This window comes from Flavonifractor sp. An10 (assembly GCF_002161215.1).
Lineage (GTDB): Bacteria > Bacillota > Clostridia > Oscillospirales > Oscillospiraceae > Flavonifractor > Flavonifractor avistercoris.
Map to the genome: position 1 here is coordinate 112791 of NZ_NFMB01000002.1, position 55500 is coordinate 168290.

General features: G+C 52.4%; 59 protein-coding genes, 2 pseudogenes and 1 other annotated feature (2 of these 62 running past the window's edge). Of the genes and pseudogenes, 48 read left to right on the top strand and 13 right to left on the bottom strand.

Annotated elements, in window-relative coordinates; translation table 11 throughout:
• Positions 1–663: the start of a biosynthetic-type acetolactate synthase large subunit gene (gene ilvB, locus B5E42_RS03285; protein ID WP_087236748.1), read on the bottom strand. 1047 nt of this gene lie to the left of the window's left edge; the window shows 663 of its 1710 coding nt (coding positions 1–663); its start codon is at positions 661–663; its stop codon lies beyond the left edge, outside the window.
• Between the two features lie 57 nt (positions 664–720).
• Positions 721–943 (bottom strand) — a binding site (T-box leader).
• On the opposite strand from ilvB, the gene B5E42_RS18635 reads away from it, so the two are divergent.
• From B5E42_RS18635 to B5E42_RS03315, 7 genes are all read left to right on the top strand, one after another.
• Positions 921–1100, top strand: a complete 180-nt coding sequence (locus B5E42_RS18635) for a hypothetical protein (protein WP_141242432.1) — start codon at positions 921–923, stop codon at positions 1098–1100. It overlaps the preceding feature by 23 nt.
• A 213-nt stretch (positions 1101–1313) precedes the next feature.
• A complete protein-coding gene (gene rsxC, locus B5E42_RS03290; protein ID WP_087236749.1) occupies positions 1314–2660 on the top strand; it encodes an electron transport complex subunit RsxC in 1347 nt (448 codons plus the stop codon).
• A complete protein-coding gene (locus B5E42_RS03295) occupies positions 2657–3766 on the top strand; it encodes an RnfABCDGE type electron transport complex subunit D (protein ID WP_087236750.1) in 1110 nt (369 codons plus the stop codon). Before rsxC ends, B5E42_RS03295 begins: the two co-directional genes overlap by 4 nt.
• Before the next feature lie 2 nt (positions 3767–3768).
• Entirely contained in the window at positions 3769–4317 is a 549-nt protein-coding gene (locus tag B5E42_RS03300; RefSeq protein WP_087236751.1) for an RnfABCDGE type electron transport complex subunit G, read from the top strand.
• A 12-nt stretch (positions 4318–4329) separates the two neighbouring features.
• The gene (gene rsxE / locus B5E42_RS03305; protein WP_087236752.1) at positions 4330–5010 is read left to right on the top strand and encodes an electron transport complex subunit RsxE; all 681 of its coding nucleotides are present in this window, start codon (positions 4330–4332) and stop codon (positions 5008–5010) included.
• A complete protein-coding gene (locus B5E42_RS03310) occupies positions 5010–5627 on the top strand; it encodes an electron transport complex protein RnfA (RefSeq protein ID WP_087236753.1) in 618 nt (205 codons plus the stop codon). The genes rsxE and B5E42_RS03310 overlap by 1 nt, the downstream gene beginning before the upstream one ends.
• 15 nt (positions 5628–5642) lie before the next feature.
• Entirely contained in the window at positions 5643–6575 is a 933-nt protein-coding gene (locus tag B5E42_RS03315) for an RnfABCDGE type electron transport complex subunit B (protein ID WP_087236754.1), read from the top strand.
• 63 nt (positions 6576–6638) lie between these two features.
• Here B5E42_RS03315 and B5E42_RS03320 read toward each other — a convergent pair whose 3' ends face one another.
• The 3 genes from B5E42_RS03320 to B5E42_RS03330 form a co-directional block, all read right to left on the bottom strand.
• On the bottom strand, positions 6639–6812 hold the full coding sequence (locus B5E42_RS03320; protein WP_087236755.1) for a DUF1540 domain-containing protein: 174 nt from the start codon (positions 6810–6812) through the stop codon (positions 6639–6641).
• 105 nt (positions 6813–6917) lie between these two features.
• Positions 6918–7775, bottom strand: a complete 858-nt coding sequence (locus B5E42_RS03325) for a hypothetical protein (protein WP_087236756.1) — start codon at positions 7773–7775, stop codon at positions 6918–6920.
• A 1-nt stretch (position 7776) separates the two neighbouring features.
• Positions 7777–8304 (bottom strand): gamma carbonic anhydrase family protein, encoded by a 528-nt coding sequence (locus B5E42_RS03330; RefSeq protein ID WP_087236757.1) that lies wholly within the window; start codon positions 8302–8304, stop codon positions 7777–7779.
• Between the two features lie 113 nt (positions 8305–8417).
• Here B5E42_RS03330 and B5E42_RS03335 point away from each other — a divergent pair, with 113 nt between their 5' ends.
• Entirely contained in the window at positions 8418–8630 is a 213-nt protein-coding gene (locus B5E42_RS03335) for a hypothetical protein (RefSeq protein WP_087236758.1), read from the top strand.
• Between the two features lie 8 nt (positions 8631–8638).
• On the opposite strand, the gene B5E42_RS03340 is transcribed toward B5E42_RS03335, so the two are convergent.
• A complete protein-coding gene (locus tag B5E42_RS03340; protein ID WP_087236759.1) occupies positions 8639–9181 on the bottom strand; it encodes a putative ABC transporter permease in 543 nt (180 codons plus the stop codon).
• A gap of 195 nt (positions 9182–9376) precedes the next feature.
• Here B5E42_RS03340 and pyrB point away from each other — a divergent pair, with 195 nt between their 5' ends.
• The 4 genes from pyrB (at position 9377) to B5E42_RS03360 (ending at position 11848) form a co-directional block, all read left to right on the top strand.
• Positions 9377–10435 carry an aspartate carbamoyltransferase gene (gene pyrB, locus B5E42_RS03345; protein WP_087236760.1) on the top strand — a complete coding sequence of 353 codons (1059 nt, stop codon included), beginning with the start codon at positions 9377–9379 and terminating at the stop codon, positions 10433–10435.
• A gap of 111 nt (positions 10436–10546) precedes the next feature.
• Positions 10547–10795 carry a sigma factor gene (locus B5E42_RS03350; protein ID WP_087236761.1) on the top strand — a complete coding sequence of 83 codons (249 nt, stop codon included), beginning with the start codon at positions 10547–10549 and terminating at the stop codon, positions 10793–10795.
• A gap of 188 nt (positions 10796–10983) precedes the next feature.
• Complete coding sequence (locus B5E42_RS03355; protein WP_087236762.1) at positions 10984–11265, top strand: hypothetical protein; 282 nt, start codon at positions 10984–10986, stop codon at positions 11263–11265.
• Positions 11258–11848, top strand: a complete 591-nt coding sequence (locus B5E42_RS03360) for a hypothetical protein (RefSeq protein WP_087236763.1) — start codon at positions 11258–11260, stop codon at positions 11846–11848. Before B5E42_RS03355 ends, B5E42_RS03360 begins: the two co-directional genes overlap by 8 nt.
• 68 nt (positions 11849–11916) lie before the next feature.
• Here the strand turns inward: B5E42_RS03360 and B5E42_RS03365 are convergent, their stop codons facing one another.
• The gene (locus B5E42_RS03365) at positions 11917–12426 is read right to left on the bottom strand and encodes a hypothetical protein (protein ID WP_087236764.1); all 510 of its coding nucleotides are present in this window, start codon (positions 12424–12426) and stop codon (positions 11917–11919) included.
• 480 nt (positions 12427–12906) lie between these two features.
• Between B5E42_RS03365 and guaA the strand changes: the two genes are divergently transcribed.
• Entirely contained in the window at positions 12907–14448 is a 1542-nt protein-coding gene (gene guaA / locus B5E42_RS03370; RefSeq protein ID WP_087236765.1) for a glutamine-hydrolyzing GMP synthase, read from the top strand.
• Positions 14449–14625: 177 nt separating this feature from the next.
• On the opposite strand, the gene B5E42_RS03375 is transcribed toward guaA, so the two are convergent.
• Positions 14626–15183 (bottom strand): helix-turn-helix transcriptional regulator, encoded by a 558-nt coding sequence (locus B5E42_RS03375; protein WP_004010378.1) that lies wholly within the window; start codon positions 15181–15183, stop codon positions 14626–14628.
• Positions 15184–15349: 166 nt separating this feature from the next.
• On the opposite strand from B5E42_RS03375, the gene B5E42_RS03380 reads away from it, so the two are divergent.
• Positions 15350–15538 (top strand): hypothetical protein, encoded by a 189-nt coding sequence (locus B5E42_RS03380; RefSeq protein WP_004010379.1) that lies wholly within the window; start codon positions 15350–15352, stop codon positions 15536–15538.
• Positions 15539–15551: 13 nt separating this feature from the next.
• Positions 15552–15785 (top strand): Arm DNA-binding domain-containing protein, encoded by a 234-nt coding sequence (locus B5E42_RS03385; RefSeq protein ID WP_087236766.1) that lies wholly within the window; start codon positions 15552–15554, stop codon positions 15783–15785.
• 68 nt (positions 15786–15853) lie between these two features.
• Here B5E42_RS03385 and B5E42_RS03390 read toward each other — a convergent pair whose 3' ends face one another.
• Positions 15854–17092, bottom strand: coding sequence for an IS110 family transposase (locus tag B5E42_RS03390; RefSeq protein ID WP_087235867.1), 1239 nt, complete (start codon positions 17090–17092; stop codon positions 15854–15856).
• A gap of 267 nt (positions 17093–17359) precedes the next feature.
• Here B5E42_RS03390 and B5E42_RS03395 point away from each other — a divergent pair.
• The 7 genes and pseudogenes from B5E42_RS03395 to B5E42_RS19475 form a co-directional block, all read left to right on the top strand.
• A pseudogene (locus B5E42_RS03395) lies at positions 17360–18247 on the top strand (site-specific integrase); the annotation flags it as partial.
• Positions 18248–18250: 3 nt separating this feature from the next.
• Positions 18251–18571 (top strand): hypothetical protein, encoded by a 321-nt coding sequence (locus B5E42_RS03400; protein WP_004010381.1) that lies wholly within the window; start codon positions 18251–18253, stop codon positions 18569–18571.
• 3 nt (positions 18572–18574) lie between these two features.
• Positions 18575–19729, top strand: coding sequence for a helicase RepA family protein (locus B5E42_RS03405; protein WP_031474225.1), 1155 nt, complete (start codon positions 18575–18577; stop codon positions 19727–19729).
• 446 nt (positions 19730–20175) lie between these two features.
• Positions 20176–21363, top strand: a complete 1188-nt coding sequence (locus tag B5E42_RS03410) for a plasmid recombination protein (protein WP_228275371.1) — start codon at positions 20176–20178, stop codon at positions 21361–21363.
• Between the two features lie 372 nt (positions 21364–21735).
• Entirely contained in the window at positions 21736–23655 is a 1920-nt protein-coding gene (tet(W), locus tag B5E42_RS03415; RefSeq protein WP_087236767.1) for a tetracycline resistance ribosomal protection protein Tet(W), read from the top strand.
• A 50-nt stretch (positions 23656–23705) separates the two neighbouring features.
• The gene (locus B5E42_RS03420; RefSeq protein WP_004010385.1) at positions 23706–24473 is read left to right on the top strand and encodes a class I SAM-dependent methyltransferase; all 768 of its coding nucleotides are present in this window, start codon (positions 23706–23708) and stop codon (positions 24471–24473) included.
• A 169-nt stretch (positions 24474–24642) separates the two neighbouring features.
• Positions 24643–24720: pseudogene (locus B5E42_RS19475) on the top strand (sigma-70 family RNA polymerase sigma factor); the annotation flags it as partial.
• 344 nt (positions 24721–25064) lie between these two features.
• On the opposite strand, the gene B5E42_RS18645 reads toward B5E42_RS19475, so the two are convergent.
• Positions 25065–25817: a hypothetical protein gene (locus B5E42_RS18645; protein WP_141242434.1), complete on the bottom strand. Its 753-nt coding sequence runs from the start codon at positions 25815–25817 to the stop codon at positions 25065–25067.
• Positions 25818–25833: 16 nt separating this feature from the next.
• Positions 25834–26361, bottom strand: coding sequence for a helix-turn-helix transcriptional regulator (locus B5E42_RS03430; protein WP_087236768.1), 528 nt, complete (start codon positions 26359–26361; stop codon positions 25834–25836).
• A gap of 301 nt (positions 26362–26662) precedes the next feature.
• On the opposite strand from B5E42_RS03430, the gene B5E42_RS03435 reads away from it, so the two are divergent.
• The 5 genes from B5E42_RS03435 to B5E42_RS03450 all read left to right on the top strand — a co-directional run bounded on the left by B5E42_RS03435 (position 26663) and on the right by B5E42_RS03450 (position 30136).
• Positions 26663–26857 (top strand): helix-turn-helix domain-containing protein, encoded by a 195-nt coding sequence (locus B5E42_RS03435; protein WP_080907812.1) that lies wholly within the window; start codon positions 26663–26665, stop codon positions 26855–26857.
• Positions 26858–26859: 2 nt separating this feature from the next.
• Positions 26860–27933, top strand: a complete 1074-nt coding sequence (locus B5E42_RS03440; protein ID WP_141242435.1) for a site-specific integrase — start codon at positions 26860–26862, stop codon at positions 27931–27933.
• Positions 27934–27935: 2 nt separating this feature from the next.
• Positions 27936–28271 (top strand): hypothetical protein, encoded by a 336-nt coding sequence (locus B5E42_RS18650; protein WP_141242436.1) that lies wholly within the window; start codon positions 27936–27938, stop codon positions 28269–28271.
• Positions 28261–29436: an AAA family ATPase gene (locus B5E42_RS03445; RefSeq protein WP_087236769.1), complete on the top strand. Its 1176-nt coding sequence runs from the start codon at positions 28261–28263 to the stop codon at positions 29434–29436. The genes B5E42_RS18650 and B5E42_RS03445 overlap by 11 nt, the downstream gene beginning before the upstream one ends.
• Before the next feature lie 454 nt (positions 29437–29890).
• The gene (locus B5E42_RS03450; protein ID WP_054338622.1) at positions 29891–30136 is read left to right on the top strand and encodes a DUF6061 family protein; all 246 of its coding nucleotides are present in this window, start codon (positions 29891–29893) and stop codon (positions 30134–30136) included.
• 57 nt (positions 30137–30193) lie between these two features.
• Here the strand turns inward: B5E42_RS03450 and B5E42_RS03455 are convergent, their stop codons facing one another.
• A complete protein-coding gene (locus tag B5E42_RS03455) occupies positions 30194–30499 on the bottom strand; it encodes a helix-turn-helix transcriptional regulator (protein WP_087340460.1) in 306 nt (101 codons plus the stop codon).
• A gap of 116 nt (positions 30500–30615) precedes the next feature.
• Between B5E42_RS03455 and B5E42_RS03460 the strand changes: the two genes are divergently transcribed.
• The 9 genes from B5E42_RS03460 to B5E42_RS03500 all read left to right on the top strand — a co-directional run bounded on the left by B5E42_RS03460 (position 30616) and on the right by B5E42_RS03500 (position 43674).
• Positions 30616–31083, top strand: a complete 468-nt coding sequence (locus B5E42_RS03460) for a hypothetical protein (protein WP_087236770.1) — start codon at positions 30616–30618, stop codon at positions 31081–31083.
• A gap of 65 nt (positions 31084–31148) precedes the next feature.
• Entirely contained in the window at positions 31149–31358 is a 210-nt protein-coding gene (locus tag B5E42_RS03465) for a helix-turn-helix transcriptional regulator (protein WP_054338619.1), read from the top strand.
• A 103-nt stretch (positions 31359–31461) separates the two neighbouring features.
• Positions 31462–32451 carry a restriction endonuclease gene (locus tag B5E42_RS03470; protein ID WP_087236771.1) on the top strand — a complete coding sequence of 330 codons (990 nt, stop codon included), beginning with the start codon at positions 31462–31464 and terminating at the stop codon, positions 32449–32451.
• 43 nt (positions 32452–32494) lie between these two features.
• Complete coding sequence (locus tag B5E42_RS03475; protein WP_087236772.1) at positions 32495–34945, top strand: type I restriction-modification system subunit M; 2451 nt, start codon at positions 32495–32497, stop codon at positions 34943–34945.
• Positions 34939–36741 (top strand): restriction endonuclease subunit S, encoded by a 1803-nt coding sequence (locus B5E42_RS03480; RefSeq protein WP_204244370.1) that lies wholly within the window; start codon positions 34939–34941, stop codon positions 36739–36741. The genes B5E42_RS03475 and B5E42_RS03480 overlap by 7 nt, the downstream gene beginning before the upstream one ends.
• A gap of 24 nt (positions 36742–36765) precedes the next feature.
• Positions 36766–37932, top strand: coding sequence for a DUF3800 domain-containing protein (locus tag B5E42_RS03485; protein ID WP_087236773.1), 1167 nt, complete (start codon positions 36766–36768; stop codon positions 37930–37932).
• Entirely contained in the window at positions 37929–41021 is a 3093-nt protein-coding gene (locus B5E42_RS03490; protein ID WP_087236774.1) for an HsdR family type I site-specific deoxyribonuclease, read from the top strand. Before B5E42_RS03485 ends, B5E42_RS03490 begins: the two co-directional genes overlap by 4 nt.
• Entirely contained in the window at positions 41021–41728 is a 708-nt protein-coding gene (locus B5E42_RS03495; RefSeq protein WP_087236775.1) for a SprT family zinc-dependent metalloprotease, read from the top strand. Before B5E42_RS03490 ends, B5E42_RS03495 begins: the two co-directional genes overlap by 1 nt.
• A 71-nt stretch (positions 41729–41799) precedes the next feature.
• Positions 41800–43674 (top strand): AbiA family abortive infection protein, encoded by a 1875-nt coding sequence (locus tag B5E42_RS03500; RefSeq protein ID WP_204244371.1) that lies wholly within the window; start codon positions 41800–41802, stop codon positions 43672–43674.
• Between the two features lie 462 nt (positions 43675–44136).
• On the opposite strand, the gene B5E42_RS03505 is transcribed toward B5E42_RS03500, so the two are convergent.
• Positions 44137–44625, bottom strand: coding sequence for a helix-turn-helix transcriptional regulator (locus B5E42_RS03505; protein ID WP_087236777.1), 489 nt, complete (start codon positions 44623–44625; stop codon positions 44137–44139).
• Between the two features lie 303 nt (positions 44626–44928).
• Between B5E42_RS03505 and B5E42_RS03510 the strand changes: the two genes are divergently transcribed.
• The 5 genes from B5E42_RS03510 (at position 44929) to B5E42_RS03530 (ending at position 48423) form a co-directional block, all read left to right on the top strand.
• Positions 44929–45132 carry a DNA-binding protein gene (locus B5E42_RS03510; protein ID WP_087236778.1) on the top strand — a complete coding sequence of 68 codons (204 nt, stop codon included), beginning with the start codon at positions 44929–44931 and terminating at the stop codon, positions 45130–45132.
• A 2-nt stretch (positions 45133–45134) separates the two neighbouring features.
• The gene (locus B5E42_RS03515) at positions 45135–46217 is read left to right on the top strand and encodes a site-specific integrase (RefSeq protein WP_054338625.1); all 1083 of its coding nucleotides are present in this window, start codon (positions 45135–45137) and stop codon (positions 46215–46217) included.
• Positions 46218–46221: 4 nt separating this feature from the next.
• Positions 46222–46557, top strand: a complete 336-nt coding sequence (locus B5E42_RS03520) for a hypothetical protein (RefSeq protein WP_087236779.1) — start codon at positions 46222–46224, stop codon at positions 46555–46557.
• A complete protein-coding gene (locus tag B5E42_RS03525; RefSeq protein WP_087236780.1) occupies positions 46547–47722 on the top strand; it encodes an AAA family ATPase in 1176 nt (391 codons plus the stop codon). The genes B5E42_RS03520 and B5E42_RS03525 overlap by 11 nt, the downstream gene beginning before the upstream one ends.
• A gap of 455 nt (positions 47723–48177) precedes the next feature.
• Positions 48178–48423, top strand: a complete 246-nt coding sequence (locus B5E42_RS03530; RefSeq protein ID WP_087236781.1) for a DUF6061 family protein — start codon at positions 48178–48180, stop codon at positions 48421–48423.
• 67 nt (positions 48424–48490) lie between these two features.
• Here B5E42_RS03530 and B5E42_RS03535 read toward each other — a convergent pair whose 3' ends face one another.
• Positions 48491–48733, bottom strand: coding sequence for a helix-turn-helix transcriptional regulator (locus B5E42_RS03535; protein WP_087189584.1), 243 nt, complete (start codon positions 48731–48733; stop codon positions 48491–48493).
• Positions 48734–48830: 97 nt separating this feature from the next.
• On the opposite strand from B5E42_RS03535, the gene B5E42_RS03540 reads away from it, so the two are divergent.
• The 7 genes from B5E42_RS03540 to B5E42_RS03570 form a co-directional block, all read left to right on the top strand.
• On the top strand, positions 48831–49292 hold the full coding sequence (locus tag B5E42_RS03540; RefSeq protein ID WP_306820345.1) for a hypothetical protein: 462 nt from the start codon (positions 48831–48833) through the stop codon (positions 49290–49292).
• Between the two features lie 71 nt (positions 49293–49363).
• Positions 49364–49588 (top strand): helix-turn-helix transcriptional regulator, encoded by a 225-nt coding sequence (locus tag B5E42_RS03545; protein ID WP_087236782.1) that lies wholly within the window; start codon positions 49364–49366, stop codon positions 49586–49588.
• Positions 49585–51312 carry a class I SAM-dependent DNA methyltransferase gene (locus tag B5E42_RS03550; protein WP_087236783.1) on the top strand — a complete coding sequence of 576 codons (1728 nt, stop codon included), beginning with the start codon at positions 49585–49587 and terminating at the stop codon, positions 51310–51312. Before B5E42_RS03545 ends, B5E42_RS03550 begins: the two co-directional genes overlap by 4 nt.
• A complete protein-coding gene (locus tag B5E42_RS03555) occupies positions 51309–52001 on the top strand; it encodes a hypothetical protein (protein ID WP_087236784.1) in 693 nt (230 codons plus the stop codon). Before B5E42_RS03550 ends, B5E42_RS03555 begins: the two co-directional genes overlap by 4 nt.
• On the top strand, positions 51994–53274 hold the full coding sequence (locus B5E42_RS03560) for a restriction endonuclease subunit S (RefSeq protein WP_087236785.1): 1281 nt from the start codon (positions 51994–51996) through the stop codon (positions 53272–53274). Before B5E42_RS03555 ends, B5E42_RS03560 begins: the two co-directional genes overlap by 8 nt.
• A 3-nt stretch (positions 53275–53277) precedes the next feature.
• Complete coding sequence (locus B5E42_RS03565) at positions 53278–53496, top strand: hypothetical protein (protein WP_087235176.1); 219 nt, start codon at positions 53278–53280, stop codon at positions 53494–53496.
• A 16-nt stretch (positions 53497–53512) separates the two neighbouring features.
• Positions 53513–55500 carry the 5' portion of a type I restriction endonuclease gene (locus tag B5E42_RS03570; protein WP_087236786.1) on the top strand. Its footprint extends 1015 nt past the window's final position, so 1988 of the gene's 3003 nt are visible here — the first part of the coding sequence; its start codon is at positions 53513–53515; its stop codon lies beyond the right edge, outside the window.

Consider the following 55500-nt stretch of genomic DNA (forward strand, 5'->3'; position numbering starts at 1 on the left):
CTTTTTGGCCTCCTCGATCATGTCCAGCAGGGTCTGGATGTCGCCGGCGTCGGGCTCGGGGGCCTTGAGCTCGTGGCTGGCCCGGCGGAGCATGGCGGCCAGGCGGCCGTGGTTGGGGTGCTCGGCCAGGGGGAGGGGCTCATAGTCGGCCTCGGCGGCGGTGACGTTCTTGGCGATGTCCACCAGCACCGGGCCGGGCCGGCCGGTGCGGGCGATGGCGAAGGCTTCCCGCAGCACGTCGGCCAGCTGGCTGGGATCCTTCACCAGGTAGTTGCACTTGGTGATGGGCATGGTGATGCCGGTGATGTCCACCTCCTGGAAGGAGTCCTTGCCGATGAGGTTCTCACTGACGTTGCAGGTGATGAACACCACGGGGGAGGAGTCGTAGTAGGCGGTGGCGATGCCGGTGGTCAGGTTGGTGGCCCCGGGGCCGGAGGTGGCGAAGCACACCCCCACCTTTCCGGTGGCCCGGGCGTACCCGTCGGCGGCGTGGGAGGCCCCCTGCTCGTGGGCCGTCAGGATGTGGCGGATCTTCTCCTTATATCCGTGCAGCTCAAACTCGTCATATACATTCAGAATGGTGCCGCCGGGGTAGCCGAAGACCGTGTCTACCCCCTGCTCCAGCAGGCACTCCATCAAAATCTGAGCGGTTTTCATTCTCATGGGTCGTATACCTCCTTTGGCGGAACTCTCATATCAAAAACACATGGCGGCTTCGTCCCATAGGACGAAGCCGCCATGACTCCGTGGTACCACCTAATTTCGCGGGCAGGCCCGCGCACTCGTTGCCCCGATAACGGAGGGGAAACCCGTCTCCGCCTAGCCCTCTGGTTCAGCGGAGCTGCTCTCGGGTGAGCGCCCGGACGGCCTCACGGGAGCTTACACCAGCCGCTCCCTCTCTGCGCTTGCGCGCCGTCCGTATGAATCCGGTCATCGCTTTTGGCGCCGCCGGATATGCCCGGCGGAGTTTAATTACTGATTATCTTACCGTTTCGGCCGGCGTTTGTCAATCTGCTCAGTTTGATTTTTTGAACTTCTCCCTTTTTCACAACGTTGGCGGAAGCGGAGCGATGGCGGCAATTCATCTTGACGAAAAATAAACTACACGGTGCAAATGCGCAGAAACAGGGCGAAACAGCGCGCTTTTCGGCTTTTGAGATAAAACTGCCCAGTTCAGCGCAAAAAATGAATAAAATTTGAACATTTTAACTGGACAATTCAGCGTCTTTGCGCTATGATAATTCTGTTTGAGATACCGGTCAAACAACTCAGAAAAATGGCCCGTGTGTGGGTCAGATTTGCGAGGTGGACCTATGAAGCAAAGCTTTTACGGCGGCGTGCATCCCCATGACCGGAAGGAGTTGGCACGCCACAAGGAGATTGTGCCTCTCAGCGCGGCTCCCAAAGAGGTCGTCATCGCCATGGCGATGCACGTCGGCGCGCCCTGCAAGCCCATCGTCTCTGTGGGCGACCAGGTGAAGGTGGGCCAGAAGATCGGCGAGATCGCCGGCCTGGGCGCCCCCATTCACGCGTCGGTGTCCGGCACGGTCAAGGCGGTGGAGCCCCGTCCCTACGTGGGCGGCGGCAAGTGCATGTCCGTGGTCATCGAGAATGATTTCCAGGACACCTGGGGCTCTGAGCTCACCCCCCATCCCGACTACACCAAGCTGACGACCAACGAGATCGTGGAGATCGTCAAGGAGGCCGGTATCACCGGTATGGGCGGCGCCGGCTTCCCCACCCACGTGAAGATCAGCTCCGGCCTGGGCAAGGTGGACACGCTGATCCTCAACGGTGCGGAGTGCGAGCCGTACATCACCGCCGACCACCGGCTGATGCTGGAGCAGGGCGAGAAGGTCATCGGCGGCGTGCGCATCCTGATGCAGGCCTTCGGCCTCAAGAGCGCCGTCATCGGCGTGGAGGCCAACAAGGAGGACGCCATCGAGCACCTGAAGGCCCTGGTGGGCGGCAAGAACGACGTGACGGTGGAGTCTCTGCGCACCCGGTACCCCCAGGGCGCTGAGAAGCAGCTGATCCAGCGCATCACCGGCCGCGAGGTGCCCCCCGGCGGGCTGCCCGCCCACGTGGGCTGCGCGGTGTTCAACGTGGGCACCGCCGCCGCCGTGTACGACGCCGTGGTGGAGGGCAAGCCCCTGACCCACCGCATCGTCACCGTCACCGGCGACGCCATCAAGGAGCCCAAGAACCTGCGGGTTCCCCTGGGCACCTCCTTCCAGCAGATCATCGACGAGGGCAAGGGCTTCAAGGAGACCCCCGACCGGGTGCTCACCGGCGGCCCCATGATGGGCATCGCCCAGTACACCCTTGACGTCACCTGCATCAAGGGCACCAACGCCGTGCTCTGCCTGACCAAGAAGGAAGCCGCCCCCGTGGTGGAGGAGGAGACCTGCCTGCGCTGCGCCCGCTGCGTCAACGTCTGTCCCATGCACCTGACCCCGGTGTACATGCACCTGTACGCCGAAAAGGGCATGTGGAAGGAGGCCGAGGCCCTCAACGTCATGGACTGCATCGAGTGCGGCTCCTGCAACTACATCTGCCCCGCCCGTATCCACTTGGTTCAGTCCTTCCGTGTGACCAAGGGTGAGCTGCGGGCTCTGGCGGCCAAGGAAAAAGCGGCGAAGGAGGCGGCCAAAGCATGAACGAGGAAAAGAACCTGAGACTCACGGTGGCTTCGTCCCCCCACGTGGCCTCTCCCATTGACACCCAGAACCTGATGCGGGACGTGCTCATCGCCCTGGTGCCCGCCATGGTCATGGGCGTGGTGTTCTTCGGCCCCCGGGCCCTGGTCGCCACCATCATCTCCGTGGTGGCCTGCGAGTTCTTTGAGTGGGCCTACCGCAAGCTCATGAAGAAATCCTGCGCCAACAAGGATCTGTCCGCCGCCGTCACCGGCGTGCTGCTGGCCTTCGTGTGCGCGCCCACCCTGCCCTACTGGATGCTGATCATCGGCGACTTCTTCGCCATCGTGGTGGTCAAGCAGCTCTTCGGCGGCCTGGGCCAGAACTTCCTCAACCCCGCCCTGGCGGGCCGCGCCTTCCTGATGCTGTGCTACCCCGTGGCCATGACCACCTGGATTGTGCCCGGCATCGGCGCGGACAAGTGGGCCAATGTGCTGGGCAACACCACCACCATGGCCGGCGCCGACATTGTTACCGGCGCCACTCCCCTGAGCACCGATCTGATGCACTCCGGCCTGCTGCCCACCCTGGAGAACTTCCAGGCCGGCCTGCTGCCCGAGTCCATCACCTCCCCCACCACCCTGCTGGACGTCTTCGTGGGCAACGTGGGCGGCTGTATCGGTGAGATTTCCGCCCTGGCCCTGCTGCTGGGCGGGGTGTACCTGATCGCCCGGGGCGTGATCCGCGCCCGCATCCCCGTGGCCTACATCGCCACCGTGGCGGTGCTCACCTTCATCTTCCCCAAGGGCGACGCTGACCGTCTGGCCTGGATGCTGTATCAGCTGTTCACCGGCGGCCTGTTCCTGGGCGCCTTCTTCATGGCCACCGACTATGTCACCAGCCCCGTCACCAAGAAGGGCGAGATCATCTACGGCATCGGCTGCGGCCTGCTGACCGTGTTCATCCGCTACTTCGGCGGCTACCCCGAGGGCGTGAGCTACTCCATCCTGATCATGAACTGCTGTGTGTGGCTCATCGACAAGGTGGGCAAGCCCAACCGCTACGGCGTGACCAAGGAAATGCGCGCCGCCGAGAAGGCGGCCAAGAAAGCCGGGAAGGAGGGTTAACCATGACTGAGACGAAAAAAGATCCCGGCACTGCCACTCTCGTGGTGGTACTGTTCCTCATCTGCCTGGTGACCTCTCTGCTGCTGGGCCTGACCAACGAGGTGACCGCCCCCTTTATCAAGGCGAATAACTGGAAGACCACCCAGGAGGCCATGAACGCTGTTCTGCCCGCCGACGAGTACACCGACGTGACCGCCGACTACGCCGGCGGCGACGCCACCGTGGAGGCCGTCTATCAGGCCGGCGACGCCGGCTATGTGGTGCAGGTCTCCCCGCCCACCTCCTTCAGCGGCAACCTGACCATCATGGTGGGTGTGGACTCCAGCTACGCCTGCACCGGCATTTCCGTCACCAGCACCGGTGAGACCTCCGGTCTGGGCTCCAATGCCAGCCGGCCCTCCTTCGCCGATCAGTTCATCGGCAAGACCGGCACCGTGGCCGTCACCAAGGACGGCGGCGACATCAACGCCATCACCGGCGCCACCATCACCTCCCGCGGCGTGTGCGAGGCGGTCAACTCCGCCATCGCCGTGGCCGAGAGCATGGGTTAAGGAGGTAAGAACGTGAATCCGAAAAAGCAATTGATGGACGGCCTGTTCTTCCAGAACCCGGTTACCGTCCAGCTGCTGGGCATGTGCTCCACCATGGCCATCACTACCACCCTGTTCAACGGCCTTGGCATGGGCGTGTCCGTGCTGATTATCCTGACCCTGTCCAACATCCTGATCGCCGCGCTGCGGAAGATCATCCCCAACAACATCCGTATCGCCTGCTTCATCGTGGTGATCGCCGGCTTCGTGACCATCGTGGATCTGATGCTTCAGGCCTTCATCCCGGCCCTGTCCAAGAGCCTGGGCCTGTTCATCCCCCTGATCGTGGTGAACTGTATCATCCTGGGCCGCGCCGAGGCCTTCTCCTATAAGAACACCATCGCCGCCTCCACCCTGGACGGTATCTTCCAGGGCCTGGGCTACACCATCATCCTGGTGATCATGTGCGTCATCCGTGAGTTCCTGGGCGCCGGCACCATCATGGGCGGCCTGCTGGAGATCGGCGAGAACGGCCAGCTGGTCTTCGGCCTGGGCACTGCCGCCGGCATCCGCATCCTGCCTGAGGCCTTCCCCGCCCTGGGCATGATCCTGCCAGTGGGCGGCTTCCTCACCCTGGCCTGCCTGATCGCCGCCATGCAGTACATCCTGAACAAGCCCAAGAAGGACAAAAAGACTGAGGAGGTGGCCAAGTAATGGGATTTGATCTTGCCAACCTGTTCAGCGTGGCCCTGGGCGCCATTCTGGTCAACAACTTCATTTTCTCCCAGTTCCTGGGCATCTGCCCCTTCATGGGCGTGTCCAAGAAGATCGACACCGCCGCCGGCATGGGCATCGCCGTGACCTTCGTCATGGGCCTGGCCTCCGCCATCTGCTGGCCCATCAACCAGTTCCTGCTGGTGAACCCCGCCATCTACGGCGAGGGCGGCCCCAATCTGGCCTTCATGCAGACCGTGGTCTTCATCCTGGTCATCGCCGCCCTGGTGCAGTTCATCGAGATGTTCCTGAAGAAGTCCATGCCCTCCCTGTATGAGGCCCTGGGCATCTACCTGCCCCTGATCACCACCAACTGCGCGGTGCTGGGCGTGGTGCTCCAGAACACCCAGAACGGCTACGACTTCATCACCAGCGTGGTGTACGGCATCACCGGCGGCCTGGGCTTCATGCTGGCCATCGTGATCTTCGCCAGCATCCGGGAGCGGCTGACCTTCTCCGAGTGCCCCAAGGCCTTCGAGGGCTTCCCCATCGCTCTGATGACCGCCGGCCTGGTGGCTCTGTCCTTCATGGGCTTCTCCGGCCTGAAGGTCTTTTAAGGAGGGCGGAAGAATATGAATTTTCAGATTGTTATCATCGCGGTGGTGATCCTGGCTGCCCTGGGCGCCCTGTTCGGACTGGTGCTGGGCTTCGCCGCCAAGGTCTTCGCCGTTGAGGTGGATCCCAAGGAAGAGGCCGTGCTGGGCTGCCTGCCCGGTGCCAACTGCGGCGGCTGCGGCTTCGCCGGCTGCTCCGGCTATGCCGCCGCCGTGGCCAAGGGCGCTGCCCCGGTCAACGCCTGCGCCGCCGGCGGCGAGGCGGTTGCCGCCCAGATCGCCGAGATCATGGGCGTGTCCGCCGGCGCCATGGTCAAGCAGCTGGCCCAGGTGCACTGCACCGGCTGCGGCCAGAACTACAAGCAGTATGAGTACGTGGGCCTCCACGACTGCGTGGCGGCCTCCAAGGTGCCCGGCGGCGGCGCGCTGTCCTGCGCCTACGGCTGCCTGGGCCTGGGCTCCTGTGAGAAGGCCTGCCCCTTCGACGCCATCCACGTCATCGACGGCGTGGCCAAGGTGGACGAGGAGAAGTGCAAGGCCTGCGGCAAGTGCGTGGACATCTGCCCCCGCCACATCATCGCCCTGGAGCCCTACAAGACCAAGCGCCACGTCACCATTCCCTGCTCCTCCCACGACAAGGGTGTGGACGCCCGGAAGGTGTGCGACAACGGCTGCATCGGCTGCTCCCTGTGCGCCAAGAGCTGCCCCAAGGAAGCCATCACCATGGTCAACAACCTGGCCGTCATCGACTACGAGAAGTGCATCGGCTGCGGCATCTGCGCCCAGAAGTGCCCCCGCAAGCTGATCACCGTGGACGGCAAGGTGCCCGAGGTGAAGCCTGCGGCCCCCAAGGCGGCCCCTGCCGCCGCCAAGCCCGCGGCCCCCGCCGCAGAGGCCCCCAAGGCCGAGCCCGCCGCCAAGGCGGAGGGCACCTCCGAGACCAAGGAGTAAAAACGGCATCAGAAAGCGCGCGTTCCGTTTGGAACGCGCGCTTTTTGCCGTCTGTACGGGGCCTTACTGCTTGGTGCCCAGCTGGAAGGACGCGCACTCGGTGTTGGCGCAGTTGGTCACGTTGGCGTCGCAGCAGCCCACCTTGATCTCGTTCAGGGTGCAGTAGTTCTGCTCGCCGCAGTGATAGGCGCAGCGGTTGACGGAGCAGCGGATGCTGTTGTTGGGGGTCTTGTTCATGGTTCGATTCCTCCTTGATTCCTGGCTCGCGCAAGGGAAGCACCGCCCTCCGCGGGGCGGAGGAGGTGCTTCCCTAGTATGCGCCGTCAGGGGCGGAATATACATCTACGGTTTGCCGGCGGTCTGGTCCTCCGGCTCCGTCTCATCCGGCCAGAGGGTGGGGATGAACCGGCGGGCGAACCAGCCCCGGCCCCGGTTTTTCACATAGAAATAGCCGATGAAGGAGAACACCACCGCGCCGATGAAGTTGACGAACAGATCCTTCATGGTGTCCAGAATGCCGATGTCCAGATAGCCGCCCAGGCCCAGGGCGTGCTGGGCGCCGTCGGCGGTGACCACAATCACGTCGGTGATGTCCTCGATGGACACCGGGGTGTTGCCGCCGCTGGGATCCAGCATCACCGAGCCGATGGAGTGGACGATGGTGTCCTTCTGCATGTCCAGCAGGAAGAGCTGATCCATCAGGCACTCGAAGAACTCCCACAGCACCCCGATGGTCATGGAGAAGCAGAAGGCCACCACAGCCAGATACACCGGCGACAGGGTGAAGGCCAGCTTCTCGTTGCGGTTGAGGATGTCCAGGAGGGAGAAGCCGATGGCGGCGCACAGGAAGCCGTTGAGGGTGTGCAGCATGGTGTCCCAGTAGGGGAACTGGACATAGTAGGCCTGGATCTCCCCCAGAATCTCCGCCGCGAAGATGAACAGGAGGATGATGACCTCCAGGGTGTCGGGGATCTCGATGCGGATGGTGCGTTCAATGAAGCTGGGCAGGGTGAAGAGGAACAGGGTGAGCACGCACAGGAACACGTTTTCGAAGTTCCCGTTGAAGAACTGGGCCACCAGCGCCACAAGTACCAGGGCGCGGAGGGTGATATACACCGCCGTCAGCCCCGGCTTTGCCTTGATCTGCTCCCGCAGGGTGGGGCGGCCCGGCAGAGGGGCGGGCTTTTTGTGCTTCCGCATGTCACAGGCCCTCCGCGTCACCGGCCAGGGGCAGCAGCTCCGCCGACAGGCGCAGGTATTTCCCCGCATCCTGGGCCAGCCCGGCCAGCTCATCAGGGCGCAGGGGCCGCTTGACCCTGGCGGGTGAGCCCACCACCAGGCTGCCCGGCGGGATTACCGCACCCTGGGTCACCAGGGCGCCGGCGGCCACCAGGCTGTCCGCCCCGATCACACAGCCGTTGAGAAGCACCGCCCCCATGCCGATGAGGGCTCCGTCCTCCACCGTGCAGCCGTGGAGGATGGCGCCGTGCCCCACCGTGACCCCGCGGCCCACGGTCATGGGGAAATCCTCGTCGCAGTGGAGCACGGCGTTGTCCTGGATGTTGGAGTCCCGTCCGACCCGGATGGGGGCCTCATCCCCCCGGAGCACCGCGCCATACCAGAGGCTGGCGCCGGCCTCCACGGACACCTCTCCCACCACAACAGCGGTCTCCGCCACCCGGGCGTCGGGATCCACCTGAGGATGGTGCTTGCCATACGACTGTGTCATCAGATCGTCTCCCTTCGTGTTTTTCAGATAAGAACCATTATACCGATCCACGCCCCGCCTGGCAAGTCAAATCTGGCGAGGCGACCGCATAGGATAGCGGGGAGGTGAATCCGATGGATCTGAAAAACAACAAGGTGACGGTGGGGGAGCTGATGGAGCATCCCGGCGCCCGGGCGGTGCTCCAGCGACGGTTCCCCATGCTGATGAAGCACCCCGTGATGGGGGCGGCCCGCACCATTACCCTGGAGCAGATCCTGGCCGTGGCCAGGGAGTACGTGCCCCAGAAGAAGCTGGACGAGGCCCTCAGCGACCTGCGCCGGGCCTGAGCCGGCGCTCAGGCGGCCCGGCGGCGTGGAAGGCCGGCGTACCACCGCAGCACGGCGGGGTCGCCGCTGCGCCGCAGCAGCCGGGCGGTGAGGAGGGTGTCCGCCCCCAGCAGCACTGCGGCGGGGGGCAGGGCCCAGAGGGGGATCCGGGCGGCCAGCCAGGCCGCCGCCGGGTGAATGAGGTAGAGCACCGCCAGGGCCAGGATGCCCCAGAACAGGGCGAACAGGGGGCACACCCGCCCGCCCAGGTTTCCCGGCAGGTGGGAGTAGTCCCAGAAGGACACCCGGAACACCTTTTCATAGAACAGGCTGGTCAGGTACTCCACCGCCGTGCACGCCGCGCCGGCGGCGGGGAGGAGGAGCAGGGGGCGCGCCTGCACAAAGGGGGGCAGGGCCAGGACGGCCAGGGCCCCCAGCCCGTACACCGGGCAGATGGGCAGGAGGAGCCGGCACTTCCGATCCCGCTTGGCGCCGCCCACCACCCGCACATAGACCACTTCCACCAGAAAGCCCAGAAAGCTGTAGATCAGAAAATACCAGAACCAAACCATGCAACCGCCCCGCTTCGTCCATTTTTCTCTAGCATGGACGGGACGGGGCGGGCTTATGAGATGCAGTTTTTAGCAGGGGCGGGCGGCGCACAAGGCGGGGCGCGAAAAAGGTTGGAAATTTGTCCATTCCGCTCTTGCCGTAGAGGGGGGAAATATGATACGATAGAAAAAATTCTAAAGGGGTAATGAAGGGTCATGCGGCATTTGATCGACTTTGGAGACCTGACGCGGGCGGAGTGGGATTCCCTGTACCAGCGGTGCAGCGAGATTATGGACCACCCCGCTGATTTTATGGACGCCTGCAGGGGGCGGGTGATGGCCAGCCTGTTCTACGAGCCGTCCACCCGCACCAACTTTTCCTTCCAGACCGCCATGCTGCGGGTGGGGGGCACGGTGTTCGGCTTTGCCGATCCCAAATCCACCTCCACCGCCAAGGGGGAGACCCTGAAGGACACCATCAAGATGGTATCCGGCTACGCCGATGTGGTGGTCATGCGCAACCCCAAGGAGGGGGCGGCCAAGGCGGCCTCCCTGTACTCCGATGTGCCGGTGATCAACGCCGGCGACGGCGGGCACATGCACCCCACCCAGACCACCGCAGATCTCACCACCATCACCCGCCTGCGGGGCAAGGTGGACGGGCTGTCCGTGGGCCTGTGCGGCGATCTGAAAAACGGCCGCACCGTCCACTCCCTCATCAAGGCCCTGGCCAAGTTTGAGGGCATCAAGTTCTTCCTCATCGCCCCCCGGGAGCTGGCGGTGCCCGAGTACATGCGGGCCTTCATGCGGGAGAACGACATGTGGTTCACCGAGGTCACCGGCCTGGAGGCGGTCATCCCCCAGCTGGACGTGCTCTACATGACCCGCATACAGCGGGAGCGGTTTGTGGATCCCCTGGAGTACGAGCGGAACCGTGGCATCTACATCCTCACCCGCCGCAAGCTTGACCGGGCCAAGAAGGATCTGCTGGTGATGCACCCCCTGCCGAGGGTGGACGAGATTGCCATCGACGTGGACGACGACCCCCGGGCGGTGTACTTCGACCAGGCCCGGTACGGCATGTTCGCCCGCATGGCCCTGCTCACCGACCTGGCCAACCAGGAGCGGTACAGGCCCGAGCCGGTGGCCATCGGCACCAAGCCAGTGTGCTCCAACCCCAACTGCATCACCCAGACCGAGCTCTACCTGCCCCCGCTGGTGAAGCAGAACGGCGGCGTGGACTGCTGCGCTTACTGCGACAAGGAGCTGCGGTAAATTCGCGGCCCTGCGGGCAAAAAATTTCTCATATTGTGCGACCAAAGGCCCTCTCTGCCGCTCTATATAGGCAGAAGGGCCTTTCATTTCATCGGGAGAGGAGGCGGGATCATGACGGACAGTGAGCTCATCGCCCTCTATCAGGCCCGGGATCCCCGGGCGGTGGAGGAGACCCGGGCCCAATACGGGGCCTGGTGCGCTGCCATTGCCCGCCGCCGGCTGACAGACAGCCGGGATGTGGAGGAGTGCCTCAATGACTGCGCCCTGGCGGTGTGGAATGCCATCCCGCCGGCGGAGCCGAAGCACTTCCGGGGCTGGCTTGGGGCCATCGTCCGCCACCGGGCCTTAGGGCTTGTTTGAAACATGTCAACATGCCCAATCGGCGGGCCTTTTGCCCCCTGGACGGCGCAATTTTTCCTTGAAATCCGTCAGGATTCCTGCGAAAAAATTGCTTGCCAGCGGCCCAAAATCCCTCGCCGCTGGACACATCGCCAATTTTCAAACAAGCCCTAGCCATCGGGAAGGCCAATGACCGCCGGCCGTCCACAGTGGAGGAGAGCGCCCTGGAGCTGGCCGCGTCTCTGCCGGCGGCGGACACGCCCCACGGACAGGCAGAGGCGGAGGAGCTGGGTCGGGCCATCTCCCGGTTTCTCCGGGCGCAGAAGGAGCCGGCACGGGTGGTGTTCCTCCGGCGGTACTGGTATGCCGACTCGGTGGAGCAGGCGGCGGCCCATATGGGCTGGAGCATCAGCAAGACCAAGACCGTCCTCTACCGTACCCGAAACCGGCTGCGGGACTTTTTGGAACAGGAGGGACTCTGGAATGGATAAAGAGATCCTGTTGGATGCGTTGAATGACCTGGATCCGGAGCTGGTGGAGGAGGGAGCCGCTCCGCGGAGGCGGCCCGGCCGGCGGGCCCTGATTCTGGCGGCGGCCCTGGCCGCAGCCGTGTGCATCATGGGGGCCACCGGGGTTCTGGAGCGGGCTCTGCTGATGACGGGGGTGGACATCGTCCGCACCCCCCATAGGGCCTGGGTGAGTTTTCGTTTCGCCGAAGCCCCTTACACCGTGGAGGGGGAGCGGGTATATTTCACCGCCGACGGCCAGCACACCGATATTACCGCTCAGATCGACGAAAACATCCCCTATATCTATGAGACGGAGCACGAAGGCCGCCCCACATGGCTCATGGTGGGGGGTGCGCCAGGGGCTCTGGGCTGGGCCGAGGTGTGGGCTGGCCGGGAGGCGGTGGAAGTGGCCTTTCAAGCCGGTGGTGGCAGCGGCGTGCTCAATCTGGACGCCCAGAGGCTCCGGGAGCGGATCTGGCGGGAACTGCTGGGGGATGTCTCCTGGCTGTCCGCCGGCCTGGACGCCATCCAGGGCGAGCTGGAGGCCCTGCTGCCGGAGCCGTGAGACCCTCTGCCGTTTTGACGAAGAGAGGCTTGCCTTTTTGATTGCGGCGCAGTGCAGCGGGCATATCGTCAAGGGACTGTCTCTGCCATATCCGGATATATCGGTTTGTTCAATACGGCTTTATATCCATTTGTCTGATCACCGGTGATGGTAATAAAATATGATTCACCAAAGTGTGCCTCCCATGAGACAGGCTCCATATATTTCGTGATGTCATCCGGATATACGTTTTCATAATTGGGAGCCACGTATTCGGTTATGATTCGGAACTGCATGGACAGCTCAAAAGGCTCAGAGGGGTTATTCAGTTCCTCCTGATTCCACACCACAATGTTATCAGAATCGCGGCTGATCAGCGATCCATCCGCATTTGATATGCCTCCACTGTATTCATGGCTGCCTGCACGATAATCAAAAACCAGCAGCCCGATATCCTCTTCCGCATCTAATCGTATATGCAGGGCGATTTCATCATCAGCAGGCGCATATTCGTTAGGAATCATCTGATTGTAGACGACGAGGCTCAGTCCCAGCACAATCACAACCGCAGCAATCATTCCAATTGTCTTTTTCTTCATTTTAGAAGCACTCCTATTGATCGAATCATTTTTGCCTTCATGGAAAGAACATTTCCATGATCGCAGCAGCAAGATCATCGGTGCTGCCCTGGCAAACAGCCGTTCAAATAAGTGAAAAGCCACTTCGGGAACGGCGGTTTCAGATTTACTATAACATCCACCCCAATGGGGACTATTCATATTCCTGTTTTTAGGGATGCCCCCTCTCTATCCCTCGCTGCCATGATTGTAGGCGGAATTGCCCGTTGCCGCAAGCAACGAATCTTAACATCATTGGGTTGGCGGTAATTAGGGGCTATTGGCTTCTGGAAGGTTATCTTCCTCTCCCGATTTCTTCCTTTAAGAAAGGGCCGCCTGACACGGATCGGGAGGGCATATTGTGTAGAAGTATTGCGCGCCGGGGGAAAGTATGATATTCTAAGATATCAATTGCTGCCTGCTTCAAGGGCGGCATACAATCCATAGAAAGAAGGTACCTGAATGTCCCATCAGACCGTGATTGTCCTGGACTTTGGCGGCCAGTACAACCAGCTAATCGCCCGCCGGGTGCGCGAGTGCGGCGTCTACTGCGAGGTCAAGCCCTACACCACCCCGCTGGAGCAGCTCCGCGCCATGGAGCCCATCGGCTTCATTTTCACCGGCGGCCCCAACTCCGTCTATGTGGCGGGCGCCCCCAAGGCCGACCCGGCCATTTTTGAGATGGGGGTGCCGGTGCTGGGCATCTGCTACGGCTGCCAGTTCATGGCCCACACCCTGGGCGGACAGGTCACCGAGGCCCAGGAGGACACCGCCCGGGAGTACGGCAAGACCGAGACCTACTACGACACCGGCTGCAAGCTGTTCAAGGGCCTGCCGGAGCAGGGCATCTCCTGGATGAGCCACGGGGACTACATGGCCAAGGTGCCCGAGGGCTTCGCCCTCACCGCCCACACCGACGCCTGCCCCAACGTGGCCATCGCCGACGAGAAGCGGGGCTTCTACGGCGTGCAGTACCACCCCGAGGTCAACCACACCCAGCACGGCATCGACATGATCCGCAACTTCCTCTATGAGGTCTGCGGCGCCACGGGCGACTGGACGATGGGGGACTACAAGGAGAGCTCCATCAGGGCCATCCGGGAGAAGGTGGGGGACGGCAAGGTGCTGCTGGCCCTGTCCGGCGGCGTGGACTCCTCCGTGGCGGCCGCCCTGCTGGCCGAGGCGGTGGGGAACCAGCTCACCTGCGTGTTCGTGGATCACGGCCTCATGCGCAAGAACGAGGGCGACGAGGTGGAGGCCGCCTTCGCCAAGTGGGATATTCACTTTGTCCGGGTGGACGCCGAGGCGCGTTTCCTGTCCAAGCTGGCCGGGATCACCGAGCCCGAGCGCAAGCGCAAGATCATCGGCGAGGAGTTCATCCGCGTCTTTGAGGAGGAGGCCAAGAAGATCGGCCGGGTGGACTACCTGGTGCAGGGCACCATCTATCCCGACGTGATCGAGTCCGGTGCCGGTGACGCCGCCGTGATCAAGAGCCACCACAACGTGGGCGGCCTGCCCGACTATGTGGATTTCAAGGAGATTATCGAGCCCCTGCGCCTGCTGTTCAAGGACGAGGTGCGGCAGCTGGGCCGGGAGCTGGGCCTGCCCGAGTACCTGGTCATGCGCCAGCCCTTCCCGGGCCCGGGCCTGGCCATCCGCGTGATCGGCGATCTGACCAAGGAGAAGCTGGACACCCTCCGGGACGCCGACGCCATCTACCGGGAGGAGATCGCCGCCGCCGGTGAGGACAGGAACATCAACCAGTACTTCGCCGTCCTCACCAACACCCGCTCCGTGGGCGTCATGGGCGACGGGCGCACCTACGACTACACCCTGGCCCTCCGCGCCGTCACCACCAGTGATTTTATGACCGCTGACTGGGCCCGCATCCCCTACGACGTGCTGGACAAGATCTCCACCCGCATCGTCAACGAGGTCAAGGGGATCAACCGCATCGTCTATGACATCACCTCCAAGCCCCCCGCCACGATCGAGTGGGAATGACGCTCGAAACGGCGAAAACCCGCATGAATACAGGCTTTTTTGCCCGTCCATACTGCTCTTGATACTGGATTGATACTATTTGTGTCCGCCCGGTATTCTCAAGAGAAAAATCCCAAAAGGACAAGCAAAACCGCCCTGCTGAACGACAAATTCAGCAGGGCGGTTTTTTTGCTTGTCTTATTTATTTTTCCGCCAAGGGATATAATATTCGCTTTCCAGGCCATCGTCGCAGGTATGGGGCCAGTTGAGTTTCCATTCAAAATACTCTTCCCTGGTGATCTCCCCGGCGTGTAACTCCTGCTGACGAAAAAGCCATTCCCGCATGAACTCGTCCACAAGGCCATACTGGAAGTACATACCCACGGGAGGGTGTGCGGGCCAGTCATCGCTATCATTGTACCGTACAGCGGTATCATCAGCGGCCCCTGCTCTGCCCGGATTGCGGACAAGTTGGAACAGGCGGATAGCGCCAGGGCTGTCCTCGTCCAGCCAGAAGAATGTCCGCATGAAGTCCTCGGCAGAGCCGGGGGCGATGGTGTAGAAGTTCTGGCGGTCTACCCGCAGCGCCTCGGCCATCTTGTCCAGCAGTTCCCGTTTCGGAACACGGTAATTCGTCTCATACTGGGCGATCCGGTTGTCCGCTCCCTTTTCCTCAAAGCCGATAGCAAGCCCCAATTCCTTTTGTGTCATGCCTCGAAAGGTGCGGATTTTCTTTATCTTGTCTCCGACTGTCATAATATCCCACCGCCTTTGCCAATAGTATAGCGCAAAAAAGCGAAAGATGCAAGATAATCTTTAACAAAAATGCGAAATAAATTCTTGACATTAACACTTATGTTAATGTATAATGAAGATGGTGACATTAACATATTTGCGAAACTAAAATAAGGAGGTGCTGACCATGGAAAAGGAGCTGTTTGTGAGAGCAGAGGAGGTCGCCAGGGAGCTGGGCATTTCCAAGCCCTACGCCTACAAGCTGGTGCGGGAGATGAACGAGGAGCTGAAGAAAAAAGGCTTTCTCACCATTCCCGGACGGGTAAGCAGGCGCTACTTCGAGGAAAAATTCTATGGGCTGCGGGACAGACAATAAGGAGGGAACCACAATGCCGGCATACAAAGACAAGGCAAAGGGCACATGGTATGCGTCCTTTTACTACGAGGACTGGACGGGCAAGAAAGTAAAGAAAATGAAACGGGGCTTTCCCACCAAGCGGGAGGCTCTGGAGTGGGAGCGGACATTCCTGCAACAACAGACCGCCGACCTGGAAATGACCTTTGCTACGAAAATAAGTAGCGAGGGCGTGAACCTTGACAAACAGGCTTTCAACGCCTCATGAAAAACCATCGCAGCACAAAAAGCGGCAGGCCAAAACCTGTCGCCGGCCGAAGTATGGTACAGTGGGAATCAGCCTGGTGCCACCACAAAGTACCCCAGCTTTTGCAGTTCGTTCACCATACGGCTGGCCCGTTTGCGCTCACTTTGTTTTCTGCGGATCTCAAAACAGTCTTCGTTGTATGGAGAACCTGTCTTCAACATCGTGTAAATCAGCGCCAGCAGTTTGCGAGCCAAAGCAATCGTTGCACGTTTAGCGCCCTTCCGCTGTTTTATCCTCCAGTACCAACCGGAGAGGTACAAGCTTCGTTTTCCGGAGATGACCCATCCCACCTCACAGAGCATACTCTTCAGATACGGATTACCTTTGTTAATGTGAGCACTCTTGCGTTTTCCGGCACTCTCGTTGTTACCGGGACTCAAACCGGCCCAGGAGCATATATGCTGGGAATCCGGAAAGGCACTCATATCGGTACCAATCTCCGCGATAATGGCTGCTGCCGCAGTTACATCAATACCCGGTATGGAGCACAGGAGGCTCAATGCCTCTTCGTGCTTTATGATCTCTTTCGTAATAGCGTCCTCCACAGTATGCCGGTGCTGTTCAAGTGCTTCCAAGTGCCCAAATATCATGCGAAGAAAGCCGCGCTGGTGCTCCGAGAGCGAACCGTTCAAGGCAATCAGTATTTCGTCGATACGTTTCCGGGTCTGTGTTTTCAGACACCGATCCAGAGCTTCCCGCGAAATATTTCCGTATTCCATGAGATGACGGATGATGTTTCGCCCGGAAGCGCCAAATGCGTCCGACAGAAACGCTGTGAAGCGGAAACCGGAGCTTTGCAGAAATTTATCGATGCGATTCTTTTGGGCGGTAATGTCGCGAACGATGCTCTTACGATACCGGGTCAGATGCCGCAGTTCCCGGAAGGTCTTATCTGGGATAAAACTTCCCTTTAGTAATCCGGCACGGAGCAATGTGGCGATCCATTGCGCGTCCCGCATATCCGTTTTGCGCCCAGGCACATTCTTCATGTGGCGGGCATTCACGACCAGAATGCTGATCTGCCCATCAAAACATGGCTCCAGCATTTCGTAAATAGGCTGCCAGTAGATCCCGGTGCTCTCCATAGCGACATAGCGGCACTCTGCTTCCAACACCCAATCCCGCAGTTTCCGCATTTCCGGGATAAGTGTGCTGAAGGAGCGAATCTCGATTTCCGGATCGGTGCCCAGTTCACCTTTGGCAAGACAGGCAACAATAACGTCACGATGAATATCCAGTCCCATGGCGCAGGTCAATATGTCTTGCATCAAATCCCTCCCTGAATTATGCAGGCTGGGAATTGCCCGGGTGGGTATCCGAACTTTGCTACTCGTGCTCTTCACTTATGTGACGCAACATACTGCTGTTCTCTTGGGCAACTCGTCCACGTTGAACAAACGGGGTGAAAATCCACCAAGGTGCAACCGGACTACGCCTGCTGTATTCAGTTTAGCAAATCCTTCGGTTAACGCACAGACTATATTTTCATTCTCAGCTGTGATGGCATTTCATGAGGCGTTGAAAACTTCGTGGCTGTCTATGTGGCGGACATGAAAGGCCGTATCAAGGAAAACACCTGGGGGACGAAAGAGCATATCCTCTACAAGAAGTTGGTGCCGTACTTCGGCAAGCGGAAGATGTGCGACATTCACTCCAAGGAGGTCATCGCCTGGCAGAATGAAATGCTGGGTTACCGGGACAAGAACGGCAAGCCCTACTCTCCGGTGTACTTAAAAACGCTGCACAATCAGTTGAGCGCCGTGTTCAACCATGCGGTACGGCACTACAATCTAAAGGTCAATCCCGCTGCCCAGGCGGGCAATATGGGAAAGCCAAAGGGACGGGAAATGCTGTTCTGGACAAAGGCGGAGTATCTGAAATTCGCCGAGGCCATGATGGACAAGCCCCTTTCCTATTACGCCTTTGAAATGCTCTACTGGTGCGGCGTCCGGGAGGGGGAGCTGCTGGCCCTCACTCCTGGCGACTTCGACTTTGAGAAACAGACCGTCACCATCTCCAAGTCCTACCAGCGGATTAAGGGCAAGGATGTGATTACCGACCCCAAGACCCCTAAGAGCAACCGGGTCATTCAAATGCCCGCTTTCCTCTGTGAAGAAATGCGAGACTATATCAAGAGCCTGTATGGGGTGAAGCCCACCGACCGCATTTTCACGGTGACAAAATCCTACCTCCACCGGGAGATGGACAGGGGTGCGAAAGAGGCCGGGGTAAAGCGGATCAGAATACACGACCTGAGGCACTCCCACATTTCGCTGCTCATTGACATGGGCTTTACGGCCCTGGCAATCGCTGACCGGGTGGGACATGAAAGCATTGATATTACCTACCGCTACGCCCACCTGTTCCCCACCCGGCAGGCGGAGATGGCGGACAAACTGGACATGGAGCGAAAGGGGGCCTAAATCATGTCAGTGAAAAATCTTGACCGACACAACCGCTGGAGAAACAAAACTGTGGCTTTCCGGGTGTCCCCGGATGAGGACAGGGAAATTGAAACCGCTGTGCGGCTCTCCGGCCTTACCAAACAGGACTACATCACCCGACGGCTGCTGTGCCGGGATGTGGTGGTACAGGGCAACCCCAGGGTGTATAAGGCCCTGCGGAACGAGCTGGCCGCCGTTCTGGAAGAACTGGAGCGTATCGAGGCCGGGAATGGCGTGGATGGGGAGTTGCTGGACACCATCCGGCTGATCGCCGCCATCATGGACGGCATGAGGGAGGATTGATAGATGGATAGATTGCAAGAGAAAACGACTGCCCCATATCCGCCTGTTGGCGCAGACGGGGGACAGTCGCTCTCACAAAAACCTAACCAAAGTATAGCAGAGGGCGTGACAGAACACAAGCCCCCGGAAAGAGATTTGGAGGAAATCCTGCGGCAGATAAGCCGGGTCAATGACCCGGCCTATCTGCCTACCGTGTCTATGAATGACCTCTACGAACAGGTGTACCCCGGCAGACCTCCTGTGGTAGACGGTCTGCTCTATGCGGGGACATATCTCTTTGTGGGCGCTCCCAAGGTGGGCAAGTCCTTTCTCATGGCCCAGCTTGCCTATCATGTGAGTATGGGCCTTTCCCTGTGGGGGTATGAGGTGCGCCAGGGGACAGTCCTCTATCTGGCCCTGGAGGACAACCACCGTCGCTTACAGGAGCGGTTGTACCGGATGTTTGGAGTAGAGAGTACCGGAAACCTGTTCTTTGCCATCGGAGCTAAGCAGCTCGGCGGTGGCCTGGAGGAGCAGCTAAAGGGCTTTGTCCGGGAACACACGGACACCCGGCTTATTATCATCGACACCCTGCAAAAAATCCGGGAGGCCGGGGCAGAGAAGTACAGCTATGCCAACGACTATGAGGTAATCACCAAACTGAAACGGTTTGCCGATATAAGCGGGGTTTGCCTCCTGGTTGTACATCACACCCGCAAGCAGCAGGCCGATGATAAGTTTGATATGATCTCCGGCACCAACGGCTTATTGGGTGCGGCAGACGGGGCCTTTCTGCTCCAAAAGGAGCGGCGGGCAGACAACGCCGCCACCCTGGACATTTCTGGGCGGGATCAGCAAGACCAGCGCCTCTACCTCAAGCGGGACGAGGAACGGCTTGTGTGGGAGCTGGAGCGGCGGGAAACGGAGCTGCGGCAGGAGCCGCCTGACCCGGTGTTGGAGGCTGTTGCCGCCCTGGTAACGGCGGAACGGCCAGAGTGGAGAGGGACGGCCACGGAACTTGTCGCCGCCCTGGGGCTGGATATGAAACCCAATGCCCTGGCTATGCGGCTGAATGTCCGGGCGTGGCGGCTGTCCTATGAGTACCACATCCACTATGAAAGCGCCCGAACCCATGCCGGGCGGAGTATCAAGCTCACGTTGGAGGAACCCCAGGCGTGACGACCGTGACAGCTGTGACAGCTTTTCGGAGTGCGGAGGCGGTGTGTAAAACATCGTCACGGTCGTCACGGCTGTCACGGGGAGCGGGGGCGAAAGTCAAGGGGGGCATACCTGCGGGTGGAGATTGCCGCAAGTCAATACAACCCGTACCCCTTGACTTTCGGCCCACGGAAAACACTTGCCGGGCGGTGGAAAGGCCCCTGGCCTTTCCACCCTGCCCAACGGCGAGTGACAAAGTTTAGGCGGGGTGCAGGGTGCCCTTTTCAAAGGGCGGCCCTGCTGGGGGAGGCAACCGCAGTTGCCGGGGGCAAAGCCCCCACACCACCCCGTAGGGCGCAAATGCGCTTTTGATGGCCGTCAGGCTGTCAAAAGTGCTTTTGCGTTACTTTCGCAGAAAGTAACAAAGGCTCGCCGCTTGCGCGGCGGAAAAGGGAGGAGGGATTGATTTGAAAAGGACAATCAGCGCCATGGTGGGCCAAGGATCGGTGAACCATAACAGTAGAAAATTCCACGCCAAGAACACTGACCCGGAACGCTCCCACTTGAATATAACCTACTGCCAGGAGAATATCAAGGCGGTGTACCATGAACTCTTTGACGAGGCTCTGGAACGGTACAACGCTAAACAAACCAGGGCCGACAGAAGGATAGAGGATTACTATGAGAAGATCCGCTCCGGCAAGCAGGAAAAGCCGTTCCATGAAATCATCCTGCAAGTGGGCAATCGAGATGATATGAGCGCCGACAGCGAGGAGGGACAGCTTGCGGCAGCGGTTTTGGACGAGTACATGAAGGGCTTTCAAGAGCGCAACCCCCAACTCCGGGTGTTCTCTGCCCACCTCCACATGGACGAGGCTACGCCCCATCTGCACATTGACTTTGTACCATTCACCACCGGGAGCAAGCGAGGGCTGGACACGAGGGTATCTTTGAAACAGGCGTTAGCGGCCCAGGGTTTCCAGGGCGGCACCAGAGGGGACACAGAGTGGAGCCAGTGGGTGCGCTCGGAAAAGGAGCAGCTTTCCCTGGTCATGGAGCGCCACGGGATTGAGTGGGAGGACAAAGGCACCCACGACAAGCACTTGTCTGTGCTGGACTACAAGAAAGAGCAGCGGGCAAAGGAGATCGCCGTTCTGGAGACGGTCAAGGCGGAGAAAGAAAACCAGGTGGAGAGCCAGGAACGGCGGCTCAAAGAACTTGCCCCGGCGGTGAAAAATATGGAGCGGTTGGCAGCGGATTTCTCCGCCAATCCGGAGGAGATTTTGCCGGAGCCGGGAACGCTGGAAACAGGCCGGGCCTACCGAGAGAAAAAGGCAAAGCCCCTGCTGGCCCAAATCGTCAAGGTGCTGCGCTCCCTGTATCTGGCCTATGTGGAGCTGCGGGGGAAATTTGAGCGTCTGCAAGGGGACTATGGCCGGGTGAGGGAGAGCAACATCCGCCTGTCTGATCGATTGCAGGAGGTCAAGTTGGAAAACAAGGCCATGCGGCAAGTCTCCGCTGACTATGAGCGGGTCAAAAGGGCCTTTGGCCCAGAACAAGTGGACAGAATATTAGAGGCAGCTTACCAGCAGGAACATGCCGAAAAGGAACGGAAACGGGCCGCAAAGTCAAAAATTCGGATAGACGCACGATAATCACCAAAACCGGAGGGTATTCCAGTGAATACCCTCCGATTTTATTTGTGGAATCGGTAAAATGATTTCTTGTTTTTTAGAGCGTACTATGATATACTGCTATTATCCTGATTTGAGGAGTCTATCAAATATGCGGCAAGGTATTCTTAAATAAAATTTGATAATGGGCGCAAAAATGATTGCCCCTTGCAGGGGCTTGGTTTTTGTACCCAATTTTAAGAATACTTTTGCCTTTTTAGTAAATATCGTGACGGACCGCGGCTTATGTAAGTCGTGTATGTTTCTGTGTGTCCGAAGTCATGATCCCCAGCGGTAAAAGTATTAGCCGCTGGGGATTTTTGCGCCCATTCGGGCCTTGTATGGAGGATAGACATGAACATTATCAATATCGGGATTCTTGCCCATGTAGACGCTGGAAAGACGACCTTGACGGAGAGTCTGCTATATGCCAGTGGAGCCATTTCAGAACCAGGGAGCGTCGAAAAAGGGACAACGAGGACGGACACCTTGTTTTTGGAGCGGCAGCGTGGGATTACCATTCAAGCGGCAGTCACTTCCTTCCAGTGGCACAGATGTAAAGTTAACATTGTGGATACGCCCGGCCACATGGATTTTTTGGCGGAGGTGTACCGCTCTTTGGCTGTTTTAGATGGGGCCATCTTGGTGATCTCCGCGAAAGATGGCGTGCAGGCCCAGACCCGTATTCTGTTCCATGCCCTGCGGAAAATGAACATTCCCACCGTTATCTTTATCAACAAGATCGACCAGGCTGGCGTTGATTTGCAGAGCGTGGTTCAGTCTGTTCGGGATAAGCTCTCCGCCGATATTATCATCAAGCAGACGGTGTCGCTGTCCCCGGAAATAGTCCTGGAGGAAAATACCGACATAGAAGCATGGGATGCGGTCATCGAAAATAACGATGCATTATTGGAAAAGTATATCGCAGGAGAACCAATCAGCCAGGAAAAACTTGCGCGGGAGGAACAGCGGCGGGTTCAAGAAGCCTCCCTGTTTCCGGTCTATCATGGCAGCGCCAAAAAGGGCCTTGGCATTCAACCGTTGATGGATGCGGTGACAGGACTGTTCCAACCGATTGGGGAACAGGGGAGCGCCGCCCTATGCGGCAGCGTTTTCAAGGTGGAGTATACAGATTGCGGCCAGCGGCGTGTCTATCTACGGCTATACAGCGGAACGCTGCGCCTGCGGGATACGGTGGCCCTGGCCGGGAGAGAAAAGCTGAAAATCACAGAGATGCGTATTCCATCCAAAGGGGAAATTGTTCGGACAGACACCGCTTATCCGGGTGAAATTGTTATCCTTCCCAGCGACAGCGTGAGGTTAAACGATGTATTAGGGGACCCAACCCGGCTCCCTCGTAAAAGGTGGCGTGAGGACCCCCTCCCCATGCTGCGGACGTCGATTGCGCCGAAAACGGCAGCGCAAAGAGAACGGCTGCTGGACGCTCTTACGCAACTTGCGGATACTGACCCGCTTTTGCGCTGCGAGGTGGATTCCATCACCCATGAGATCATTCTTTCTTTTTTGGGCCGGGTGCAGTTGGAGGTTGTTTCCGCTTTGCTGTCGGAAAAATACAAGCTTGAAACAGTGGTAAAGGAACCCACCGTCATTTATATGGAGCGGCCGCTCAAAGCAGCCAGCCACACCATCCATATCGAGGTGCCGCCCAACCCGTTTTGGGCATCCATCGGACTGTCTGTTACACCACTCCCGCTTGGCTCCGGTGTACAATACGAGAGCCGGGTTTCGCTGGGATACTTGAACCAGAGTTTTCAAAACGCTGTCAGGGATGGTATCCGTTACGGGCTGGAGCAGGGCTTGTTCGGCTGGAACGTAACGGACTGTAAGATTTGCTTTGAATACGGGCTTTATTACAGTCCAGTCAGCACGCCGGCGGACTTCCGCTCATTGGCCCCGATTGTATTGGAACAGGCATTGAAGGAATCGGGGACGCAGCTGCTGGAACCTTATCTCTCCTTCACCCTCTATGCGCCCCAGGAATACCTTTCCAGGGCTTATCATGATGCACCGAAATACTGTGCCACCATCGAAACGGCCCAGGTAAAAAAGGATGAAGTTGTCTTTACTGGCGAGATTCCCGCCCGCTGTATACAGGCATACCGTACTGATCTGGCCTTTTACACCAACGGGCAGAGCGTATGCCTTACAGAGCTAAAAGGGTATCAGGCCGCTGTCGGCCAGCCGGTCATCCAGCCCCGCCGTCCAAACAACCGCCTGGACAAGGTGCGCCATATGTTTCAGAAGGTAATGTAAAGATACATAATCGTCAAGACGGCAACAATCAGAAGTTATGGAGGGTAACAATGGAATATCGTAAGGAAGATTTAATGGAAGCAAAAAAGCAAATTTTGGGAGTGGGAGAGAACATGGGAACAGAGGAAAGTAAAAAAATCTGGGAGGAGAACGCACAATTTTGGGATAATGCAATGGGTGACGAATCTAATGAATTTCACAGAGAGGTAGTGCGTCCCAAAGTAACGGAACTTCTATCTCCTAATCCTGCGGATTATATTTTGGATATTGCGTGTGGCAATGGAAATTATTCTTCGTATCTTGCACAAAGAGGCGCTTCGGTTGTCGCTTTTGATTACAGCAAAAAAATGATAGAATTGGCTAAAAGACGGCAATCACAATATGCAAAACAAATTGAATTTTGTGTGGCGGATGCGACCAATAGAAAAAGTATATTAGAATTAAAAAGAAATCGAGCCTTTACGAAAGCAGTTTCTAATATGGCAATTATGGATATTACGGATATTGAACCACTTCTTATGGCTGTTTATGAACTGTTGCAGGAAAGCGGAATTTTTGTCTTTGCAACGCAACACCCTTGTTTTGTCACGTTGACTGAAAAATATATGACACCGCACAGTTACTATGATATAGCGATTGAAGGGCAACCGAAAGAGCAGATTTATTATCATCGTTCCATACAAGATATTTTTAACCTTTGTTTTAGAGCTGGATTTGTCATTGATGGATTTTATGAAGAATGTTTCAAAACCAACAAAGAAATTCCTATGGTAATGATAGTAAGGCTTAAGAAGGTAAAACGTGATACCTTACAATAAATTCAAGTTTGTCGGGTAAATAGCAAAGCCAGCCGAGCCAGCGGGCGGTCAAGATGAACGGGCTTCGCCCACCGTTGACAGCCCCGCCCGGTTTCGCAGTTAGGCAGTCAAGGAGCGACAGCAAGGAGTGCTGCCGCCCCGCACTATTATTCAGAGAGGGGGAATTTCCATGACAGACCAGAAAGCCTATCAAGAATATATCCAGCGCAGGTACAACGCCTCTTGCAAGGCTGTTATCCGCTGTGCCTGACAGCGTCCGTCCGTGCCGGAATTATGTAGAGCTCCACATAATTCTGTTGTATTTCCCAGCCTTTTGTGATACTATTTTGATACTAATAAACTTTACAGCCGAAAATAGCAGGTGGAATATTAACATATTTGCGAAAGTTTTTCCTGCGAAATCACCTCAAATACACCCTACTATATCTGAATTTGCCGAGTGGGAATGATTTCAGAGACCCGGAAAAGCCTGATATGACTGGGTTTTTGAAGGGTTAAGGCCCTCCGTGGCAACGATTTGGCAACACTTTTTCATTATTCATGAAAAGAGAGCTAACTGATTTTGATTAGTCAGTTAGCTCTCTTTTGCTTTTATATTTCACTCATTTTTATCGTTCCGTGTAATCCCACATTAATTTCATCGGTATAATTCCCTGTCTTACTAATCGTCTTATAGGCTGATACCAATGAGGATATTGCTACACCATAGTTCTTATTAGGCTTGCACATTAGAGATACTCCCAAGGATATTTGGAAACACATACTCTCAATTTCTTTGAGTGACAAGTAATCTTCTGCATCAAGTTCTATTCTGCGTTCTTTAATTGAATTTGCTTCTGAAAGTAGCGTCAGTCCACTTGCAGACAAAATCAAAAACATTTTTTGAACTTTTTGAAGTTGTTCTGGCTGCATTTTCGATTGTTGTTCAAGAGAGTATTTATCTTGCAAAGCCTTTAATCTTTCTTCGGCTTCTTCAAATGAGATTTTTTCTTTACCTGGATACTGTTGACCGGCATAGATCATGTATTGAAAGGATGAGTAGACCGCTGGGTCTTGGCTCCAATCAAAGTCATCATTTAGCCTTTGGTCAAACCAAAGAATACGTTCAATCATCATTTTTAGTTGGTCTTTAACTTCCCTAAAATATATGGCTCTTGCTTTTATTTTTCTTTCCTTTTCTTTCTTTAAAGCCGCCGATTCAAGAAAAACGGCCATAATTGCAGCTGCAATACCACTACAGCCGATGCCAGATATAATTGTCAAAATATTATGATCCCAAATACAAGCTGGAATTAGAAGCAATAGTGAAATTATGATTGTCCAAATGTATATTTTTTTATTCATATCCGCACCTATTCTTTCATTCGTGGATATCAGTTTTCAAAGATTCCATCCGAATATCGCTGAGTTCCTGCAAAGGCACCTTCGCCCAGCACTTGGTCTTGTCAAACTCCGGGTAGTGGTAGCGCCACTTGTCGTAATCCTCTTTGGTGATTTCGCCCGCCTCCAGCATGGCGGCGGCTTGCTGCCAGGAACAGAGCATCTCATGTAGCCGGGCGGCATCCTTGTTCTTCCGCACATCCACCTTCAAACAGACTTCTCCATCCATCTCGCTGATCTTGAGCCCGTAGTTATCCTCCAGGGTAAACAGGGTGTGCATCAGCCCCACATAGGAGTCTATGTCCGGGACGGAGAGCGCATGGGGAGAGACATCCAGTACCTGGGCTAGGGCAGCAGTCAGGTCTGCCTTTGGGGTTCTTGATCCTGTTTCATACTGCGCCAGGCGCACATCAGCGGACTTCTCCGGGAAGCCCAGCGCCATACCGAGATATTTCTGCGTCATCCCCCGCATGAGACGAAAAAAATGAATCCGTTCGCCAATCGCCATATCATCAACTCCAATCGTTGGTTGTCCTTAGGAAAAGCGTAGCAGAAATGCTTAGTAAAGTCAAGAGAATACTAAACAATTTTATTTAATTTATTTTCCGTACTACGATTGACACAAGCTATTATGCTTAGTATAATGACAATAGACTAAGCATAATAGCTTAGAATCAATAAATAAAAAAGAACTGTCGCAAGCCCTGGTTATACATCCGGGAAAAAGTGGCGGACGAAAGTGAGGAGGCATTTATGGAACACAATATCCATCCGCAGCAGCCATCAAAGAAGAAAGGGAGGTATTTTCAATGCAGGCACAAAACTTTATGCGCGTGGAGGAAGTGGCCCAGGAGCTGGGCATCTCCAAGTCCCACGCCTACAAGGTGATCCACAAGCTTAACGCTGAACTCCGGGACAAGGGATATCTGACCATCTCCGGGCGGGTCAATCGGAACTTTTTCATGGAGAAGTTTTGCTATGGCAAGACGGGAAAGGAGGGCTAATCATGGCGGTCTACAAAGAAGAAAAGACCAACACTTGGCGGGCGGTCTACCGCTACACGGACTGGAACGGTGAGCGCAAGCAGACCCAGAAGCGGGGCTTCAAGACCAAGCGGGAGGCGCAGGCCTGGGAGCGGGAACAGCTCAACAAGACCAGCGCTGATCTGGACATGACCTTCAAGAGTTTCGTGGACCTCTACACGGCGGATATGAAAACCCGGCTCAAGGAGAACACCTGGGCTACCAAGGACCACATCATCCGTACTAAGCTGCTGCCCTACTTCGGCAGGCTGAAAATGTGTAACATCACCGCCCAGCAGATCATTACCTGGCAGAACGAGATGCTGAACCATAAGGACGAGAACGGCAAGCCCTACTCGCCGGTGTACCTGAAAACGGTCCACAATCAGCTCAGTGCCATCTTCAACCACGCGGTTCGGTACTACAACCTCCGGGAGAATCCCTGCAAGAAGGCGGGCAGCATGGGCAAAAAGAAAAACCGCGAGATGATGTTCTGGACCAAGGAGCAGTACCTGAAATTTGCCGAGGTGATGATGGACAAGCCGTTGTCCTTCTATGCCTTTGAGATGCTCTACTGGTGCGGTATCCGAGAGGGGGAGCTGCTGGCCCTGACCCCGGCGGACTTTGACTTTGAGAAGCGCACCGTGTCCATCAACAAGTCCTATCAGCGGCTGAACGGCGAGGACCTGATTACCACTCCAAAGACGGAAAAGAGCAATCGGATTATTACCATGCCTCAGTTTCTGTCCGAGGAAATCCAGGATTACATCAAAATGCTTTACGGCATCGGGCCGGATGACCGGATGTTCACCGTCACCAAGAGTTATCTCCATAGGGAGATGGACCGGGGAGCCAAAGAAGCGGGAGTACCGCGTATCAGAATCCACGATATTCGTCACAGCGCAGTGTCACTTCTAATCGACATGGGGTTCTCTGCCACGGCCATCGCAGACCGGGTAGGCCATGAAAGCATCGACATCACCTATAACTACGCACACCTGTTTCCGTCCAAGCAGGCGGAAATGGCGGATAAACTGAACATGGAAAGGGGCAATTAAAAATGTCAGCAAAGAATTTGGACAAGCACAACCGTTGGAGGAACAAGACCGTGGCTTTCCGGGTCTCCCCGGAGGAGGACGCCCAGATCGAGACGGCGGTGAAGCTCACCGGCCTGACCAAGCAGGATTACATCATCCGGCGGCTCCTTTGCCGGAATGTGGTGGTCCAGGGAAACCCCAGGGTCTACAAGGCGCTACGGGACCAGCTGGCCGCTGTGCTGGATGAGCTGCGCCGGATCGAGTCCGGGCAGGGCGTAAACGATGAGCTGCTGGACACCATCCAGATGATTGCCACCATTATGAACGGGATGCAGGAGGATTTTGCCTATGACCGATGATAAAAAGAAAATGACCGCCCAGGGCTCATCTGTTGGCGCAGATGATGGGCAGTCAATCTCTCAAAATTCCAAGACCACTATACCAGACCCGGACGAAAAAAGCAATTCCCCAGAAAGAGATTTGGAGGAACTTTACCGGAAGATGCGCCGCATGAGCGACCCGGCTTACCTGCATACTGTAACCTTGGACGAGCTGATGGACAATGTGTTCGAGGGCAAGTCTGCGGTGATTGAGAACCTGCTCTATGCAGGAGCGTACATCCTTGCCGGAGCGCCGAAAATCGGCAAGTCCTTCCTGGTGGCGCAAATCGCCCACCATGTCAGTACCGGGCAAGACCTGTGGGGCTACAAAGTCCACCAGGGAACCGTCCTTTATCTTGCTTTGGAAGATGACGAGAGCCGTTTGCAGCGCCGGATGTTCCGAATGTTCGGATTGGAGGGGACAAGCTCCCTCCACTTTGCCACCAATGCTAAGATGATTGGTGGTGGTCTGGATGAACAGCTGGAAAAGTTTGTCCGGGAGCACAGTGACACCAGACTGATTATCGTGGATACCTTGCAAAAGGTCCGGGAGGCGGTGAGCGATAGTTACAGCTACTCCAGCGACTATGAGGTAATCGGCAAGCTGAAGCAATTTGCTGACCGATATGGTGTCTGCATCCTGATCGTCCACCACACCAGAAAGCAGCCTGCGGGAGACAGCTTTAAGATGATTTCTGGTACAACCGGCTTGCTGGGCTGTGCGGATGGGGCGCTCCTGATGCAGAAGGAGAAGCGAACGGATAGCAAGGCCACTCTGGAGGTGGTAGGCAGAGACCAGCCGGATCAGCGGCTGTATCTGAGCAAGGACCAAGAGAGCCTGGTGTGGGACCTCGACCATGCAGAGAATGAGCTTTGGAAACAGCCTCTGGACCCAGTGCTGGAAGCCGTAGCGAAGATCGTGTCTGCTGAGAATCGGGAATGGGAAGGCAGTCCCACCGAGCTGGCCCAGGCAATTCAAACAGATATGGCGGTAAATCGGCTCACCAAGCATCTGAATGTGAATGCCAGCCGTCTGCTGGAAGAACATCAGGTAAAGTACGAGAACAAAACCAAGCACACTGGGCGGCGTATCCGGCTGACTTACATGGTGGTGGAAGCACCTGCGTTTGAAGTAATCGGGTAAAGCGCGACGCTCGCAACGGTCGCGACGGTGTTTTGAGGGGTGCTCCCAGCACCGTTGCGACCGTCGCCACCGTCGCGGAAAGAAAAAGATGGGGTGGTATTTTGCCACCCCATCTTCAAGGAGGATGCCCCATTTTAGGACACCCTAAAAGTATCAGAGGATGTCGCGATTCACGACACCCTATGCCCCGAAACAGGGCACCGGGTACAGGGGCAAAAAGCGTTCGGAGAACGCGCAGCCACAGAATGAAATTCTGTGTTCAGAAGGGGCTTGGGGGCGTTGCCCTCAACAAGCAGAAGGCAGGAAATGTGAGTGTGTATTAACACTCGCATTGCTTGCCGGATTTGTGTGTGGCTATCCACACGCATTGCTTGCCTGTATCTAAAACAACCGAAACGGCCCTTGTGCCGCTGCGGAAAATCAACTGAAATTCAAGTATTGGGAGGTAACGAGTATGAGAAAGATTTTGTCCTGTGAGTTCAACCCGGACACTGCCTGCGTGGAGCTGTGCATGGAAGATGGAACCCTGTTGTCCATCGACTGTACCGCCGTGGAGAACGAGGTAGCGAACAGTATGTACCAGCGGTCAGAACTGGACTGGCTGATCTATAATGATCCGCTGTCCTATGCCGAACTGATTTTGAATGGGGACCCTGAATTGTATCTAAAAGCAGTAACAAAGAAAACTCCGTTAGATTGATGGCAAAGAAAATCCGCCAGAAGCAGCACTCTAAAGGGTGCGCCTCTGACGGATTTTTTACATCTTATCAATCAAAGCAAATACAACAGCCTGCTGTTCTTCACTTAGTCTTGACCAGCGTTCCAGAAGCTTTTTCTGCGCCTCAGTTAAGGAAACCGGTGCATCTTCTTCGGCAAACAGTTGAGATAGCGTAATGCCAAAGGCTGTACAGATTTTCTCCAGGGATGGAATGGTCGGAACCATATTCTTGCGATACCATGAGGAGATCGTGGATTGCGGCAAACCGGAGCGTTCTGCAAGCTGATACTCTGTCCAGCCCCGCTCCTCTCGATACGCGGTTATAACCGAGAGAATATCCTTCACCTGCATCACTCCTTTACTTGTGTTCTTCGTAAATTATACTTTGATAAATCGTTGTGATTTAATCATTTATATCGTATAATTTTAACGACAAACACAACTATAAAGGAGGAAAAACTTTGGGCGGAAAAAGCTGTTTCTTTATCGGACACCGGGAAGCATCGGAAGAAATTTATCCGGCATTGTATGCGGTTGTGGAGCAGCACATTTTGGAATATGGCGTTACAGAATTTATCGTTGGCCACTACGGCGGATTTGACCGTCTTGCAGCGTCAGCAGTCAAAGAAGCAAAGCGTTTCTACCCAGAAGTGAAGCTCACTTTGCTATTGTCATATCATCCGGCAGAGCGGCCCATCCCAACACCCGATGGATTTGATGGAACATTCTATCCACCAGGGATGGAAAGCGTTCCGCGCAAGATCGCAATCGTGAGAGCAAACCGCTATGTTGTGGATCATGTAGACTACCTCATTGCCTATGCGTGGCACCCTGCCAGTAATGCACGGGAGCTGGTGGAGTATGCAAAAAGGCGAGTAAAGAAAGGCTCTCTTTTCATAACAGTGATAAAGCATAATGATTCGACATAAAGTTGAGTTTTTCACGAAAGTGTGATAAAATAAATCCAAGCATTTCTTGCTTTGGAGGGACTAAAATGGCGATTTGTTATGACCGCTTATTCCACCTGATGATTGATAAAAAGATAAGCAATGCACAGCTAAAAGAGAAGGCCGGTTTTAGTGCCAATATTATCACCCGCCTAAAGCGCAACGAGTATGTTTCCATCGAAAGCATCGAGAAGATTTGTCGCGTGATGGAGTGTGGCGTGGACGATATTCTGGAGTTTGTTCCGGAAGAAAAATAAGCATGAATTTTGACAAAGTGGTTTGATATTTGAAGGTAACTTTCGGGACACAAGACCTTTGCAGCTGAAAAGCTGCGAAAGATTGGATAGGAGTGTGGCTGTGATGGCAGCAGCAAACAAAACAGTTTGGGGAATTCATACGATGGACGATCCCCTTTTTTTGCATCAGAATCTAATTGCAATTGGCTGGGAAGAGATGGGCGACTTGTCGGTCATAAGTGCATCTCGTGATGCCTACAAAGAAAAATATATTGCGACCTATCCGGACGCTAAAAAAGGTTCGATTGCCACAAGTGCTGGAATGCTGTACCGGTTTGTTCATGAAGTGCGAGAAGGCGATTATGTCGTGTTCCCATCTAAGATCGACCGTAAAATCAATATTGGAATCGTTGAGAGCGCCTATTTTTATGATAGTACAGCTGCACAGTATCACAATCGTCGGAAAGTAAAGTGGCTCAAACATCTGCCTCGTACGGCTTTTTCGCAAGGGGCTCTGCATGAAGTAGGATCGGCATTGACTTTTTTCTTGGTGAAGAACTACGCGGATGAGTATTTGAAGGCGCTAGATAAAGACTTCAAAGGTAATATCATGGAGCCGGATACCGATGAGACAGTGGCACAAACGGCGGATGAAATTATCGAGGCTACCCGAGATTTTATTTTAAAAGAGCTGAGCAAAAATCTGAAAGGCTATGATCTGGAGCCGTTTGTCGCAAATCTTTTGCAGGCCATGGGTTACCGCACGATTCTGTCTCCGCATGGTGGGGATAGTGGCATCGACATTACCGCCTATAAAGATGAGCTACCGCCCCGCATTGTTGTCCAGGTCAAAAGCCAGGATGGAGATATTAAAGAGACTACCATCCAGTCCTTAAAAGGCGCTATGCGTGAAGGAGATTATGGCCTGTTTGTGACACTATCCAACTATACAAAAAACGCGCAGAAATATCTGGAAAATACCCCTATCATTCGTGGAATCAATGGCACAGAACTTGTGGACCTAGTCTTGAAATATTACGATCAGCTCAGTGTAAAGTATCGAAAAATGATCCCCCTGAAAATGGTGTACATTCCTGTTCCGGCTGAAGAGTAAGAGGAAACCAGGAAGATAATAAAAATGAAATGGAAAGATACCAATGGCAATTAAAAAGAGTGAAATTTATAGTCAGATTTGGGCTGCATGCGATAAATTGCGAGGCGGCGTAGAACCTGCTCGTTATAAGGATTACATTCTGACACTTTTGTTTGTAAAGTATGTGTCTGATCGCTTCAAGAGTAGTGACAATTGGGACATTGAAGTGCCCGATGGAGGCAGCTTTGACGATATTGTTGCCTTAAAATATAAGAAAAACATTGGCGAAGGCATCAATATCATCATTGGCAAGCTGGCAGAAGCCAACGACTTGAAAGGCATTATCGACATTGCCGACTTCAACAGCGAGGAACTGGGCACCGACAAGGAAGCGGTAGATAAGCTCTCTGGTCTCGTGGAAATTTTCCAGAAACCGGAGTTGGACTTCACCAACAACCGTGCTGGCGGTGATGACATTTTGGGCGACGCCTACGAATTTTTGATGCGGAAATTTGCCCAGGATTCCGGCAAGAGCAAGGGCCAGTTCTATACACCGGGCGAAGTCTCTCGGATTATGGCAAAGGTGATTGGTATTGATAAAGCCACCGATCCCAGCATGACAGTCTACGATCCTGCTTGCGGTTCCGGTTCGCTGCTGATTCGTGCGGCGGATGAGGCCCCCTGCGAGATCTCCATCTATGGACAAGAAAAGGATAACTCCACCGCCGGTCTTGCACGCATGAATCTGGTCCTGCACAACAAGGGTGCTGGTGTCATTGTCGGCAATAAAAGCACCTTGTCTGCACCCCAGTATAAAGATGAGAACAACCCTGAACTGCTGAAAACCTTCAACTATATCGTAGTGAATCCGCCCTTCTCGGATAAATCTTGGATGGACGGCATTACGATACCTGACTCTTATGGGAGATACAGCGAGACAGTGTTGGGCGTGCCGCCGGAGAAAAATGGTGACTATGCTTGGCTGCTGCATGTTCTGAAGTCCCTAAAATCTACCGGTAAAGCAGCCATTATTCTGCCTCACGGTGTATTGTTCCGTGGTAACGCTGAAGCAGATATTCGCAAAAGGATTATTGACCGAGGCTATATCAAGGGGATTATTGGCTTACCTGCAAACTTGTTCTATGGCACAGGAATTCCTGCTTGTATTCTGGTGCTGGACAAAGAGGATGCTGCGGAACGTACCGGCATTTTTATGATTGATGCCAGCAAAGGCTTTGTAAAAGACGGTAACAAGAACCGTCTGCGGGAACAGGATATTCACAAGATCGTGACTACCTTCCTTACAATGGATGAATCGGACCCCAAGTATGCCCGGTTCGTTCCCAACGAAGAAATCAAAATCACCAACGAGTACAACTTGAATATTCCGCGCTATATTGACAGCAGTGAGCCGGAAGATTTACAGGACATCAATGCCCACCTAAACGGTGGCATTCCGGAAATCGATGTGGACAGCATGGCGGAATATTGGGCAGTGTTTCCCTCCTTGAAAGAAATCCTGTTCCAGCCATTGCACCCGAGGTATCTGCGCCCGGTAGTGGACAAGGACGAAGTTGTCTCTACAATTACTTCCAATCCGGAATTTATCCGCCATGCTGATCAGGTAGACAATGCTTATTCTCGCTGGAAAGAAACTGTTACCAACGATTTGATGGGGCTGGGCAAAGATATTCAGCCGAAAAAGTTGATTGCCAAAATTTCCGAGCAGCTTCTGGATGATTTTGCCCAGGTGGCGCTTCTCGATAAATACGATGTCTATGAAGTGCTGATGGAGTACTGGGCAGAGACCATGCAGGACGATGTGTATGCGGTTTGCTATGATGGCTATGAGGCCGGGCGAGAAATTGCCTATGAGTATGTGACCAAGAAGAAAAAAGAAAACGGCCAGACCATTGAGGTCAAGCCCGATAAGATCAAGGGCTTTGAGGGTAAGCTGCTCCCCAAGGCTTTGATTGCTGCACACTTTTTTGAGGAGGATGTCAAGGCCTTGGATACCCTCCGAGGCCAACTGGATGAGGTGTCTGGCAATCTGGAAGAAATGGCTGAAGAAAACGGCGGCGAGGATGGACTGTTTGCTCAGCTGGACGATCTGAAAAAAGCCACCATCAGCGCCCGAATTAAGGCAATCAAGAATGATCCCGCAGCCAAGGAAGAATTGGCTGCATTAAAAGAGTATATGTCCCTGTTGGACGCCGAAAGCAATTACAAAAAGGCAATTAAGCAGGCCGAGGCAGACCTGGACACCAAACTGGAGAAAAAATACCCCCAGCTGACACTCGAGGAGATTCGACATCTGCTGGTGGAGGAAAAGTGGTTTGCCGCTATTTATAGCGGGATTGATGCCATTCACGAGGCGGTATCTCACCATCTTTCTGCCCGTGTGACCCAGCTGGTAGAGCGGTATGAGTATACCCTGAAAGAATGTGAGGAAGAAGTGGAGCAGTACGAAGCCAAGGTTAAATCTCATCTGGAAAGGATGGGGTTTGTATGGTAAAGGAAATGAAGAAAACGTCATTAGGTTTACTGCCTAACGATTGGGATGTTGATATACTTGAGCATCGTTTGAAAATTCAAACAGGTAGTAGAAACACTGAAGATAAACAAGAAAACGGCAAGTATCCTTTTTTTGTTCGCTCCTCGAAAATTGAACACATTGGCACATATCACTATGATTGTGAGGCTATTCTAACCGCAGGCGATGGAGTCGGAACAGGAAAAGTTTTTCATTATATTAATGGAAAATTTGATGCTCATCAAAGGGTCTATATACTGACGGAATTTGAGGGTATTAAAGGGAAATATTTTTATTACTATTTTCGAGAAAACTTTTTGAATGAAGTGTCTAAATACACTGCAAAGTCTTCTGTAGACTCTGTTCGCAGAGATATGATTGCTAAAATGGCAGTTCCTATTCCCAAAATTGAAGAACAGGTCGCTATTGCTGAAGCCCTTTCCGATGTAGATAGCCTGATTTCCTCCCTGCAAAAGCTGATTGAGAAAAAGAAAGCCATTAAGCAGGGAGCTATGCAGGAACTGCTCACCGGCAGAAAACGCCTTCCGGGTTTTAGTGGAGAGTGGAAGCATGGGGTATGGAAAGATGTCCTGACTGGATTTTACAGCGGCGCAACTCCATATCGAGGTAAGGCTGATTACTATAAAGGTAATATTAGATGGGTATCTAGTGGAGAACTTAACTATAATATTATTACAGATACAATAGAGCATATATCCGAAAGAGCACAAAGCGAAACATCCCTGACGATGCATCCAGCAGGAACATTTTTAATGGCTATAACAGGGTTGGAGGCTGCAGGAACAAGAGGAAGCTGCGCAATCTTAGGTAAAGAAGCGACAACAAATCAGTCATGTATGGCCATTTATGGAACAGATAAAATGGTGATTCCTTATTTATACCACTATTATTTGTTGAATGGTGAAAGGTTGGCATTTCAGTACTGTCAAGGAACTAAGCAACAAAGTTACACAGCAGCGATTGTTAAGGAACTTCCAATTTATTACCCTTGTGATATAGCTGAACAGCGGGCTATCGCTCAAGTTCTTTCGGATATGGACAGCGAAATTGAGCTGTTGGAAAAGAAACTGGCCAAGTACCAGCAGATCAAGCAGGGCATGATGCAGGAGTTGCTCACCGGGCGGATTCGGCTGGTAGATGCAGATGTCAAAAAGTCGCCGGAGGCACACATGGTTCGGGAAAAACAGCATCAACCGACACACAATCAGCATTTTGATGATGCGGTCATGATTGCAGGAATTGTGAATGCATTCTATTCCGAGAAGTATCCCCTGGGGCGCAAAAAAGTTCAGAAGCTGCTCTATCTGGTTCGCCGCAAGGAGCAGGCGGATATTTCTGCCTTCCATAAAAAAGCGGCCGGTCCATACGCTGATGAGATCCGCTATAAAGGTGGCGAGCCGATTGCTCAGAAAAACAAGTATATCCAGGTCAAAAGAAGCGAAAAGGGCAGCCGTTTTGAAAAAGGTGTGCAGATGCAGCAGGCGTTGACCTATTTGCAGGACTGGGGAAAGCAGGCGGATATTGATTGGCTGGTGTCACAGTTCCAGTACACAAGTGTCAATGAACTGGAGCTTTTGGCAACGGTAGATATGGCAATCTGCGACTTGCGGCGGGAAGGTAAGGAAACTTCCGTAGCTTCGATTAAAGACTTGATCCATTCCAATAAAGAATGGAGAGATAAGCTGAAAAAGACCTATTTCCGAGATTCGGATATTCAGCGAGCAATTAAAAAGTGCGAAGATCTATTTGAAAGCTAATATCCACGGGAGGTGACATGTTTAATGCGTCTATTTCTAGATGAAGCAGGAAACACTGGTGGCATAACTGATAAGAATACAAAACTAAATTATGGAACACAGCGCCATTTTTGTTTGGCAGCTGTTGTTACTCATGATATGCAAAGTGAACAGCTGCTTCATCAGAAATATACAGCATTTAAGAGTCAATTTGCATCTGAGAAAGAGCTGAAAGGAAACTCCCTGTTTACAAAAGAAAATAACAATGCTCTAGAATACTTCTTGGACAATATTTTAGATGATATCCATTTTTCGATATGTTTGTATGATAAAAAATTCTACCTGGCATCGCTTTTGCTATTTGCCATTTTGGGAGAACAAGCAAGAGAACAGTTCCCGGTAGAATATTACTCGTTGGTGAGTGACCTTTCGCAAGAAAAAGATGAGCTATTTGCTACATTCTGCAAACTAACAAAGCGAGCTACAGAGACAAGTGTGCACGAACTGTTTGAATACTTAAAGAACTATTCATATCAACATATTCCAACGTCTGGAAATGGATTAGTTTGGGCTGTTTCAGAGATTCAGAACAGAGGAATTGAAGAAACGTTTGTAAATGACTTTCTAAAGTTTGGAAGTTATTCAAATCGGAAATTTGCTAATCTTATTAATCTTAATGCTCTCTCAGAGTTGTTGGAAGTAATTGAAATTGAGCGCAACTGTGATACCAGAAAAATTGATATTGTTCATGATAATATTTCAGGTATCGATGAAATGTTAAAACAAGAACTTAAACATTTCGATGTGGCTGTTAAGTTTGCAGATAGTCAAGCAGAGGAACTGATTCAACTGGCAGACAATGTCGCAAGCATCTTTTGTAAAATAATAAATACCATCGTACGATGCTGGGATACAAAAACGGAGTGGTCACCTGAAAATGAGTGGATATTAACGCAGTCCGCACGATTCTTGAAAAAAATAGGAACGCGAAACATAAAGTTTACTGTTCCAATCCAAAGTTGGGCATTAACCTTTTGTGTGATGGATATGTTTGATCCCCAATACCCAAAGGAAATGCGCAAGAACCTATTTTTTAATCCAAGATACCAGTATTGGAACCAAGCAATTGTTCAAAATATTGCTGAGTTGGATTTTTCGCGACATGCAGCTTGCTTCGATGAATTATATTCAAACGAAGGAGGAAAGCCATGAGTATTGGCCAACGGGAAAAAGCCACGCAGAAGCGTGTCATAAAACTATTTGTCCAGGAACTTGGGTACACCTATCTGGGCGATTTCACCGAGCGAAAAAACGCCAATATTGAAACCGAACTGCTGACGAAATTTCTGACCCGCAAGGGCTATTCGCCGGTACTTATCAACCGCGCCTTGAAGGAGCTGCAAGATGCCGCCGGAGATCAGTCGGTGAACCTCTATGATTTGAACGAGCAGACTTATAAAAAGCTGCGCTATGGGGTCAAGGTCAGCGAGTCTGTTGGCCAGCATAAGATCACAGTCCAGTTTGTGGATTGGGAGCATCCGCTGGAAAATGATTTTTACATTGCCGAAGAAGTAACCATCAAACACAAGCGCCCTGATTTGGTGCTGTACATCAACGGCATCGCTTTTGCTGTCATCGAGCTGAAGCGCAGCACAGTTTCCATGTCGGAGGGCATCCGCCAGAACCTGACCAACCAGCGCCCGGATATGATCATGCAGTTCTTTGCCACCATTGGGCTTGTCCTGGCTGGCAATGATTCGGAGGGGGCGCGTTACGGTACCACCGGCACACCAGAAAAGTATTATCTTTCCTGGAAAGAAGATCCCAATGCCAAAGATGAGGTTTCCGTAGCGGTACGCACTCAAATCGAAAAATATCCCCTGCGTCTGGACAAAAACCTGATTTCTCTGTGCCGGAAAGAGCGGCTTGTAGAGCTGCTGCATAATTTCATTGTGTTTGACAGTGGGGTAAAAAAGACCTGTCGGCCTAATCAGTTCTTTGGCAATATGGCAGCACGGGATTTTGTGCGGCGTCATGAGGGCGGTATCATCTGGCATACCCAAGGCTCCGGAAAATCCTTGACCATGGTGTGGCTCAGCAAGTGGATTAAGGAGAATGTTTCTGACAGCCGTATCCTGATTATCACCGACCGGGACGAACTGGATGTACAGATTGAACAGGTGTTTGCCGGGGTCAATGAGAGCATTGTCCGCATTCGCCGGGGAAGCGAATTGATTCAGAAGATCAACGACACCTCGCCCGTCATGATGTGTTCCTTGATCCATAAGTTTGGCAAGAAAAACAGAAGCAAGAGCGGCGAGTCCGATTATACTGGATTTATTGAGGAGCTGAAACGCTCACTGCCGGAAAACTTTTCTCCCAAAGGCGATTTCTATGTCTTTGTGGATGAATGTCACCGCACCCAATCTGGCAAGCTCCACAAAGCGATGGAGACCATTTTGCCAAATGCCACTTTTATCGGTTTCACCGGTACTCCGTTGATGAAAAAGGATAAGGAGACCAGTCTTGAGGTATTTGGCCCTTATATCCATCGCTACAAGTTTGATGAAGCGGTGCGGGATAAGGTAGTTCTGGATTTGCGTTATGAGGCCCGAGAGGTGGAGCAGAATGTTGTCCAGCAGGATCGGATCGACGCCTGGTTCGAGGCAAAAACGCGCGGGCTGACGGGTGTGGCAAAGGCTAAGCTGAAGCAGCGTTGGGGTAATCTGCAAAAGATGTTCAGTTCCAAAGCTCGCCTGGGACAGATTGTAGCGGATATTGTTTTTGATATGGAGACAAAACCACGCCTGCATGACGGACGGGGTAATGCCATGCTGGTGGCTGGCAGTATCTATCAGGCGTGCAAATTCTATGAATTGTTCCAGGAGACCGAGCTGAAGGGCAAGTGCGCCATCGTGACTTCTTACGAACCAGCGGTGGGTGATATTCGCACTGAAACCGTAGGTGATGATGGTGAGACCGAGGCTGTGGAGCAATACGAGATCTACATGAAGATGCTGGGTGGAAAAGACCCGAAGGCATTTGAAAAAGAGGTCAAGGAAAAGTTTATCAAGCAGCCGGAACAGATGAAACTTCTGATTGTGGTTGACAAGCTCCTGACAGGCTTTGATGCTCCGCCTGCCACTTATCTGTATATTGATAAGTCTATGCGAGACCATGGCTTGTTCCAAGCAATCTGCCGCGTCAATCGTCTGGATGGTGAAGATAAGGAATTTGGGTATATTATTGACTACAAAGACCTGTTTCGATCCTTGGAAAATGCGGTTGCAGACTATACCTCCGAAGCATTTGACTGCTACGATAAGGAAGATGTCTCCGGCCTGCTGACAGATCGTTTAGACAAGGCTAAGGAACAGCTGGAGGATTCGCTGGAAGCTCTGCGTGCACTGTGCGAACCTGTGGCTCTGCCTAAAGATATGGTAGACTACTACCATTATTTCTGCGGTACCAACACCGAAGCCTTTGACTTGGATGAATTGGAAGAGAATATGCCCAAGCGGGAACAGCTTTACAATCTGTCAGCAGCAGCTCTTCGCGCTTTTGGTGAAGTATCGGGCGAATTGCAGGAAAAGTACCACTATACTGTGGAACAGATTAAGGCGCTGGAGAGAGAAGTTACCTACTACATCAAGGTGCGTGATGATGTGCGTTTGGCCAGCGGTGACTATGTGGATTTGAAGAAATATGATCCGGACATGCGCCATTTAATCGATACCTATTTGTCGGCCGATCCCAGTCGTGTGTTGACTTCCTTTGGAGGAGCAACATTGGTCGAGCTGTTGGTAGACAACGGAATTTCCGCGCTGAAGGATATGCCTTCCTCTACACCCAAAGAGCAGGAAGCAGTTGCAGAGACTATCGAAAACAATATTGGCAAGGAAATTGTTGAGAGAACCCAAAGCAACCCCAAATACTACGAGAAGATGTCTGCACTCCTTCGTGAATTGATTGAAAAACGCAAAAATGACGTGATCAACTATGAGGAATATCTACGTCAGATTGTGGAACTGGCAAGGAAGGTACATAAGCCGGAAAGCGGCACAGAATATCCTCCAGGAATCCGGGAGAGTGCCGCTAAGCGCGCCTTTTATGACCATCTCAACGGGGATACGGTTATGGCCAATCAGATATATGGCGCTGTCATGTCCAGCAAACAGGATAATTTCCGGGGAAGCAAAATCAAAGAGCGCAAAATCTGGCGTGCTATTCGTGCTGTCGTAAAAGATGATCGGGAAGCCGATCAGTTGCTTGCATTGGTAAAGGAGCAGAGTGAATTCTAGTGGGTGAACTGCAAATCGGCAACATGAGTATTGCCGTTACAAAAAAGAACATCAAGAATATGTACATTCGCGTTCTGCCGCCCGATGGGAAAGTTCAAATTACTGCACCGCACTCTGCTGGGGATGACGCGATCCGAATGTTTGCGGTATCCAGAATTTCCTGGATTAAAAAGCAGCGTGCGAGCTTTGAAGCTCAAGCACGTCAAACAAAGCGACAGTATGTGACCGGAGAGAGTTACTATGTCTGGGGGCGGCGTTATCGTCTGGATGTGCAATACTCAAATGTTAGGAATGAGGTATCCCTTACAGGCGGGTATCTGATTTTGCAAGTGCGGTCTGAAAGCACTCCGGAGCAGCGCGAGCGTGTTTTGAATGATTGGTATCGGGAGCAACTTAAACGCAAGCTGCCGGAAGTGATTCAAAAATGTGAACAGGTTGTAGGTGTCCATGCATCTGAGTGGAAGGTCAAAAACATGCGTACCAAATGGGGAACCTGCAATATAGACCGAAAAAGGATTTGGATTAACCTCCAGCTTGCAAAGAAAACTCCAGAGTGTCTCGCTTATGTCGTGACCCATGAATTGGTGCACTTGCTGGAGAGAAATCACAATGAGCAATTCCAGAAATATATGGACGCCTTTTTCCCGGAGTGGCGAGTAGTAAAGGAAACACTGAATCAGCAAATGCTGGATTATATGAGCGAGTAAGCTGCCCGTTATTTGAAGGCAGATATCACAGCTACCTATAATAACGCAAATTGAGAAAAGGTGGGATGTGCTTGTTTGGGATCTCTTATGATACTTGGAAAAAAGTTTGCGGTATGTACTTTACACTAGGGATAGGATCTCAAAAGGCATATTTGCAATGGTTCCCGTTTACAAAGCTATCATCTGATGACAAAAAAATTATCTCTGGAGAGGATTTTTATAACCGGTATATAAGAACAGCTTCATTTATGCTTTTTCCTCCTGCTATGCATCAATCAGAAAATTATCTGCAAAAAGGTGATGGCAGTTTCAGAGACTCATCCCTTATTGCTCCGATTCTGTTTTTGTTTTTGCAGTCGGTAGGAATGGAAATACACAATCAATATGCGCCTATTAGACCGTCAGATATATCCGTTTATTATGCCGGTAACTATGAGCATTTGCGCCCCAAATACAAACAGGACTATGATGATTTTTTTAAAGAACTAAATGCCTCTATTGATGAGTATCAATATTTTATCAAAACAGACATTACCAATTTCTTTGCAAATATAAGTGTGGACAAGCTGATTGCACAAGTAGATAAAGTTTGCAACTCTAATGCAGTAGTTTTCTCTCAAACACAGTTACACTTATTTAAAGAATTGCTTACATACTGCGGTAATGGCAGATTTCCACTTATTGAAAATAGTGTTGCCTCATCATTTCTTGCAACAGTTGTCTATCTTGATGCTGTGGACAAGGCTCTGCACGAATATATCTCAAAGAATGTTACGGCATTTTCTTCTTTCCACATTGTTCGTTATGTTGACGATATGTACATCCTTATTTCCTCAGACAAGCCTATAGGATATTTGCATGAGGCTTACAATGAAATAAGAAATGAGTATTCATCAATTCTCAAAGATTACGGATTAGCATTGAATGCTAAAAAATGTTGTTTGAAAGAATCGAAAGAAATCAACGAAGAACTTAAAAAATCATTATATGATGAATACTTCAGCGGACAAAAACATAATATTGAAGAACTTTTCTCTGGTGCTCTATGCCGTTTCTTGAAGGATCTGTCTATCGAATTGCTTTTGGATAGTATTGATATAGAAAGATATAATGAACTAATTAATAAACATTTTTCCTCGAACGATATAGAATTTACCCCAAGCGAAGTTTTTAATTATTTTGTATATGAAAATGAAGATGAATTAAAATCTGAGCCTGTGGTAAAAGAGATTGTTGGACTCGTTGAGCAAAGCATATCATTTATCAATCTTGATCCTAAGCGGCTGACAGTAATGATTATGAAAACCCAAAGCGATAAGGCTATTAAGGGATTCTTAAATCAGCTTTTTAGAAAAAATCGTTTAGATAAGTGGAATTCCTATGATACAACCATAGCGATTTCATATTTAATACAAAGCGAATTCAGACACATAGATTTGCTGGAGATTCTTTCTAATCGACATCCAAATCTTTATAGCTATTATTTATTCCACTGCAAAAGTAGCACAATCCATTGTTTTGATTTATGGAGGGTAAAGAAGTTAGGCGAAATTGTTGCCCGGGATGACAAAGCCCACTATCTTTACTTCATGCACTTATGCGAGATGAAACGAGCAAACTATATGGCTGCTTTTGCTTATTTCAAAAATTATTTTGATCGAGTAACAGCGGATTTAGATTTTGTAGCCGGAAATGATCCAAGTCTTAAAAAGCCTAATTACAATATGTTTTACAGGGAAGGAATGCTTATAAGGTTTTACACTGGCGTTGACGATAGCAAAACTGTTATCGAGAATGCTCACAAATTAAGAAATGCCAACCCATTATCGCACGCCTCCTCTCAATTGCTTGACAGCAATGACACATCAAAAGATTTATGTAAGTCCATAAAAGCTCTTTCGAAGTTGATATATGGATATATAGACAAGCACAAGGAACAGGCTTGATTTGGATTTGGAGAATCGATATAATATAGATGTTCTCGTGGCAACACCATGGCAACAAAAAATCAGATAGCCTCTACTATCTGAATAATGAAAAGAATACCAATAATCCGAGCTAAATCCCATAAGCAAATCTGTTTAGAAAACTTCTGACAGGAGCGAGTGGGAATAAGCAAAAAGTGGATATGAGGGCCCGCAAACCCTTGAAAATACTGACTTTTTGATTTTTCAAATCCCCATTTGATAGCAGATTGATAGCACTCGTCAAATCCCGATTTATTGAGTTTGAAAAGAAAAATCGGGTGGCTTGCGAGTAGCCTAAAAATCCTCATCTTTTTATTCATAAGTAAAAGGTCTAACTGATTTTTGCTGATCAGTTAGACCTTTTTTATTTTGCTCTCATTTATCTGAATTTTCTGATTTTACGCAACAAACGGCCTTTCCCGTGGCCTACAAGTGAGAGGGTCAGATCAGACCCTCCGGCGGTACCTTAGCGCGGATCTGGCTGCTGTCGTACTCCGGGTAGTGGTAACGCCAGCGGTCGTAGTCCTCCTGAGAAATCTCTCCGGCCTCCAGCTTGGCGGCCTGCTCCCGCCAGGCCCAGAGCATCTCGTGCAGTTGAGCGGCATCCTTATTTTTGCGGAAATCTACCTGCAAGGCAAGCTCACTATCTTGCTCCGTGATCTTCAGCCCGTAGTTGTCCTCCAGGGTAAACAGGGTGTGCATGAGCCCTATATAGGAGTCTATATCCGGGACGGAAAGGGCATGGGGCGAGACATCCAGTACCTGCGCCAGGGCAGCAGTCAGATCGGCCTTAGGGGTTCTTGACCCTGTTTCGTACTGCGCAAGACGCACATCGGCAGACTTCTCCGGGAAGCCCAGCGCCATACCGAGATATTTCTGTGTCATCCCCCGCAGGAGACGGAAAAAGTGAATCCGTTCGCCAATCGCCATACATCCAGCTCCCATCTATGGTTGTTCTTATATGAAACATAGCATATTTGCTTAGTGTTGTCAAGGTAATCTAAGCAAATTTATTTAATAATATTTCTTCTAAAAGGCTTGAACTAAGCTTATATGTATAGTATTATAAGGACACTAAGCATATACGCTTAGATAATATAGCGTATCAAATGGCCCGCCAGATTTTTGGTTGCGAAACAGAGAAAAAGTGGCGGACATAAGTAAGGAGGCATTTATGAAACACAACGCTTGCAGTCCACAGTCACCAACGACTAAGAAAGGAAGGTATTTATCATGGCAAACCAGATTTTTATGCGCGTCAATGAAGTGGCCGAGGAGCTGGGGGTGTCCGTACCCTACGCCTATAAGCTCATCCGGCAGATGAACGAGGAACTGGCGAAAACCGGCTGCATCACGATTTCCGGCCGGATCGACCGCAAGTTCTTCCACGAGAAGTTTTATGGCACGAGAACCGAAACAGCGAGAAAGGGGGAGTAATCATGGCAGCGTTTAAAAACAAGGACAACGGCACCTGGTATGTGCAGTTCCGCTACACCGACTGGAAAGGTGAGCGCCAGCAGAAGCTCAAAAGGGGCTTTGCCACCAAGCGAGAGGCGCTGGAATGGGAACGGGAGTTCCTGATGGAAAAGCAGGCCGATGTGAACATGACCTTTGAGAGCTTCGTCGCCCTCTATGAGAGGGACATTAAGCCCAAGTTGAAGCTCAACACCTGGCTCACCAAGGAGAGCATTATCAAAAAGAAAATCCTGCCCTATTTTGCCAAGCGGAAGCTTTCGGAGATCACAGCCAAGGACATTATGCGCTGGCAGAACGAGATCCGGGAGATGCGGGACTGTCACGGCAAGCCCCTGTCAAAAACTTACCTTAAAACCGTTCACAATCAACTTAGTGCAATTTTCAACCATGCTGCCCGGTTTTACGGCCTGAACCTCAACCCGGCCCGGCAGGCGGGCAACATGGGGGCGGAGGAGCGGAAGGAAATGCTGTTCTGGACCCGGGAGGAGTACACTAAGTTTTCCGAGGCCATGATGGATAAGCCGCTGTCCTTCTACGCCTTTGAGGTGCTTTACTGGTGCGGCATCCGGGAGGGTGAGCTGCTGGCCTTGACCCCGGCGGACTTCGATTTTGAGAAGCGCACCCTCACCATCAATAAGTCCTATCAGCGGCTCAACAAGCAGGATGTCATTACCACCCCCAAGACACCAAAGAGCAACCGGGTGATTCAGATGCCCCAGTTTCTCTGTGACGAGCTTCAGGACTACCTTAAGCAGCTCTATGGCGTGGAGCCGGACAGCCGGATGTTCCCCATCAGCAAAAGCTATCTTCACCGGGAAATGGACCGTGGCTGCAAGCAAACTGGGGTGAAAAGGATTCGCATACACGATTTGAGACATAGCCACATCAGTTTGTTGATCGACATGGGCTTTACCGCCCTGGCTATTGCGGAGCGCGTAGGACACGAGAGCATCGACATCACCTACCGCTACGCTCATTTGTTCCCCACCCGTCAGGTGGAAATGGCCGATAAGCTGGATTCACTGAAAAATGAGAAGGGAGTGTAAGAAAATGTCCAAGAAGAACTACGATAACCACAACCGCTGGAGGAACAAGACGGTGGCTTTCCGGGTGTCGGCGGAGGAAGACCTCCATCTGGAAGCCCTGGTGAAGCTCACAGGCCTGACCAAGCAGGACTACATCATCCGGCGGCTGCTGGAACGGGATGTGGTGGTCCAGGGCAACCCCAGGGTCTACAAGGCCCTGCGGGACCAGCTGGCCGCCGTGCTGGACGAACTCCGCCGGATCGAAGCTGGGCAGGGCGTAAACGGCGAGCTGCTGGACACCATCCAGATGATCGCCACCATTATGAACGGGATGCAGGAGGATTTCGCCTATGATCAATGAAAAAAAGAAAATGACCGCCCAGGGCTCATCTGTTGGCGCAGATGATGGGCAGTCAATCTCTCAAAATTCCAAGACCACTATACCAGACCTAGGCGAAAAAAGCAATTCCTCCGAAAGAGATTTGGAGGAACTTTACCGGAAAATGCGCCGTATGAGTGACCCCGCATACCTGCATACTGTGACCCTGGACGAGCTGATGGACAATGTATTTGAGGGCAAGTCTGCGGTGATTGAGAACCTGCTTTATACAGGAGCGTACATCCTTGCCGGAGCGCCCAAAATCGGCAAGTCTTTCTTGGTTGCACAGATCGCTCACCATATCAGTACCGGGCAGGACTTGTGGGGCTACAAGACCCATCAGGGGACTGTTCTCTACTTGGCGTTGGAGGATGACGAGAGCCGGTTACAGCGCCGGATGTTCCGAATGTTCGGAGTGGAGGGGACAAGCTCCCTCCACTTCGCTACCAACGCTAAGATGATCGGCGGTGGCCTGGATGAACAGCTGGAAAAGTTCGTCCGGGAACACAGTGACACCAAACTTATTATTGTGGATACCCTGCAAAAAGTTCGGGAAGCGGTGAGCGACAGCTACAGCTATTCCAGCGACTATGAGGTAATCGGTAAGCTGAAACAATTTGCTGACCGATATGGCGTCTGCGTCCTGATCGTTCACCACACCAGAAAGCAGCCTGCGGGGGATAGTTTTGAGATGATCTCGGGCACCACCGGCTTGTTGGGCTGTGCGGATGGGGCACTCTTGATGCAGAAGGAAAAGCGGACAGATAGCAAGGCCACTCTGGAAGTGGTAGGCAGAGACCAGCCGGATCAGCGGCTGTATCTGAGCAAGGACCAGGAGAACCTAATTTGGAGCCTCGACTATGCAGAGAATGAGCTTTGGAAGCAGCCCACGGACCCGGTACTGGAAGCCGTGGCAAAGATCGTATCCTCCGAGAACCGCGAATGGGAAGGGAGTCCTACGGAGCTGGCCCAGGCAATTCAAACGGATATGGCGGTAAACCGGCTCACCAAGCATCTGAATGTGAATGCCAGCCGTCTGTTGGAAGAACATCAGGTAAAGTACGAGAACAAAAGCAAACACGCCGGACGGCGTATCCGGCTGACCTACATGGTGGTGGAAGCACCCGTGTTTGAAGTAATCGGGTAAAGCGCGACGCTCGCAACGGTCGCGACGGTGTTTTGAGGGGTACTCCCAGCACCGTTGCGACCGTCGCCACCGTCGCGGAAAGGAACAACTGGGGTGGTATTTTACCACCTCATCTTCCAGGAGGGAGCCCCATTTTAGGGCGCCCTAAAAGTACCAGAGGATGTCGCGATTCACGACACCCTATGTCTCGAAACAGAGCACCGGGTACAGGGGCAAAAAGCGTTCGGAGAACGCGCAGCCACAGAATAAAATTCTGTGTTCAAAAGGGGCTTGGGGGCGTTGCCCTCAACAAGCAGACGGCAGGAAATGTGAGTGTGTATTAACACTCGCATTGCTTGCCGGATTTGTGTGTGGCTATCCACACGCATTGCTTGCCTGTATCTAAAACAACCGAAACGCCCCTTGTGCCGCTGCGGAAAATTAACCGAAATTCAAGTATTTGGGAGGCAACGACTATGAGGAAAATTTTGTCCTGTGAGTTCAACCTGGACACTGCCCGCGTAGAGCTGTGTCTGGAGGACGGGACACTGCTCTCCATCGACTGCACGGCCGTGGAGAACGAACTAGCAAGCAGTATGTACCAGCGGTCGGAGCTAGACTGGCTGATCTATAATGATCCACTGGCCTATGCTGAGCTGATTTTGAATGGTGACCCGGAACTATATCTAAAGGCTGTAACAAAGAAAGCTCCCTTGGGCTGAATTTCCAATTAAGAAAAAGAAACCCGCCTGCATTCATACCACCTATATGGATGCGGACGGGTTATTTCTATTGAATTTCCTGTTCCAAATTCCGGAACAGTTCAGAATTGAAAAAATCCTCAATCGTGATTCCCAGACCATCGCAGAGTTTCTTGATTGTAGAAACTGTTGCGCTGCGGTTCCGACCACTAACGATGTTGTTTACTGTGGATTGGGTCACACCGCTCATGCTACAGAGCTTGTTGATGGAAATATCGCGCTCGCTGCACAGCTCCAAAATGCGCTCCTTAACAGCTTCACCGATGTTCATGGGTATCACCTCTCTTCACTGATGATGATACCCGGTTCCTCTTGAAAAGATTAACCCTCTTGAGTTAATATAACTCAAAAGGGTTGGAGGTCATAAGATGGGCATGAAGAGCTGTTTTTTCATCGGGCACCGGGAGGCATCGGAAGAAATTTATCCGGTATTGTATGCGGCTGTTGAGCAGCACATTGTTGAATATGGCGTCACAGAATTTATCGTCGGTCACTATGGTGGATTTGACCGCCTTGCAGCGTCAGCAGTCAAAGAAGCAAGGCGTTTCTACCCAGAAGTGAAGCTCACTTTACTGCTGCCATACCATCCGGAGGAGCGGCCTACCCCAACTCCAGATGGATTTGACAGCACCTTCTATCCACCGGGAATGGAAAGCGTCCCGCGCAAGATCGCAATCGTGAGAGCAAACCGCTATGTTGTGGATCATGTAGACTACCTCATCGCCTACGCGTGGCACCCTGCCAGCAATGCACGCGAGCTGGTGGAGTATGCAAAAAGGCGAGAAAACAAAGGCTCTCTTTTCATAACATTGATAAAGCCTAATGATTAGACATGAAGTTGAGTTTTTCACGAAAAAGTGATAAAATAAGCCCAAGCATTAACTGCCTTGGAGGTACTAAAATGGCGATTTGTTATGACCGCTTATTCCATCTGATGATTGACAAAAAGATAAGCAACGCACAGCTAAAAGAGAAGGCCGGTTTTAGTGCCAATATTATCACCCGCTTAAAGCGGAATGAGTATGTTTCCATCGAAAGCATTGAGAAAATCTGCCGCGTGTTGGAGTGCGGTGTGGACGATATTCTGGAATTTGTTCCAGAGGAAAAGGAAGGAAAAGAAGCATGAGCCTGAGTGCCAACGTAAGTGAAAAAGCCGCCCTGATCTGGGCGATTGCAGATAAATTGACTGGCGTGTATAAGCCCCATGAATACGGCGAGGTGATCCTGCCCCTCACGGTGATTCGCCGCTTCGACTGTATCCTGGCCGACACCAAGGATGCGGTGCTGGAAAAGTTTGAATCCGTGAAGAATCTCCCGATGCGGGATGTGCTGCTGCGCAACGCTTCCGGCAAGGCGTTTTACAACACCAGCAAGTTCACCTTTGAGCGGCTGCTGGACGATCCGGACAACATCGAGGCCAACTTCCGGGACTACCTGAACGGCTTCTCGGAGAATGTTCAGGACATCCTGGAAAAGTTCAAGTTTGACGGACAGATCACCACCATGGCCAATAAGGGAATTCTCTATATTGTCATCAAGGAGTTCACCACTCCCAAGGCCAACCTGCACCCGGATGTGATTTCCAACCTGGAGATGGGCTACATCTTTGAGGAAATTATCCGCCGGTTCTCTGAGTCTCACAACGAGGACGCCGGACAGCACTATACCCCCAGAGAAGTGATCCAGCTGATGGTAAACATTCTGTTTTACGATGACAACGATATGCTGTCCGGGAACAATGTGGCGAAAACCATCTATGACCCGGCCTGCGGTACCGGCGGTATGCTGTCGGTGGCGGAGGAGTATTTGCATCAGCTCAACGCCTCCACCGAGCTGATGGCCTTTGGCCAGGAGCTGAACGACCAGACCTTTGCCATCTGCAAGGCGGATATGCTCATCAAGGGCAACAACGCCGACTTCATCAAGGACGGCAACACCCTGTCCGACGACCAGTTCGAGGGCCAGACCTTCGACTATGTGCTGTCCAATCCGCCCTTTGGCCGGGAGTGGAAGAACGAAAAAGCGGCGGTGGAAGCCGAGTCCAAGCGGGGCTTTGCCGGGCGGTTCGGCCCCGGCCTGCCTGCGGCCAGCGACGGGCAGATGCTGTTCCTGCTCACTGCTATTTCCAAAATGAAAGAACCCAAGGACGGCGGCAGCCGCATTGCCATCATCCACAACGGTTCGCCCCTCTTTACCGGCGACGCCGGCAGCGGCCCCTCCGAGATTCGCAAGTATATACTGGAGAATGATCTGCTGGAGGCCATCATCGCTCTGCCCAATGATATTTTCTACAATACCGGTATTGCCACCTATATCTGGGTGCTGTCCAACAAGAAGGCCGGGACCCGCCGGGAGGGTAAGGTGCAGCTCATCAACGCCAACGGTCTGTATGAAAAGCGCCGTAAGGCCCTGGGCAACAAACGCAACGACATCCCGGAGAGCGCCATCCAGGAGATCACCCGGTTGTACGGCGACTTTGTGAAGAGCGAGATCAGCAAGATTTTTGACACCACCGACTTTGGCTATACCAAGATCACGGTGGAGCGCCCGCTGAAGGACGAGAACGGCCATCCGGTGCTCAAGAAGGGCAAGCCCCAGCCGGACACCGCCCTGCGGGACACGGAGAATGTGCCGCTGAAAGAGGACATTCAGACTTACTTTGAACGGGAAGTGCTGCCCTTTGCACCGGATGCCTGGATTGACGAGAAAAAGGCCAAGGTGGGCTATGAGATCCCATTCACCCGGTATTTTTACAAGTATGAAGCCCCCAAACCCTCGGCGGAGATCATGCAGGAGATCCTGGCCATTGAAGCGGAGTTGGACGGCGCTCTGGCGGAGGTGTTCGAATGAATATAGTTCCTATCATGATGGATGAAAGTGGAGCAATTGTAGAAAGCAACCTCTTAATGAAGATTACTAAAGAGCAATATGCAGAAGATATTCTGTCCGGGAAACTATATATGAACAGTCTCAGATATTTTCGGGAGTTGGAGCAGGAAGGCGTGGGGGATGAGCAGGAGGGCGCTCTATGTATAGGGGCAACAGGTGATTTGCTGTATAAAGGGCAAATCATTGCAAAAGTAAAAAATCTCAGAGCCTACTATGATTTTCCAGTATTTTGTGCATTGTCCGTTCCGCTAAATCAAGTAGGCGAAAGCGACTATGCATTTTTGATCCCGCAAAAGATGCTGAGAGAATTTATGTACGATAGAACATCCAAATACACAGCGGTTTTAATTAATCGATGTGATTTTGAAGAAAGACTCGAAAAGGCGCTGGTTCAGTACAAGATCATGGGATGTCTGGGAAAAGTACAATATTCAGATAAGATTATTTCCTATTCGTCTGAGGAGAAATTGAAAGTGGCTTTCTGTAAGAGAAAGAAATTTGCTTATCAAAATGAATGGCGAATTGCGCTTGATTTTCCTGTGGAAGACCGCTTTGTTCTTGATGTGGGGGATATATCGGATATTGCTTGTAAAGTACCCATAGATAATTCTGAACAAGAGATGAAAATAGAGGTGCATTTCCATGCGTGAAATGAAAGACAGCGGGATTGAATGGATCGGTGAGATTCCAAAGACATGGACTATTACGATTCTTTCGGCCCTTTTTTCTGAACGCAAATGTAAAAATAGTGGACTGGCCGAGAATAACCTTCTGTCACTCAGCTATGGAAATATTGTACGAAAGAATATTGAGTCTAACGAGGGACTTTTGCCTGCTTCATTTGAAACATACAACATCATTGAACCAGGAAACATTGTGTTCAGACTTACTGATTTACAGAATGACAAAAAAAGTCTTAGAACAGGCCTTTGTAAAGAACGGGGAATTATTACATCGGCATATGTGACCCTTCAAATTAGGAGCGATGATTCTCCTCGCTATATGCACTATCTTTTTCATACATATGATTTGTGCAAAGTCTTTTATGGAATGGGAGACGGTGTACGTCAGGGGATGAATTATGAAGATCTCAAGCGCCTGCGAATTTTGCGCCCGGATCAAGACACTCAGCGCCGCATTGCCGACTATCTCGACCATAAGTGTAGCCAGATTGACACTATTATTGCCAGGCAGCAGCAAGTGATCGAGAAGCTGAAGGCCTATAAGCTGTCCGTCATCACCGAAGCCGTCACAAAAGGTCTGAATCCCGATGTGCCTATGAAGGACAGCAGAGTGGAATGGATCGGGGAAGTTCCGGGCAACTGGACAAAAGTGAAGTTGAAGAACATTTGTCAGTTTATCAATGGAGATAGAAGTTCAAATTATCCCTCTCCCAATGAATATGTTGATAATGGTATTCCGTTTTTAGGCGCTGATTCTCTTTGCGGAAGATATGTTGACGTTACACAGAGCAAAAAAATCACAAAAGAAAAATATCATTCCATGGGCGGCGCAAAAATTCAAAAAGGGGATATTTTGTACACTTTAAGAGGTTCTACGATTGGGAAAAATGCCATAGCTACGTTCGATGAGGGAACAGTGGCCTCATCACTTATGGTTATTCGACCAATCTCACTTATTCCGGAGTATTTACTCTATTGGCTTAATTCAGAAGAAGAATTTAAACAACGACAGTCATATATCAATGGTTCCACAGCTCCTAACTTATCAGCTGAAAATGTTGGTTCGTTTGTTATGTTTTTACCACCTGCATTAGAGCAGAGGGAAATAGCTGATTATCTTGATACAAAATGTGCTGAAATAGAATTGACCATGCTAAAGAAGCAGGTGCTGATTGACCAGCTAGGTAACTACAAGAAATCCCTCATTTATGAGGTCGTGACCGGAAAGAAAGAGGTATAAGTCATGAACCCGCTTTATAACATTTGGAACTATAATTATATCCAGCAACAAGCCCAGCAGCAGTATCATCAAAATCAGGTACAACAAGTGCTGGAAGCGGCACACAAGTTGCAGGATTATCTGGACAGTGTGGACAAGGTCGATCCAGCATATCAGGGGGCTATGACGGCTGCTTGCTGCGGTGTTTTGCTGGACTATGCGAAGAAGCACGGCTTGATCTGAGAAAGAGGGTGGGAATGTGTCCGACTTTGATGTAAAAGAAAAACGCTTTGAGCAGGATATTGAGGAATACCTCACTACATACGGCGGCTATCAGAAGGGCGACCCCGCCGCCTTCAATCGGGAAAAGGCGCTGGACACCGGCACGTTCCTTTCCTTCATCCGCACCAGCCAGCCCAAGCAGTGGGAGCGGTTTGAAAAGATCTACGGCTCTGATAGCGAGCGGCAGCTCATTGAACGTTTTTGCCGGGAAGTGAAGATGGTAGGTCTGCTGAAAGTGCTACGCCAGGGCTTCACCGACCGGGGCATCAAGTTCCGGGCCGTGTTCTGGAAGCCGGAGACCTCTATCAACGAGACCAGCCAGGCCCAGTATGCCGCCAATATCCTCCACTGCACCCGGCAGCTTCACTATTCCCTGAGCAACGAAAACAGCATTGATATTGTCCTGTTCCTCAACGGTATCCCGGTGGTGTCCATGGAACTGAAATGTCAGTTTACCGGCCAGGACACCACCAACGCCATCCAGCAGTACAAGTTCGACCGAGCAGGGAAGGACGCTATCTTTGAGTTCAAAAACCGGGTACTGGTCCACTTTGCCGTGGATCTGACCAATGTGTACATGACCACCCGGCTGGAAGGGGAGAAAACCTATTTCCTGCCCTTCAACCAGGGCAGCAACGGGGCCGGAAATGTGGGCGGCAAGGGCAATCCCATCAACCCGGACGGCTACGACACCGCCTACCTGTGGGAGAATGTGCTGTGTAAGGACCGCCTGCTGGAGATTTTACATAAATACCTCCACTTGCAGCAGGAGAAGGACGAAAAGACCGGCGAAGTGAAGTCCGAGCGGATGATCTTCCCCCGGTATCACCAGCTGGATGTGGTGACCAAGCTGCTGGCCGATGTAAAAGCCAACGGCTCTGGCAAGAACTATCTCATTCAGCACAGCGCCGGTTCCGGCAAGTCCAACTCCATCGCCTGGCTGGCCCACCGGCTCACCGGCCTGCACGATAAACACGACGAGAAGATCTTCCAGTCTGTCATCATTGTCACCGACCGCCGGGTGCTGGACAGCCAGCTACAAAATACCGTTTACCAGTTCGATCATGTGGCGGGCGTAGTGCAGAAGATCGACAAGAACGCCCAGCAACTCCGGGAAGCCATTGAGGCCGGGACGGGCATCATCATCACCACCCTCCAGAAGTTCCCGGTCATCTACAAAGAAGTGCGCACCGGCAATAAGCGGTTTGCGGTCATTGTGGACGAGGCCCACTCCTCCCAGACCGGCGACGCCGCCCGCAAGCTGAAACGGGCGCTGGCCGATACAGAGAAGATTCTGGAAGAGTACGCCAAAGAGGAGTACGAGGAGGAGTCCAGGCGCAAGGACGATGAGGACAAACTGCTGGATGAACTGGCCGCTCAGGGTGTTCATGAAAATCTATCCTTCTTCGCCTTTACAGCCACCCCCAAGGACAAAACGCTGCAGATGTTCGGTCAGCGGGATGAAAACGGCAAATACCATCCATTCCATGTGTATTCCATGCGGCAGGCTATCGAGGAAGGCTTTATTCTGGATGTGCTGCAAAACTACATGACCTATAACATGTACTACAAGATTGCCAAGGCCATCCCCGACGACCCGGAGCTGGACACCGCCGCCGGTGTCCGTGCTATTCGCCAGTTTGAGACGCTGCACCCCCACAACATCTCTCAGAAAACAGCTATCATGCTGGAGCAGTTCTGCAATGTGACCCGGCACAAGATCGGCGGCAAGGCCAAGGCCATGATCGTGACGCCTTCCCGGCTCCATGCGGTGCGCTATCTGCTGGAGTTCAAGCGGCAGATCCAGGAGAAGGGCTACACTGACCTTGATGTGCTGGTGGCCTTTTCCGGCGAGGTGGAGGACAACGGGGAGACCTACACCGAGGAGAAACTGAACAAAACAAAATCCGGCGAGACCATCAAAGAGAAGGCTCTGCCGGAGGCGTTCCATACAGACGAATATGG

What these genes read in the sequence shown, in the direction of transcription:
- B5E42_RS18635 (WP_141242432.1), top strand. Translation starts at nt 921, where the DNA reads ATGAATCCGGTCATCGCTTTTGGCGCCGCCGGATATGCCCGGCGGAGT.
- rsxC (WP_087236749.1), top strand. Translation starts at nt 1,314, where the DNA reads ATGAAGCAAAGCTTTTACGGCGGCGTGCATCCCCATGACCGGAAGGAG.
- B5E42_RS03295 (WP_087236750.1), top strand. Translation starts at nt 2,657, where the DNA reads ATGAACGAGGAAAAGAACCTGAGACTCACGGTGGCTTCGTCCCCCCAC.
- B5E42_RS03300 (WP_087236751.1), top strand. Translation starts at nt 3,769, where the DNA reads ATGACTGAGACGAAAAAAGATCCCGGCACTGCCACTCTCGTGGTGGTA.
- B5E42_RS03310 (WP_087236753.1), top strand. Translation starts at nt 5,010, where the DNA reads ATGGGATTTGATCTTGCCAACCTGTTCAGCGTGGCCCTGGGCGCCATT.
- B5E42_RS03315 (WP_087236754.1), top strand. Translation starts at nt 5,643, where the DNA reads ATGAATTTTCAGATTGTTATCATCGCGGTGGTGATCCTGGCTGCCCTG.
- B5E42_RS03320 (WP_087236755.1), bottom strand. Translation starts at nt 6,812, where the DNA reads ATGAACAAGACCCCCAACAACAGCATCCGCTGCTCCGTCAACCGCTGC.
- B5E42_RS03325 (WP_087236756.1), bottom strand. Translation starts at nt 7,775, where the DNA reads ATGCGGAAGCACAAAAAGCCCGCCCCTCTGCCGGGCCGCCCCACCCTG.
- B5E42_RS03330 (WP_087236757.1), bottom strand. Translation starts at nt 8,304, where the DNA reads ATGACACAGTCGTATGGCAAGCACCATCCTCAGGTGGATCCCGACGCC.
- B5E42_RS03335 (WP_087236758.1), top strand. Translation starts at nt 8,418, where the DNA reads ATGGATCTGAAAAACAACAAGGTGACGGTGGGGGAGCTGATGGAGCAT.
- B5E42_RS03340 (WP_087236759.1), bottom strand. Translation starts at nt 9,181, where the DNA reads ATGGTTTGGTTCTGGTATTTTCTGATCTACAGCTTTCTGGGCTTTCTG.
- pyrB (WP_087236760.1), top strand. Translation starts at nt 9,377, where the DNA reads ATGCGGCATTTGATCGACTTTGGAGACCTGACGCGGGCGGAGTGGGAT.
- B5E42_RS03350 (WP_087236761.1), top strand. Translation starts at nt 10,547, where the DNA reads ATGACGGACAGTGAGCTCATCGCCCTCTATCAGGCCCGGGATCCCCGG.
- B5E42_RS03360 (WP_087236763.1), top strand. Translation starts at nt 11,258, where the DNA reads ATGGATAAAGAGATCCTGTTGGATGCGTTGAATGACCTGGATCCGGAG.
- B5E42_RS03365 (WP_087236764.1), bottom strand. Translation starts at nt 12,426, where the DNA reads ATGAAGAAAAAGACAATTGGAATGATTGCTGCGGTTGTGATTGTGCTG.
- guaA (WP_087236765.1), top strand. Translation starts at nt 12,907, where the DNA reads ATGTCCCATCAGACCGTGATTGTCCTGGACTTTGGCGGCCAGTACAAC.
- B5E42_RS03375 (WP_004010378.1), bottom strand. Translation starts at nt 15,183, where the DNA reads ATGACAGTCGGAGACAAGATAAAGAAAATCCGCACCTTTCGAGGCATG.
- B5E42_RS03380 (WP_004010379.1), top strand. Translation starts at nt 15,350, where the DNA reads ATGGAAAAGGAGCTGTTTGTGAGAGCAGAGGAGGTCGCCAGGGAGCTG.
- B5E42_RS03385 (WP_087236766.1), top strand. Translation starts at nt 15,552, where the DNA reads ATGCCGGCATACAAAGACAAGGCAAAGGGCACATGGTATGCGTCCTTT.
- B5E42_RS03390 (WP_087235867.1), bottom strand. Translation starts at nt 17,092, where the DNA reads ATGCAAGACATATTGACCTGCGCCATGGGACTGGATATTCATCGTGAC.
- B5E42_RS03400 (WP_004010381.1), top strand. Translation starts at nt 18,251, where the DNA reads ATGTCAGTGAAAAATCTTGACCGACACAACCGCTGGAGAAACAAAACT.
- B5E42_RS03405 (WP_031474225.1), top strand. Translation starts at nt 18,575, where the DNA reads ATGGATAGATTGCAAGAGAAAACGACTGCCCCATATCCGCCTGTTGGC.
- B5E42_RS03420 (WP_004010385.1), top strand. Translation starts at nt 23,706, where the DNA reads ATGGAATATCGTAAGGAAGATTTAATGGAAGCAAAAAAGCAAATTTTG.
- B5E42_RS18645 (WP_141242434.1), bottom strand. Translation starts at nt 25,817, where the DNA reads ATGAATAAAAAAATATACATTTGGACAATCATAATTTCACTATTGCTT.
- B5E42_RS03430 (WP_087236768.1), bottom strand. Translation starts at nt 26,361, where the DNA reads ATGGCGATTGGCGAACGGATTCATTTTTTTCGTCTCATGCGGGGGATG.
- B5E42_RS03435 (WP_080907812.1), top strand. Translation starts at nt 26,663, where the DNA reads ATGCAGGCACAAAACTTTATGCGCGTGGAGGAAGTGGCCCAGGAGCTG.
- B5E42_RS03440 (WP_141242435.1), top strand. Translation starts at nt 26,860, where the DNA reads ATGGCGGTCTACAAAGAAGAAAAGACCAACACTTGGCGGGCGGTCTAC.
- B5E42_RS18650 (WP_141242436.1), top strand. Translation starts at nt 27,936, where the DNA reads ATGTCAGCAAAGAATTTGGACAAGCACAACCGTTGGAGGAACAAGACC.
- B5E42_RS03445 (WP_087236769.1), top strand. Translation starts at nt 28,261, where the DNA reads ATGACCGATGATAAAAAGAAAATGACCGCCCAGGGCTCATCTGTTGGC.
- B5E42_RS03450 (WP_054338622.1), top strand. Translation starts at nt 29,891, where the DNA reads ATGAGAAAGATTTTGTCCTGTGAGTTCAACCCGGACACTGCCTGCGTG.
- B5E42_RS03465 (WP_054338619.1), top strand. Translation starts at nt 31,149, where the DNA reads ATGGCGATTTGTTATGACCGCTTATTCCACCTGATGATTGATAAAAAG.
- B5E42_RS03470 (WP_087236771.1), top strand. Translation starts at nt 31,462, where the DNA reads ATGGCAGCAGCAAACAAAACAGTTTGGGGAATTCATACGATGGACGAT.
- B5E42_RS03475 (WP_087236772.1), top strand. Translation starts at nt 32,495, where the DNA reads ATGGCAATTAAAAAGAGTGAAATTTATAGTCAGATTTGGGCTGCATGC.
- B5E42_RS03480 (WP_204244370.1), top strand. Translation starts at nt 34,939, where the DNA reads ATGGTAAAGGAAATGAAGAAAACGTCATTAGGTTTACTGCCTAACGAT.
- B5E42_RS03485 (WP_087236773.1), top strand. Translation starts at nt 36,766, where the DNA reads ATGCGTCTATTTCTAGATGAAGCAGGAAACACTGGTGGCATAACTGAT.
- B5E42_RS03490 (WP_087236774.1), top strand. Translation starts at nt 37,929, where the DNA reads ATGAGTATTGGCCAACGGGAAAAAGCCACGCAGAAGCGTGTCATAAAA.
- B5E42_RS03505 (WP_087236777.1), bottom strand. Translation starts at nt 44,625, where the DNA reads ATGGCGATTGGCGAACGGATTCACTTTTTCCGTCTCCTGCGGGGGATG.
- B5E42_RS03510 (WP_087236778.1), top strand. Translation starts at nt 44,929, where the DNA reads ATGGCAAACCAGATTTTTATGCGCGTCAATGAAGTGGCCGAGGAGCTG.
- B5E42_RS03515 (WP_054338625.1), top strand. Translation starts at nt 45,135, where the DNA reads ATGGCAGCGTTTAAAAACAAGGACAACGGCACCTGGTATGTGCAGTTC.
- B5E42_RS03520 (WP_087236779.1), top strand. Translation starts at nt 46,222, where the DNA reads ATGTCCAAGAAGAACTACGATAACCACAACCGCTGGAGGAACAAGACG.
- B5E42_RS03525 (WP_087236780.1), top strand. Translation starts at nt 46,547, where the DNA reads ATGATCAATGAAAAAAAGAAAATGACCGCCCAGGGCTCATCTGTTGGC.
- B5E42_RS03530 (WP_087236781.1), top strand. Translation starts at nt 48,178, where the DNA reads ATGAGGAAAATTTTGTCCTGTGAGTTCAACCTGGACACTGCCCGCGTA.
- B5E42_RS03535 (WP_087189584.1), bottom strand. Translation starts at nt 48,733, where the DNA reads ATGAACATCGGTGAAGCTGTTAAGGAGCGCATTTTGGAGCTGTGCAGC.
- B5E42_RS03540 (WP_306820345.1), top strand. Translation starts at nt 48,831, where the DNA reads ATGGGCATGAAGAGCTGTTTTTTCATCGGGCACCGGGAGGCATCGGAA.
- B5E42_RS03545 (WP_087236782.1), top strand. Translation starts at nt 49,364, where the DNA reads ATGGCGATTTGTTATGACCGCTTATTCCATCTGATGATTGACAAAAAG.
- B5E42_RS03550 (WP_087236783.1), top strand. Translation starts at nt 49,585, where the DNA reads ATGAGCCTGAGTGCCAACGTAAGTGAAAAAGCCGCCCTGATCTGGGCG.
- B5E42_RS03555 (WP_087236784.1), top strand. Translation starts at nt 51,309, where the DNA reads ATGAATATAGTTCCTATCATGATGGATGAAAGTGGAGCAATTGTAGAA.
- B5E42_RS03560 (WP_087236785.1), top strand. Translation starts at nt 51,994, where the DNA reads ATGCGTGAAATGAAAGACAGCGGGATTGAATGGATCGGTGAGATTCCA.
- B5E42_RS03565 (WP_087235176.1), top strand. Translation starts at nt 53,278, where the DNA reads ATGAACCCGCTTTATAACATTTGGAACTATAATTATATCCAGCAACAA.